This window comes from Micromonospora sp. NPDC005299, assembly GCF_042872345.1.
Lineage (GTDB): Bacteria > Actinomycetota > Actinomycetes > Mycobacteriales > Micromonosporaceae > Micromonospora.
In genome coordinates this window covers 236612-292617 of the sequence record NZ_JBIAKG010000001.1, presented here as the reverse complement: position 1 = coordinate 292617, position 56006 = coordinate 236612, and the positions used below count along the sequence as shown (strand labels likewise).

The 56006-nt window shown below is 74.5% G+C and carries 49 protein-coding genes and 4 pseudogenes (1 of these 53 cut by a window edge); 32 read left to right on the top strand and 21 right to left on the bottom strand.

All coding sequences use genetic code 11. From position 1 onward, the window contains the following. On the bottom strand, positions 1 to 326 hold the beginning of the coding sequence (locus ACFYPD_RS01395; protein WP_387109115.1) for an alpha/beta hydrolase family protein. Its footprint begins 619 nt before the window's first position; 326 of the gene's 945 nt are visible here — the first part of the coding sequence; the start codon lies at positions 324 to 326; the stop codon falls past the left edge of the window. Between the two features lie 136 nt (positions 327 to 462). Between ACFYPD_RS01395 and ACFYPD_RS01390 the strand changes: the two genes are divergently transcribed. Beyond that, positions 463 to 639, top strand: a complete 177-nt coding sequence (locus tag ACFYPD_RS01390) for a hypothetical protein (RefSeq protein WP_387107530.1) — start codon at positions 463 to 465, stop codon at positions 637 to 639. A gap of 86 nt (positions 640 to 725) precedes the next feature. Here ACFYPD_RS01390 and ACFYPD_RS01385 read toward each other — a convergent pair whose 3' ends face one another. The 3 genes from ACFYPD_RS01385 to ACFYPD_RS01375 form a co-directional block, all read right to left on the bottom strand. Continuing rightward, the gene (locus tag ACFYPD_RS01385) at positions 726 to 1838 is read right to left on the bottom strand and encodes an acetate/propionate family kinase (RefSeq protein ID WP_387107528.1); all 1113 of its coding nucleotides are present in this window, start codon (positions 1836 to 1838) and stop codon (positions 726 to 728) included. Further along, positions 1835 to 3901, bottom strand: coding sequence for a phosphate acetyltransferase (gene pta / locus ACFYPD_RS01380; RefSeq protein ID WP_387107525.1), 2067 nt, complete (start codon positions 3899 to 3901; stop codon positions 1835 to 1837). Before pta ends, ACFYPD_RS01385 begins: the two co-directional genes overlap by 4 nt. 75 nt (positions 3902 to 3976) lie before the next feature. Continuing rightward, positions 3977 to 4480, bottom strand: a complete 504-nt coding sequence (locus ACFYPD_RS01375) for a GNAT family N-acetyltransferase (RefSeq protein ID WP_387107524.1) — start codon at positions 4478 to 4480, stop codon at positions 3977 to 3979. Positions 4481 to 4530: 50 nt separating this feature from the next. Here ACFYPD_RS01375 and ACFYPD_RS01370 point away from each other — a divergent pair, with 50 nt between their 5' ends. Next, entirely contained in the window at positions 4531 to 5103 is a 573-nt protein-coding gene (locus ACFYPD_RS01370; protein WP_387107521.1) for a TetR/AcrR family transcriptional regulator, read from the top strand. Between the two features lie 9 nt (positions 5104 to 5112). Here the strand turns inward: ACFYPD_RS01370 and ACFYPD_RS01365 are convergent, their stop codons facing one another. The 5 genes from ACFYPD_RS01365 to ACFYPD_RS01345 all read right to left on the bottom strand — a co-directional run bounded on the left by ACFYPD_RS01365 (position 5113) and on the right by ACFYPD_RS01345 (position 11944). After that, positions 5113 to 5292, bottom strand: coding sequence for a DUF6104 family protein (locus tag ACFYPD_RS01365; RefSeq protein WP_089009804.1), 180 nt, complete (start codon positions 5290 to 5292; stop codon positions 5113 to 5115). 91 nt (positions 5293 to 5383) lie between these two features. Beyond that, positions 5384 to 9106 carry a multifunctional oxoglutarate decarboxylase/oxoglutarate dehydrogenase thiamine pyrophosphate-binding subunit/dihydrolipoyllysine-residue succinyltransferase subunit gene (locus ACFYPD_RS01360; protein ID WP_387107520.1) on the bottom strand — a complete coding sequence of 1241 codons (3723 nt, stop codon included), beginning with the start codon at positions 9104 to 9106 and terminating at the stop codon, positions 5384 to 5386. A gap of 256 nt (positions 9107 to 9362) precedes the next feature. Further along, entirely contained in the window at positions 9363 to 10187 is an 825-nt protein-coding gene (locus ACFYPD_RS01355) for an ABC transporter permease (RefSeq protein WP_387107517.1), read from the bottom strand. Then, positions 10184 to 11122: an ABC transporter ATP-binding protein gene (locus ACFYPD_RS01350; protein WP_387107516.1), complete on the bottom strand. Its 939-nt coding sequence runs from the start codon at positions 11120 to 11122 to the stop codon at positions 10184 to 10186. The genes ACFYPD_RS01355 and ACFYPD_RS01350 overlap by 4 nt, the downstream gene beginning before the upstream one ends. 165 nt (positions 11123 to 11287) lie before the next feature. Beyond that, positions 11288 to 11944: a hypothetical protein gene (locus ACFYPD_RS01345; protein ID WP_387107514.1), complete on the bottom strand. Its 657-nt coding sequence runs from the start codon at positions 11942 to 11944 to the stop codon at positions 11288 to 11290. 175 nt (positions 11945 to 12119) lie between these two features. Here ACFYPD_RS01345 and ACFYPD_RS01340 point away from each other — a divergent pair, with 175 nt between their 5' ends. The 10 genes and pseudogenes from ACFYPD_RS01340 (at position 12120) to ACFYPD_RS01295 (ending at position 21294) form a co-directional block, all read left to right on the top strand. After that, positions 12120 to 12896 carry a GNAT family N-acetyltransferase gene (locus ACFYPD_RS01340; RefSeq protein WP_387107512.1) on the top strand — a complete coding sequence of 259 codons (777 nt, stop codon included), beginning with the start codon at positions 12120 to 12122 and terminating at the stop codon, positions 12894 to 12896. Further along, positions 12893 to 13804, top strand: a complete 912-nt coding sequence (locus tag ACFYPD_RS01335; protein ID WP_387107510.1) for a lysophospholipid acyltransferase family protein — start codon at positions 12893 to 12895, stop codon at positions 13802 to 13804. The genes ACFYPD_RS01340 and ACFYPD_RS01335 overlap by 4 nt, the downstream gene beginning before the upstream one ends. A 110-nt stretch (positions 13805 to 13914) precedes the next feature. After that, complete coding sequence (locus ACFYPD_RS01330; RefSeq protein WP_387107508.1) at positions 13915 to 14754, top strand: DUF4097 domain-containing protein; 840 nt, start codon at positions 13915 to 13917, stop codon at positions 14752 to 14754. Next, the gene (locus ACFYPD_RS01325; protein WP_387107506.1) at positions 14751 to 15374 is read left to right on the top strand and encodes a PadR family transcriptional regulator; all 624 of its coding nucleotides are present in this window, start codon (positions 14751 to 14753) and stop codon (positions 15372 to 15374) included. Before ACFYPD_RS01330 ends, ACFYPD_RS01325 begins: the two co-directional genes overlap by 4 nt. 118 nt (positions 15375 to 15492) lie before the next feature. After that, positions 15493 to 16194: a response regulator transcription factor gene (locus ACFYPD_RS01320; RefSeq protein WP_151463625.1), complete on the top strand. Its 702-nt coding sequence runs from the start codon at positions 15493 to 15495 to the stop codon at positions 16192 to 16194. Beyond that, positions 16191 to 16356, top strand: a pseudogene (locus tag ACFYPD_RS01315) (two-component sensor histidine kinase); the annotation flags it as partial. The gene ACFYPD_RS01320 and the pseudogene ACFYPD_RS01315, both read left to right, overlap by 4 nt. A gap of 266 nt (positions 16357 to 16622) precedes the next feature. Then, positions 16623 to 17738: pseudogene (locus tag ACFYPD_RS01310) on the top strand (ATP-binding protein); the annotation flags it as partial. Between the two features lie 62 nt (positions 17739 to 17800). Beyond that, positions 17801 to 19294 (top strand): trypsin-like peptidase domain-containing protein, encoded by a 1494-nt coding sequence (locus ACFYPD_RS01305; RefSeq protein WP_387107504.1) that lies wholly within the window; start codon positions 17801 to 17803, stop codon positions 19292 to 19294. Positions 19295 to 19428: 134 nt separating this feature from the next. Continuing rightward, positions 19429 to 20100, top strand: coding sequence for a BON domain-containing protein (locus ACFYPD_RS01300; protein ID WP_387107501.1), 672 nt, complete (start codon positions 19429 to 19431; stop codon positions 20098 to 20100). A gap of 75 nt (positions 20101 to 20175) precedes the next feature. Further along, a complete protein-coding gene (locus ACFYPD_RS01295; protein ID WP_387107498.1) occupies positions 20176 to 21294 on the top strand; it encodes a glycosyltransferase family 4 protein in 1119 nt (372 codons plus the stop codon). 4 nt (positions 21295 to 21298) lie between these two features. Here the strand turns inward: ACFYPD_RS01295 and ACFYPD_RS01290 are convergent, their stop codons facing one another. Beyond that, positions 21299 to 22753: a protein kinase gene (locus tag ACFYPD_RS01290; RefSeq protein WP_387107495.1), complete on the bottom strand. Its 1455-nt coding sequence runs from the start codon at positions 22751 to 22753 to the stop codon at positions 21299 to 21301. A gap of 176 nt (positions 22754 to 22929) precedes the next feature. On the opposite strand from ACFYPD_RS01290, the gene ACFYPD_RS01285 reads away from it, so the two are divergent. The 6 genes from ACFYPD_RS01285 to ACFYPD_RS01260 all read left to right on the top strand — a co-directional run bounded on the left by ACFYPD_RS01285 (position 22930) and on the right by ACFYPD_RS01260 (position 31394). Then, positions 22930 to 23763, top strand: coding sequence for a patatin-like phospholipase family protein (locus ACFYPD_RS01285; protein ID WP_387107492.1), 834 nt, complete (start codon positions 22930 to 22932; stop codon positions 23761 to 23763). Beyond that, the gene (locus ACFYPD_RS01280) at positions 23763 to 24785 is read left to right on the top strand and encodes a 1-acyl-sn-glycerol-3-phosphate acyltransferase (protein ID WP_387107489.1); all 1023 of its coding nucleotides are present in this window, start codon (positions 23763 to 23765) and stop codon (positions 24783 to 24785) included. The genes ACFYPD_RS01285 and ACFYPD_RS01280 overlap by 1 nt, the downstream gene beginning before the upstream one ends. Before the next feature lie 55 nt (positions 24786 to 24840). Further along, complete coding sequence (cutA, locus tag ACFYPD_RS01275; protein ID WP_387107487.1) at positions 24841 to 25161, top strand: divalent-cation tolerance protein CutA; 321 nt, start codon at positions 24841 to 24843, stop codon at positions 25159 to 25161. A 47-nt stretch (positions 25162 to 25208) separates the two neighbouring features. Beyond that, positions 25209 to 28898 (top strand): SCO7613 C-terminal domain-containing membrane protein, encoded by a 3690-nt coding sequence (locus ACFYPD_RS01270; protein WP_387107484.1) that lies wholly within the window; start codon positions 25209 to 25211, stop codon positions 28896 to 28898. A gap of 119 nt (positions 28899 to 29017) precedes the next feature. Then, a complete protein-coding gene (locus ACFYPD_RS01265) occupies positions 29018 to 30070 on the top strand; it encodes a fatty acid desaturase family protein (protein WP_387107481.1) in 1053 nt (350 codons plus the stop codon). Positions 30071 to 30242: 172 nt separating this feature from the next. Continuing rightward, positions 30243 to 31394, top strand: a complete 1152-nt coding sequence (locus ACFYPD_RS01260) for an FHA domain-containing protein (protein WP_387107478.1) — start codon at positions 30243 to 30245, stop codon at positions 31392 to 31394. Positions 31395 to 31454: 60 nt separating this feature from the next. On the opposite strand, the gene rocD is transcribed toward ACFYPD_RS01260, so the two are convergent. From rocD to ACFYPD_RS01245, 3 genes are all read right to left on the bottom strand, one after another. Continuing rightward, positions 31455 to 32669, bottom strand: a complete 1215-nt coding sequence (rocD, locus tag ACFYPD_RS01255) for an ornithine--oxo-acid transaminase (protein WP_387109112.1) — start codon at positions 32667 to 32669, stop codon at positions 31455 to 31457. After that, entirely contained in the window at positions 32669 to 33484 is an 816-nt protein-coding gene (ddaH, locus tag ACFYPD_RS01250) for a dimethylargininase (protein ID WP_387109109.1), read from the bottom strand. The genes rocD and ddaH overlap by 1 nt, the downstream gene beginning before the upstream one ends. Before the next feature lie 317 nt (positions 33485 to 33801). Next, positions 33802 to 34539, bottom strand: a complete 738-nt coding sequence (locus ACFYPD_RS01245; protein WP_387107476.1) for a thrombospondin — start codon at positions 34537 to 34539, stop codon at positions 33802 to 33804. A gap of 138 nt (positions 34540 to 34677) precedes the next feature. Here ACFYPD_RS01245 and ACFYPD_RS01240 point away from each other — a divergent pair, with 138 nt between their 5' ends. After that, a complete protein-coding gene (locus ACFYPD_RS01240; protein WP_387107474.1) occupies positions 34678 to 35487 on the top strand; it encodes an Fpg/Nei family DNA glycosylase in 810 nt (269 codons plus the stop codon). A gap of 25 nt (positions 35488 to 35512) precedes the next feature. After that, positions 35513 to 35911, top strand: a complete 399-nt coding sequence (locus ACFYPD_RS01235) for an NADPH-dependent FMN reductase (protein WP_387107471.1) — start codon at positions 35513 to 35515, stop codon at positions 35909 to 35911. A 91-nt stretch (positions 35912 to 36002) separates the two neighbouring features. Here ACFYPD_RS01235 and ACFYPD_RS01230 read toward each other — a convergent pair whose 3' ends face one another. Beyond that, entirely contained in the window at positions 36003 to 36875 is an 873-nt protein-coding gene (locus ACFYPD_RS01230; protein ID WP_387107469.1) for an aminoglycoside phosphotransferase family protein, read from the bottom strand. An 88-nt stretch (positions 36876 to 36963) separates the two neighbouring features. Between ACFYPD_RS01230 and ACFYPD_RS01225 the strand changes: the two genes are divergently transcribed. Then, positions 36964 to 37479 (top strand): SigE family RNA polymerase sigma factor, encoded by a 516-nt coding sequence (locus ACFYPD_RS01225; protein ID WP_387107466.1) that lies wholly within the window; start codon positions 36964 to 36966, stop codon positions 37477 to 37479. A gap of 2 nt (positions 37480 to 37481) precedes the next feature. Next, positions 37482 to 38729 (top strand): hypothetical protein, encoded by a 1248-nt coding sequence (locus ACFYPD_RS01220; protein WP_387107463.1) that lies wholly within the window; start codon positions 37482 to 37484, stop codon positions 38727 to 38729. Between the two features lie 43 nt (positions 38730 to 38772). Here ACFYPD_RS01220 and ACFYPD_RS01215 read toward each other — a convergent pair whose 3' ends face one another. The 3 genes from ACFYPD_RS01215 to ACFYPD_RS01205 form a co-directional block, all read right to left on the bottom strand. After that, positions 38773 to 40194, bottom strand: coding sequence for a WGR domain-containing protein (locus ACFYPD_RS01215; protein WP_387107461.1), 1422 nt, complete (start codon positions 40192 to 40194; stop codon positions 38773 to 38775). Positions 40195 to 40321: 127 nt separating this feature from the next. Beyond that, a complete protein-coding gene (locus tag ACFYPD_RS01210; protein ID WP_387107458.1) occupies positions 40322 to 41701 on the bottom strand; it encodes an FAD-dependent oxidoreductase in 1380 nt (459 codons plus the stop codon). A gap of 40 nt (positions 41702 to 41741) precedes the next feature. Further along, the gene (locus tag ACFYPD_RS01205; RefSeq protein WP_387109106.1) at positions 41742 to 42890 is read right to left on the bottom strand and encodes a glutamate--cysteine ligase; all 1149 of its coding nucleotides are present in this window, start codon (positions 42888 to 42890) and stop codon (positions 41742 to 41744) included. A 324-nt stretch (positions 42891 to 43214) separates the two neighbouring features. Between ACFYPD_RS01205 and ACFYPD_RS01200 the strand changes: the two genes are divergently transcribed. From ACFYPD_RS01200 to ACFYPD_RS01185, 4 genes are all read left to right on the top strand, one after another. Further along, complete coding sequence (locus tag ACFYPD_RS01200; protein WP_387109103.1) at positions 43215 to 43484, top strand: DUF6412 domain-containing protein; 270 nt, start codon at positions 43215 to 43217, stop codon at positions 43482 to 43484. A 120-nt stretch (positions 43485 to 43604) separates the two neighbouring features. Then, positions 43605 to 44348 carry a YidC/Oxa1 family membrane protein insertase gene (locus ACFYPD_RS01195; protein ID WP_387107456.1) on the top strand — a complete coding sequence of 248 codons (744 nt, stop codon included), beginning with the start codon at positions 43605 to 43607 and terminating at the stop codon, positions 44346 to 44348. A gap of 78 nt (positions 44349 to 44426) precedes the next feature. Continuing rightward, positions 44427 to 45851, top strand: a complete 1425-nt coding sequence (locus ACFYPD_RS01190) for a carbohydrate-binding protein (RefSeq protein WP_387107454.1) — start codon at positions 44427 to 44429, stop codon at positions 45849 to 45851. Between the two features lie 136 nt (positions 45852 to 45987). Then, positions 45988 to 47553 carry a cellulose binding domain-containing protein gene (locus ACFYPD_RS01185; protein WP_387107451.1) on the top strand — a complete coding sequence of 522 codons (1566 nt, stop codon included), beginning with the start codon at positions 45988 to 45990 and terminating at the stop codon, positions 47551 to 47553. Between the two features lie 13 nt (positions 47554 to 47566). Here ACFYPD_RS01185 and ACFYPD_RS01180 read toward each other — a convergent pair whose 3' ends face one another. Both ACFYPD_RS01180 and ACFYPD_RS01175 read right to left on the bottom strand, forming a co-directional pair. Beyond that, positions 47567 to 48229 (bottom strand): DedA family protein, encoded by a 663-nt coding sequence (locus tag ACFYPD_RS01180; RefSeq protein ID WP_387107449.1) that lies wholly within the window; start codon positions 48227 to 48229, stop codon positions 47567 to 47569. Between the two features lie 93 nt (positions 48230 to 48322). Beyond that, the gene (locus tag ACFYPD_RS01175) at positions 48323 to 48922 is read right to left on the bottom strand and encodes a DUF1349 domain-containing protein (protein ID WP_387107446.1); all 600 of its coding nucleotides are present in this window, start codon (positions 48920 to 48922) and stop codon (positions 48323 to 48325) included. Positions 48923 to 48994: 72 nt separating this feature from the next. On the opposite strand from ACFYPD_RS01175, the gene ACFYPD_RS01170 reads away from it, so the two are divergent. Both ACFYPD_RS01170 and fabG read left to right on the top strand, forming a co-directional pair. Beyond that, positions 48995 to 50647 (top strand): alpha-amylase family protein, encoded by a 1653-nt coding sequence (locus ACFYPD_RS01170; RefSeq protein ID WP_387107444.1) that lies wholly within the window; start codon positions 48995 to 48997, stop codon positions 50645 to 50647. Between the two features lie 56 nt (positions 50648 to 50703). Further along, the gene (gene fabG, locus ACFYPD_RS01165) at positions 50704 to 51462 is read left to right on the top strand and encodes a 3-oxoacyl-ACP reductase FabG (RefSeq protein WP_387107441.1); all 759 of its coding nucleotides are present in this window, start codon (positions 50704 to 50706) and stop codon (positions 51460 to 51462) included. On the opposite strand, the pseudogene ACFYPD_RS01160 reads toward fabG, so the two are convergent. Next, positions 51435 to 51900: pseudogene (locus ACFYPD_RS01160) on the bottom strand (hypothetical protein). The gene fabG and the pseudogene ACFYPD_RS01160 sit on opposite strands and share 28 nt — an antisense overlap. Next, positions 51893 to 52288, bottom strand: a complete 396-nt coding sequence (locus ACFYPD_RS01155; protein WP_387107439.1) for a hypothetical protein — start codon at positions 52286 to 52288, stop codon at positions 51893 to 51895. Before ACFYPD_RS01155 ends, ACFYPD_RS01160 begins: the two are co-directional and overlap by 8 nt. Before the next feature lie 168 nt (positions 52289 to 52456). Here ACFYPD_RS01155 and ACFYPD_RS01150 point away from each other — a divergent pair, with 168 nt between their 5' ends. The 4 genes and pseudogenes from ACFYPD_RS01150 (at position 52457) to ACFYPD_RS01135 (ending at position 55989) form a co-directional block, all read left to right on the top strand. Further along, the gene (locus tag ACFYPD_RS01150) at positions 52457 to 53356 is read left to right on the top strand and encodes a Gfo/Idh/MocA family protein (protein ID WP_387109101.1); all 900 of its coding nucleotides are present in this window, start codon (positions 52457 to 52459) and stop codon (positions 53354 to 53356) included. Positions 53357 to 53724: 368 nt separating this feature from the next. After that, a pseudogene (gene erm, locus ACFYPD_RS01145) lies at positions 53725 to 54516 on the top strand (ErmE/ErmH/ErmO/ErmR family 23S rRNA (adenine(2058)-N(6))-methyltransferase); the annotation flags it as partial. Positions 54517 to 54616: 100 nt separating this feature from the next. Then, the gene (gene sigK / locus ACFYPD_RS01140) at positions 54617 to 55255 is read left to right on the top strand and encodes an ECF RNA polymerase sigma factor SigK (RefSeq protein WP_387107436.1); all 639 of its coding nucleotides are present in this window, start codon (positions 54617 to 54619) and stop codon (positions 55253 to 55255) included. Further along, the gene (locus ACFYPD_RS01135) at positions 55252 to 55989 is read left to right on the top strand and encodes an anti-sigma factor domain-containing protein (RefSeq protein ID WP_387107434.1); all 738 of its coding nucleotides are present in this window, start codon (positions 55252 to 55254) and stop codon (positions 55987 to 55989) included. The genes sigK and ACFYPD_RS01135 overlap by 4 nt, the downstream gene beginning before the upstream one ends. The last annotated feature ends 17 nt before the right edge of the window (positions 55990 to 56006 follow it).

Here is a 56006-nt window from a genome sequence, read left to right as displayed (position 1 = left end):
CGGGTGGTCAACGGGGCGTGCAGTTCGGGGAGACTGCGCAGGCCGTGGCTGTGGACGACCACCGGGAACCGTCCGGCAGCCACCGGCGCGTCGGGCCGTGGGGCGGCGGGCTCCGCCGGGGAGGCACGGTCCGTCGGGTACCAGACGGTGACCGGCAGCGGCCGGGGGCCGTCGGGGTCGACGACGAACTGGCGCACGCCCACGGCGTACGGCCGCAGCGGCGCCGGGCGGAAGGACGGGACCCGCTCGTCGGTGGCGGCGGCGGCCGGACCGCAACCGGCCACCAGCGCCACCAGCAGCGCGGCGGCCAGCCGCTGCACCCTCACCCCCTCACGGTAGGCGGCCGCCCGGCCGGTCCGGCCCCGCCGACCGGGCCGACGCGCCTCCACCGCCCGGACCGGGGTGGCCGTCACCGGCCCGGCGGGATCATCCGCGTCGCCCGGCTTCGCTAGGGTCACGCGCATGGCTGAGAACTACACCGACCCGAGTGGCAACACCGCGCAGTTCCGCGCCTTCGTGGATTCGCCCGAGAGCGCGGCGACAGCGACGGAGACCCCGAACCGGCTGCCGCTGTTCGCCGGCATCGGCGTCGCCGCCGTCGTGGTGGTCGCCCTCATCGCCTGGCTGGCCCTGGGCTGACCCCCACCCCACCGCCCGTTGATCATGACGTTGACGGCACGCCGTCAACGTCGTGATCGTCGGGGTGGGCGGCGGGCGCCCGCCGGTCAAAGGCCGAGCACGTCCCGGGTTTCCTGGGCGATTTCGCGCTCCTCGTCGGTGGCGACCACGCACACCGTGACCTCGGCGCCGTCGGGGGAGATGACCCGGTCGCCGCTGCCGGCGTTGCGCGACGGGTCCACGGCGATGCCGAGCCGGTCCAGGCCGGCCAGCGCCGCCGCGCGGACCGGGGCGGCGTGCTCGCCGACCCCGGCCGTGAAGGTGACCGCGTCGACCCGGCCGAGCAGGGCGTAGTACGCGCCCACGTACCCGGTGATCCGGCGGCGGTAGACCTCGAACGCGAGCGCGGCGGCCGGGTCGCCGGCGTCCCGGCGGGCCAGCACCTCCCGCATGTCGTTGACCCCGGTCAGCCCGAGCAGGCCGCTGCGGTAGTTGAGCAGGTCGTCGATGTCGTCCACCCGCATGCCGGCCTCGCGGCGCAGGTGGAAGATGATCGTCGGGTCGAGGTCGCCGCTGCGGGTGCCCATGACCAGGCCCTCCAGCGGCGACATGCCCATCGAGGTGGCCACGCTCCGCCCGCCCTGGACCGCGCAGGCGCTCGCCCCGTTGCCCAGGTGCAGGGTGATCGTGTTCAACTCGCCGTACGGCCGGTCGAGCAGCTCCGCCGTGCGCCGCGAGACGTACGCGTGCGAGGTGCCGTGGAAGCCGTACCGGCGCACGCCGTACCGCTCGGCGAGGTCCCGGTCGATGGCGTACGTGGCGGCGGCCTCGGGCAGCGTGTGGTGGAACGCGGTGTCGAAGACGGCGACCTGCGGGGTGTCCGGCAGCTTCTCCCGGGCCACCCGGATGCCGGCCAGGTTCGCCGGGTTGTGCAGCGGGGCGAGCGGGACGAGGTCCTCGATGGCGGCGACGACTCGGTCGTCGATCCGCACCGGCGCGCTGAACTTGCGCCCGCCGTGCACCACCCGGTGCCCCACCCCGGCCAGCCCCGCCAGGTCGAGTCCCTCGATGATCTGCCGCACCGCGCTCTCGTGGTCGGCCGGCCCGCCGCCCGGCTCGCCGACCCGCTCGACGGTGCCCTTGTCGCGAACCTCGGCGCCGTCGTACAGCCGGTACTTCATCGACGAGGACCCGCAGTTGAGGACGAGGATCCGGCTCATTCCGACTCCTTGGCGGCGGCCTGGATGGCGGTGATCGCCACCGTGTTGACGATGTCCGGCACGGTGGCGCCCCGGGACAGGTCGTTGACCGGCCGGCGCAGGCCCTGCATGACCGGGCCGACCGCCACCGCGCCGGCTGAGCGCTGCACCGCCTTGTAGGTGTTGTTGCCGGTGTTCAGGTCCGGGAAGATGAACACCGTGGCCCGCCCCGCCACCGGGCTGTCCGGCAGCTTGGTGGCCGCGACCTGCGGGTCGATCGCCGCGTCGTACTGGATCGGGCCCTCCACGAGCAGCTCCGGCCGGCGCTCCCGGACCAGCTTGGTGGCCGCCGCGACCTTCTCCACGTCGGCGCCGAAGCCGGAGTCGCCGGTCGAGTAGGACAGCATCGCCACCCGCGGCTCGATGCCGAACCGGGCGGCCGTGTCGGCCGAGGAGACGGCGATGTCGGCGAGCTGGGCGGCGTCCGGGTCGGGGTTGACCGCGCAGTCGCCGTAGACGAGCACGCGGTCGGCGAGCAGCATGAAGAACACGCTGGAGGCGACGGAGACGCCCGGCACGGTCCGGATGATCTCGAAGGCCGGCCGGATGGTGGCCGCCGTGGTGTGGGTGGCCCCCGAGACCATGCCGTCGGCGCGGCCGGTCTGCACCATCATGGTGCCGAAGTAGTTGGGCTGGGCCACGATGTCGTGCGCCAGTTCGACGGTGACGCCGCGGTGCGCGCGCAGCTCCGCGTAGACGGCGGCGAACTCGTCCCGCCACTCGCTGGTGACCGGGTCGACCACCTGCGCGTCGCCGACGTCGACGCCCAGCTCGCGGGTGCGCCGCGCCACCTCGTCGGGGCGCCCGAGCAGGGTCAGGTCGGCGACGCCCCGGCGCAGCAGCACCTCCGCGGCGCGGAGGATCCGCTCCTCGCTGCCCTCGGGCAGCACCAGTCGCCGGCGCTGCGCCCGGGCCCGGTCGATCAGGTCGTTCTCGAACATCAGTGGGGTGACCCGCTCCGACCGGCTGACCCGCAGCCGGCGGGCCAGGTCGACGGTGTCCACGCAGCGTTCGAAGGCGCCCAGCGCGGCCTCCACCTTGCGCGGGTTCGCCACGCTGGGCCGGCCCTCGATCCGGCTGGACGCCGCGACGGTGTCGTAGCTGTCGCTGGTCACCGAGAGCACGGCCAGCCCGGTGTTCATGGCCTCGAACAGCCGCATCGCCCGCGGGTCGGGCTGCTCGCCGAGGGTGAGCACGAGCCCGGCCAGGGAGACCTGTCCGGCGACGTGCGCGGCGCCGGCCGCCACGAGCAGGTCGTCGCGATCGCCGGGGGTGATCACCAGGGCCCCGTCGGTGAAGTGGTCCAGCAGGGTGGGCACGTGCGCCGCGCCGACCACGTAGTCGAGCACGTCCCGATCCAGCGCGGCCTGGTCGCCGGCGAGCAGGGTGGCGCCGAGCGCCGCCGCCACCTCCGCCACCGTCGGCGCCGACACGGTCGGCACTTCCGGGATGGCGTACGCGGGGACGGGCAGCTCGGGCAGCGTCATCGGCCCGGGGACGCGGTTGGTGACCACCGCCACCACCGTCGCCCCCAGGTCCTCCAGATCGTGGTACGCCCCGCGCAGCGCCGCCGTGATCGCCTCGGGCGGCTGCCCGAACCCGTCCACCACGGGCACCACCACGCTGCCGAACTCGGTCGCCAGCCGGGCGTTGAACGCCAGCTCGCGGGCGCCCGCGCCGTCCCCGTCGGCGAAGTCGCTGCCCACCACGACCACCGCGGGGCAGTGCCGCTCGACCGCCCGGTAGCGGGCCACGATGCGGGAGATCAGCTCCTCCCGGCGGCCGTCCGCGACCAGGGCGGCGGCCTCGGCGTAGGTCGCGCCGTGCAGCTCGTCGACCGGCAGCCGCACCCGGTAGCGGTCGGTGAGCAGGGCGAGGATCGGGTCGGGGTGCTGACCGGCGACCAGCGGCCGGAAGGCGCCGATCCGCTCGACCTGCCGGGACAGCAGCTCGGCCAGCCCGAGCGCGACCGTCGACTTGCCCCCGCCCGACCCCACGCTGGTCAGGTACACGCTGCGCGCCACGACCTCACGCTACAAGATCGCGGGGTGCCTCGCCCGGGTCCTCCGACCCGTCATCCGGGCCCCGGAATCGGCGGCTCATGTGCCGGCCGGTGCCAGCTCCCGTTCGTACACCTGCCCCGTCAGCTCCGTGCCGAAGCTGTGGTGGGCCTCCTCCTCGACCAGTCGGAAGCCCCGCGAGAGGTAGATCCGCCGGGCGGCGACCAGCGGGTGGTTGGTCCAGAGCCGGATGCGGGCGTATCCCGCCCGCCGGGCGAAGGCGAGGCATTCGTCGACCAGCCGCTCGCCGACCCGGCGTCCCCGGGCCGCCGGGTCGACCAGCAGGATCCGCAGCTGGGCCGTCCGCTCGTCGGCCGCGACGCAGAAGACGCAGCCGGCCCGCTCGCCGTCGACCTCGGCGATCCAGGCGGCCTCCCGTGCCGGGTCGTGGCCGGCGGCGTAGTCGGCGACGATCCGCGCCACGAGCGCCTCGAAGCTGGTGTCCCAACCAAACTCGGCGGCGTACGTCTCGCCATGGGCCAGCACCACCCAGCCGAGGTCGCCGGGACGGCCCAGCGGACGAATGAGGATCTGCGCGCTCATCGACACCCCTCCACTACTGAAACAGTCGTTTCAGTGGCAGAGTAGCCGGTGTGAGCCAGCACGAGCGACCCGCGAGCGCCCGCCGCGAGGAACTCCTGGAGCGGGCGTACCGGTACGCCCTGGCGCACGGGCTGGCCGAGCTGTCGCTGCGCCCGCTCGCCGCCGCCATCGGCAGCAGCCCCCGGGTCCTGCTGTTCCTCTTCGGCTCCAAGGACCAGCTCATCCGTGCCCTGCTCGGCCGGGCCAGGGCCGACGAGCTGGCCGCGCTCCGGCAGGCCCGGGAGGCGGGCGGCGCCGACGACTTCGCCGCGGCGGTGCGCACGACCTGGGGCTGGCTCGTGGACCCGGCGCACCGGCCGATGCTGGTCCTCTGGGTCCAGGCGTACGCCCGCTCGCTGAGCGAACCCGACGGGCCGTGGGCAGGATTCGCCCGGCAGACGGTGGAGGACTGGCTCGGGCTGCTGGCCGGGATCGACGGTGGAGCCGCCGGTGGCGGGGATCCGGCCCTCGGCCTGGCGGTGCTGCGCGGCGCCCTGCTCGACCTGCTGGCCACCGGCGACACCGAGCGGACGACGGCGGTCGTCGAGCGCTACCTGTGCCTGATCGGGGCGGCGGCCCGCTGAACCGCAGACCTACTCGTCGTCCTCGTCGTCCAGCCGCGCCAGCCAGGTGGCGAACCGCTCGATCGGGGTCTCGAACTCCGGGTTCAGGTCGACGAAGTCCCGGAGCCGCTCGCCCAGCCACTCCAGGCTGACCTGCTCGTCGCCCCGGCGTTCGACCAGTTCCTCGATGCCACGGTCGGTGAAGTACATGTGCGTCCTCTCGCGGGAGAAGGGCCGCCACGGGACGAGGGGCAGCGGCCGTCGTACGGTCGCTGCCCCTCGTGCCGGCGGTGCGGTCAGGTCACGGGCGGGGGAGAGCCGCCTCCATCAGCGCGTTCTGCTCGACCTCGTGCATCTTCGCCGAGCCGACCGACGGCGCGGCGGCGGCCGGGCGCGAGATACGGCGCAGCCGGACCTCGGGCAGGTGCTCCAGCAGGTTGAGCGCGACGAACGACCAGGCGCCCTGGTTGGCCGGCTCCTCCTGCACCCAGGCGAAGTCCTCGGCGTTCGGGTACTGCGACAGGGCGGCCCGGACCTCCTCGACGGGCAGCGGGTAGAGCTGCTCCATCCGCAGGATCACCGTGTCGGTCACGCCCCGCTCCTGCCGGGCCTGGAACAGGTCGTAGTAGACCTTGCCCGAGCAGAGCAGCACCCGCTTCACCTGCTCCGGCGCCGGGGCGGCGGTGTCGGCCAGCACCGGCTGGAAGGTGCCCGTGGTGAAGTCCTCCACCTGCGACACGCAGAGCTTGTGCCGCAGCAGCGACTTCGGGGTGAACACCACCAGCGGCTTGCGCTTCGGCGACAGGGCCTGGCGGCGCAGCAGGTGGAAATAGTTCGCCGGGGTGGTCGGGATGGCCACCCGCATGTTGTCCTCGGCGCAGAGCTGGAGGAACCGCTCCGGGCGACCGGAGGTGTGGTCCGGGCCCTGACCCTCGTGGCCGTGCGGCAGCAGCAGGGTGACGGCGGAGCGCTGGCCCCACTTCACCTCGCCCGACGAGATGAACTCGTCGATCACCGACTGGGAGCCGTTGACGAAGTCGCCGAACTGGGCCTCCCAGCAGACCAGCGCGTCGATGTTCTCCACCGAGTAGCCGTACTCGAAGCCCATGGCGGCGTATTCGGAGAGCAGCGAGTCGTGCACGAAGAAGCGCGACCGCTCGCCGTCGGCGGTGAGCGACTTCAGCGGCAGGTAGTCGTCCCCGGTCTTCGCGTCGACCACCGACGCGTGCCGCTGGACGAAGGTGCCGCGGCGGGAGTCCTGCCCGGCGAGCCGGACGGTGACCCCGTCGTGCAGCAGCGCGCCGAACGCGATGATCTCGCCGAAGCCCCAGTCGATGCCGCCCTCGACGGACATCTTGCGCCGCCGCTCCAGCAGCTGCTGGATCCGCTTGTGCGGGGTGAAGCCCTCCGGCAGGTTGACGTGCGCCTCGCCGATCGCCTTGACCACGGCCGTGTCGGTGGCGGTGTCGACCTGCGGCTCCGGCTCGTCCTCGCGGCGCGGCCGGCTGAGCTGCCGCGGCGCGGTGGCGGCGTCCCGGGTGGCCTTGAAGACCCGCTCCAGCTGCGACTGGTAGTCGCGCAGCAGCTCCTCCGCGTCCTCCACGGTGATGTCGCCCCGCCCGATGAGCTCCTCGGTGTAGAGCTTCCGGACCGACCGCTTCGAGTCGATGATCTTGTACATCTGTGGGTTGGACATCGACGGGTCGTCGCCCTCGTTGTGCCCGCGCCGGCGGTAGCAGACCATGTCGATCACGACGTCCTTGTTGAACGCCTGCCGGTACTCGAAGGCGAGCCGGGCCACCCGGACGACGGCCTCGGGGTCGTCGCCGTTGACGTGGAAGATCGGCGCCTGGATCATCCGGGCGACGTCGGTGCTGTAGAGGCTCGACCGGCTGTATTCCGGGGCGGTGGTGAAGCCGACCTGGTTGTTGACCACCACGTGCACGGTGCCGCCGGTGCGGTAGCCGCGCAGCTGGGACAGGTTGAGGGTCTCGGCGACCACGCCCTGGCCGGCGAAGGCGGCGTCACCGTGCACCGCCAGCGGCAGCACGGTGTAGCCCTCCAGCTTGAGGTCGATCCGGTCCTGCTTGGCCCGGACGATGCCCTCCAGCACCGGGTCAACGGCCTCCAGGTGCGACGGGTTCGCCACCACCGACACCTTGACCGCGTGCGCGCCGTCCGGGGTGGTGAACTTGCCGTTCTGGCCGAGGTGGTACTTCACGTCGCCCGAGCCCTGGGTCGAGCGCGGGTCGAGGTGCCCCTCGAACTCGGAGAAGATCTTCTCGTACGGCTTGCCGACGATGTTGGCCAGCACGTTGAGCCGGCCACGGTGGGCCATGCCGATCACGACCTCGTCCAGGCCGCCCTCGGCGGAGCACTCCAGGACCTCGCCGAGCAGCGGGATCAGCGACTCGCCGCCCTCCAGCGAGAAGCGCTTCTGGCCGACGTACTTGGTCTGGAGGAAGGTCTCGAAGGCCTCGGCGGCGTTGAGCCGGTTGAGCACGTGCTTCTGCTCGTCCGCGCTGGGCTTCTCGTACTTGCGCTCGACCCGCTCCTGGATCCAGCGCCGCTCCTCCGGGTCCTGGATGTGCATGTACTCGATGCCGACGCGGCGGCAGTACGAGTCGCGCAGCACGCCGAGGATCGAGCGCAGCTTCATCCGCTGCCGGCCGGCGAAGCCGTTGACCGGGAAGACCCGGTCCAGGTCCCACAGGGTCAGCCCGTGCTGGAGGACGTCCAGGTCCGGGTGCTTGCGGATCTTGAACTCCAGCGGGTCGGTGTCGGCCATGAGGTGGCCGCGCACCCGGTACGCGTGGATCAGCTCGTGCACCCGCGCGGTCTTGTTGATCTGGCCCTCGGAGTCGACGGCCACGTCCTGCACCCAGCGCACCGGCTCGTAGGGCAGGCGCAGGGAGGTGAAGATCTGGTCGTAGAAGCCGCGCTCGCCGAGCAGCAGCTCGTGCATCACCTTGAGGAACTCGCCGGACTGCGCGCCCTGGATGATCCGGTGGTCGTAGGTGCTGGTCAGCGTGATGATCTTGCTGACCGCGAGGTCGGCCAGGGTCGCCTCGCTCATGCCCTGGTAGGGCGCCGGGTACTCCATCGCGCCGACGCCGATGATGGCGCTCTGGCCCTGCATCAGGCGCGGGATGGAGTGGACCGTGCCGATGCCGCCCGGGTTGGTCAGCGAGATCGTGGTGCCGGAGTAGTCCTCCATGGTCAGCTCGTTGCGGCGGGCGCGCCGGACCACGTCCTCGTACGCCTGCCAGAACTGCCGGAAGTCCATCTGCTCGCAGCCCTTGATGGAGGGCACCACCAGGTTGCGGGAGCCGTCCGGCTTGGCCAGGTCGATGGCGATGCCCAGGTTCACGTGCTCGGGGCGGACCATCGCCGGCTTGCCGTCGACCTCGGCGAAGGAGTTGTTCATCTCCGGGTGCTCGATGAGCGCCCGGACCATCGCGTAGCCGATCAGGTGGGTGAAGCTCACCTTGCCGCCGCGGCCGCGGGCCAGGTGGTTGTTGATCACGATGCGGTTGTCCACGAGCAGCTTCGCCGGCACCGCGCGAACGCTGGTCGCGGTCGGCACGGCGAGCGAGGCGTCCATGTTCTGCACGATCTTGGCGGCGACCCCGCGCAGCGGGGTGGTGCCGGCGGCGCTCGCGGTCGGCGCCTTGGCGGCCGGCTTGGCCGGGGCGGCCTTCTTCGCCGGGGCCGGCTCCGGAGCCTTCGCCGCCGGCTTGGCGGCCGGCTTCGCCGGAGCAGGCTTGGCGGCGGGCTGCTGGCTGACCGTGGCGACGGCCTCCTGCTGCTCGGCCGGCTCGGGACGGACGGCCGGGGCGGCCGGGGCCTCAGGGCGCGGGGTGGCGGCGCCGGGCGCCGGCCGGTAGTCGGCGAAGAAATCGTGCCAGGCCGAATCGACGCTCGAGGGGTCGGCCAGATAGCGCTGGTACATCTCCTCGACGATCCACTCGTTCGGGCCGAAACCCGCCAGTGGGTTCTCCTGCGAAGTCTGCTGGGTCGACACGGCCGCTAATCGCCTCTTTCACGCGGTTGTGAATGTCACGCGGGCGCTCCCGGGCCCGTTCCCGGGCGCACGAGAGACGGGTCCCAGGCTACGCCGTGCGATCGACGCAGGCATTCTCGCCTCCGGCTGGTGGTCCGTTTCACAGAAGATGCCAGAAGTTCGGCAAACGCTGCGTGTCCCGTCCGCTCCTGCTAGGCAGCGACGGCCCCGGCCGGTGACGCACGGTCACCGGCCGGGGCCGTGTCGGGTAGCCGACTCAGGAGATGTCGCGACGCCGGATGGTCAGCACGCCGATCACCCCGGCCACCGCGGCGTAGCCGATCAGCACGGCCGCCCCCGCCCAGCGCGGCGGGTTGCCCGGGATCTCGGCGCCGCTCACCATGAGCGACGACGCCAGCGACGGGACGAGCAGCTGGAGCTGGTTGATCCAGTCGCCGAACTTCGCGGCCAGCAGCCCGATGGCGATCGCCGCGCCGATGGCGCCGCCCAGGTAGAGCAGGATGCCGGTCACCGTGGCGCCGATCTGGCTGCGGATCAGCACGCCGAGCCCGACGCCGAGCACCGACCAGAGCAGGTAGGCCAGGCCGTTGAGGACCACCGCCCGCCAGACCGCCCCGCTGCCGAACTGGGCGCCGACGTCCGTCGCGCTCAGGATCAGCGGCGCGAAGACCAGGTTCAGCAGCGTGGTGCCCAGCCAGAACAGCAGTGCCAGCACGCCGGCGGCGACCAGCTTGGCCAGCATCACCGCGGTGCGGTGCGGCGCGGTGAGGAACGTGGTGGTCACCGTCTGGTGGAAGAACTCGCTGGTCACCACCACGATGCCGAGCAGCATCACGATGAGCAGCCCGAAGAACTGCCCGTTGGTGTAGAGGTTGGCGGCCAGGCTGTCGGCGCTGGAGACGGCTTGCACCTGGTCGGCCTGGTCGGCCGGCACGTCGCCCATGTTCCCGCTGGTCAGGGCCTCGGTCTGCAACCAGTTGAAGGCCAGCGCGAGGGCCCAGAGCGGCACGGTGATCAGCGCGAAGACCCACCAGGTGTTGGTGGAACGGATCTTGAGGAGCTCGGATCGGACCAGGTTCATCGGATCTCCGCCTTTCCGGCCGTCAGCTCCAGGAAGACCCCTTCGAGGTCCGGGCGTTCGGTGGTCAGCTCGTGCAGCTCCACCTTGGCGGCCAGCGCCACCCGGCCGACCGTCGGCGCGTCCACCCCGGTCACCAGCAGCGCCCCATGTCCGTCGACGTCCACCGTGGCGGACTGCTCGCGCAGCGCCGCGGTCAACTCGTCGGCCTGCGGGGTGCGCACCCGGACCCGGGCGCCGTGCGTCATCGAGCCGATCACCTGCTCGACCGGGCCCTGCCGGATCAGCTTTCCGGCCGCGATGATCACCACGTCGTCGGCGAGCAACTGCATCTCGGAGAGCAGGTGGCTGGAGACCAGCACCGTACGCCCCTCGGTGGCCAGCCCCTTGAGGAAGCCGCGCATCCAGCGGATCCCCTCCGGGTCCAGACCGTTGGCCGGCTCGTCGAGGATCAGCACCCGCGGGTCGCCGAGCATGGCGGCGGCGATCCCGAGCCGCTGCTTCATGCCCAGCGAGTAGCCCTTGAACTTGCGCTTCGCGGCCGGGGTCAGCCCGACCAGGGCGAGCGCCTCGTCGGCGCGCTGGCGGGGCAGTCCCGCCGCCGCGCAGATCACCCGCAGGTGGTTGATCCCGGTGCGGCCCTTGTGCGCACTGGACGCCTCCAGCACCGCCCCCACCGTGCGCAGCGGGTCGGCCAGGTCGGCGTACCGGTGACCGCCGATGGTGGCCTCGCCCGCGTTCGGCGTGACCAGGTTGAGCAGCATGCGCAGCGTGGTCGTCTTACCGGCGCCGTTCGGGCCGAGAAAGCCGGTGACCCGCCCGGGCCGGACGGTGAAGGACAGATTGTCCACCGCCCGGACGTTCTTGTATTCCTTCGTCAGTCCGGACACCACGATCTGGCCGGTCCCGGCATTGGGGCTTGGCTGCCCGTCGGACATCGTTCTCCTCTCCTGCCCCGGCGGGCTCGACGCACGCCGGTGGGGGGCGCCGTTGCGGGGGCGCCGAGCACAGCCTTCCAACCCGACGCAAGGGGGTCAATCAGGCGGGATGCGTACGCCCTCCTCCCCCGGGGGCAGGAGCGGATCATCCGCAGGGAGGAGAGGTCAGGCCGGCGGCAGCGCGATCCAGGTGGCCCGCGCCTGCCCGAGCAACGCGCCGTCCGGGCCGTAGAGGCTGGAGTGCACCTCGGCCTTGCGTCCCGCGCCGCCGACCATCGCCCCGGTCACCACGCACTCGTCGCCGGGGCGCGGCAGCGCGGTGACCTGCGCGGCGATCCGGCCCAGGACGTACGGGCGGCCGGGCGCGATGACCGCCCAGCCGCCGGGGCAGTCCAGCGCCGCCCAGACGGTCGCCGGCACCACCTCGGCCGGGGCGCGGAACGGCGCCGCGGTCCGCCCGTCCGGCAGCCGGCCCGGGAAGATCCGCAGCCCCGCCGGGTTCGCCGGCCCGCAGACGTAGCAGCCGGGGAAGGGGTGGTCCACCAGACCGGGGTACGCCTTCGCGGCCGCCTCGGCGGTCGGCCGGTCCACCGGCGGGACCACGGCGCTGACCGGCTCGACCCGGCGTACCTGGGCGATCACTTGGCCGTCCGGGTCGCCGACCTCGCCGTCGACCACGGTCAGCGGGGTCTCCAGCGGCGGCGGCCTGCGCAGGGTCACCTCCACCGGGCCCCGGTCGTCCACCGCGGCCGCGAAGATCCCGGCGCTCCAGCCGCCGTTGCCCGAGCCGTCCGGTCCGTGGAAACGGGACTCGATGATCACGTGACACCTCCGGGTGGCCGGCGGCCGGCCTCGTCGCCGGGCCCGCCCGGGCAGCCTCGCACGCCGGCGCGGGCCCGCCGCAGGTGAGGGGGTGTGCCGGAGCGCCGACCGGCGTTCACCGGATCGACACCCCTCATCCCCGGGGCGGGCACCCGGGCCCCTTACACAGATACCCATGGCCGTTCTGCACGCCGCTGGCGCACCCCTCACGACCAGCGGATACACCCTGCTGATCGCCGACGACCCGACCCTGGTCGCGGCCGCGCAACGCCTGCGTCACGAGGTGTTCGCCAGCGAACTCGGCGCCACCCTGCACCCCGGGGCCGCCGGGCTCGACACCGACGAGTTCGACGCCCACTGCGACCACCTGGTCGTGCTGCGCGAGGGCACCGACGAGGTGGTCGGCACCTACCGGCTGCTGCCGCCCGGACGCACCGACCGCCGGTACGCCGACGGCGAGTTCGACCTGACCCCGCTGGCCCCGCTCCGCGACAGCCTGGTCGAGGCGGGCCGGTCCTGCGTGCACCCGGACCACCGCTCCGGCGCCGTGATCAACCTGATGTGGGCCGGGATCACCCGCTACCTGCACCTGCGCGGCTCCCGATGGCTGGGCGGCTGCGCCTCGGTGCCGGTGGCCGACGGCGGGATCGCCGCCGCCGAGGTCTGGTCCCAGGTCAGCGCCCGGCACCTGGCCCCGCCGCCGCTGCGGGTGGCGCCCCGCCGCCCCTGGTTCGCCGAGGCGCCGGCCGCCGCCGACCCGGGGCTGAGCGCCGCCGAGCGCCGCGCGCTGGTCCCGCCGCTGCTCCGCGGCTACCTGCGGCTCGGCGCCTGGGTCGGCGGGGAGCCGGCGTACGACCCGGACTTCGCCTGCGCCGACTTCTACGTGCTGTTCTCCCTGGACCGGATGAACCCGCGCTACCTGAGGCACTTCCTGGGCGGGGCGCCCTCGTGACCGGCGACGGGCTCTGGCGCCCCGCCTCGGGCTGCGGGCCCGGCTGCCTGCCGGTGGCCACCGCGCCGGACGTGTCGCTGCCGCACCGGGTGGGGCGGCTGGTCGGCGTACTCGCAATGCTGCTGGCCGGGGTCGGCCTGGCCGCGCTGCTGCCGCTGCTGCCGGCCCGCGACCGGCGGGCCGCGCTGCGCGGCTGGGCCCGGGGGACGCTGCGCGCCCTCGGCGTGCGGCTCACGGTCCGGGGCCGCCTGCCCCGCCCGCGGGCGCTGCTGGTCGCCAACCACGTCTCCTGGCTGGACATCCTCGCGGTGCTCGCGGTCTCCCCGGCCCGGATGCTGGCCAAGCGGGAGGTCCGCGACTGGCCGGTGCTGGGTCCGCTGGCCGCCGCGGCCGGCACGGTCTTCGTCGACCGGGCCCGGCCGCGCGACCTGCCGGCCACCGTCGGCCGGGTCGCCGGCGCGCTGCGCGCCGGGCACTCCGTGGCGGTGTTCCCGGAGGGCACGACCTGGTGCGGCGCGGCGGACGGCTGCCGGCCCGGCCGGGGCTTCCGGCCGGCCGTGTTCCAGGCCGCGGTGGACGCCGGCGCGCCGGTCGTCCCGCTCCGGCTCGCCTACCGGTACGCCGGCGACGCGAGCACCCTGCCCGCCTTCCTCGGCGAGGAGACGCTCTGGGAGTCGGTCCGCCGGGTGCTGGGCGCCCGGGACCTGACCGTGGCGGTGACCGTGGCCGCCGCGCTGCACCCGGCCGCCGGGGCGGACCGGCGGATGCTGGCTCGGGCGGCCGAGTCGGCGATCCACCTGACCCCGGTCCGCGCGCCCGCCCGGCGCCTGGCAGCCGGCGTGCGGGTCGTCCGGCGGGTGGCGCCGATCCCGGTCGGGGCGGAGGCGGGGCTGGACCTGGCGGCCTGACGCGTACGCGACACAGTCGCGACAGTCTTGTTCAGTCGCGATGTATCGCGTTATGCTCCTCCCGTGACTCGACGCGCCGCCGACCGGCGCGTCACCGAGGGGAGGACGCCATGACCACCTGGATGGTCGACAGCCCGCAACGGCTCACCCTGGACGAACCGGTCACCCGGCTCGACGTCCGACTCGTCAGCGGCCGGCTCAACGTGGTCGGCACCGACGGACCGGCCCGGGTCGACGTCACCCGGATCAGCCGCCAGCCGGTCCGCGTCGAGCTGCGCGACGGCCGGCTCACCGTCGGCCACGAGCGGATGCCCCGCTGGCCCGGGGTGCTCTGGTGGCTCGGCCAGCTCGGCCGCCGGTTCCGGGCCGAGGTCTCCATCGCCGTCCCCGCGCACGTGCTGGCCGACCTGCAACTGGTGGACGGCTCGCTGGTCGCCTCCGGCCTGCGCCGGGACACCCGGGTCGACGTCACCTCCGGGCAGGTCACCCTCATGGGGCTGCGCGGTCGCACCTCCGCGAAGGTCACCTCGGGTCCGGTCGAGGCGCTCGGCGTGAGCGGCGACCTCAACCTGGAGACCGTCTCCGGGGAACTGATCCTCGCCGACAGCGCGCCCGAGCGGGTGGGCGCCCACGCCGTCTCCGGATCGATCACCTGCGACCTGGACAACCCGCGGGGCAGCGAGATCCGGCTCAGCGCCATCTCCGGCAGCATCACCGTCCGGGTCCGCGAGGACAGCGACCTCACCGTCCACCTGCACACCACCTCCGGCCGGATCACCAGCGGCTTCCCGCAGATCTGCGGCGGCCAGCACGGGTTCGGCGCGGTGAAGGACAGCCACGGGGTGCTCGGTGGCGGCGCCGGTAAGCTCTGGGCGTCCGCGACCTCCGGCAGCATCGCGCTGCTCGCCCGTCCCGTCGAGGACACCGACGACGTGGAGGAGCTGCCGTGACCGCCGTGTTCAGTCACGGGCGGCTCCGGCTCTACCTGCTCAAGCTGCTCGACGACGGCCCGAAGCACGGCTACGAGCTGATCCGCCTGCTGGAGGACCGCTTCCTCGGCCTCTACGCGCCCAGCGCCGGCACCATCTATCCCCGCCTGCAACGGCTGGAGGTGGAGGGGCTGGTCAGCCACACCGCCGCCGGCGGTCGCAAGGTCTACGAGATCACCGACGCGGGCCGGGCCGAGCTGCGGCAGCGCGCCGACGAGCTGGCCACCCTGGAATCCGACATCACCGCCTCCGTCGAGGACCTCTCCGCGCTGGCCGGCGAGATCCGCAGCGAGGTACGCGGCTCGGTGCGCGACCTCAAGCGGGAGCTGCGCGAGGCGGCCCGGCAGACCCGGCAGGCCCGCTGGGCGCCCCCGCCACCGACCACCCGCCCGCCAAGCAACGGCGGCCCGGGCCGGCCCGCCGAGTCGCCCCTGCTCGCCGAGTTCGACCAGCGGCTGGCCGCGTTCACCGTCGAGGTCGGTGCGCTGGTGCGGGCCGGCCGGCTCACCGACACCCAGCTCCGCACGGCCATCCGCCTGCTCGACGGGGCCCTGGACGGGCTCCGCCGGCTGCTCCGCTAGGCGCGACGCCGTGGGTGTCTCCCGGGTACGGAGACCCCCACGGCGGGCGCGGCGGCTCACAGGTTGTTTCCAGGATCCACCCAGCGCGGGCGCAGCCGGAGCGCGGATGATGGGTGCCATGGTGGCTACCCAGACCGAGGCGCGACTGCTCGTCGTCGAGGACGATCCCAACATCCTCGAACTGCTCTCCGCGAGCCTGCGCTTCGCCGGCTTCGACGTCGCCACCGCCACCAGCGGCAGCGCGGCGATCAACGCCGCCAAGGACCACCGGCCCGACCTGGTCGTGCTCGACGTGATGCTGCCCGACCTGGACGGCTTCGAGGTCATCCGGATGCTCCGCGAGGGCGGCACGCGCACCCCGGTGGTCTTCCTGACCGCCCGGGACGCCACCGACGACAAGATCCGCGGGCTGACCCTGGGCGGCGACGACTACGTCACCAAGCCGTTCAGCCTGGAGGAGCTGACCGCCCGGATCCGGGCCGTGCTGCGGCGCACCGCCACCGGCGAGCACGCACCCTCCCGGCTCACCTTCGCCGACCTGGAGCTCGACGAGGAGACGCACGAGGTGCACCGGGCGGGCCAGCGGGTGCAGCTGTCGCCCACCGAGTTCAAGCTGCTGCGCTACCTGATGCTCAACGCCAACCGGGTGCTCTCCAAGGCGCAGATCCTCGACCACGTCTGGAACTACGACTTCCGCGGCGACGACAACATCGTCGAGTCCTACATCTCCTACCTGCGGCGCAAGGTCGACAACACCCAGCCCCGGCTGATCCACACCCTGCGCGGGGTCGGCTACGTGCTGCGCAAGCCGGCGGCGTGAACGCCGTCCACGACGCGAAGGGCCGGCTGCGCAGCGTCCCGCTGCGGGTGAAGCTGGTCGCCTCGGTCCTGGCGCTGGTCGCCGCGGCCCTGGTGGTGATCAGCTCCCTCACCGCGTTCTTCCTGCACAGCTACCTGGTCGGCCGGGTCGACGACGAGCTGAACTCCTACCTGGCCCGGGTCGAACAGACGTCGCCGAGCGACACCAGCGCGGGCAACAGCCTGCCCAGCGACTACATGGCGGTCATCGCGACCTCCAGCGGGGGCAAGCTCTACTACGACAAGTCGCTGGCCGAGGACGACCTGCCCGGCTCGCTGAACCAGCTCACCTGGTATCAGCAGCACGCCGACAAGGGTGCCTTCACCACCGACGCGGCCGACAAGCACCTGCGCTGGCGAGTGGTGATCAAGCAGGTCGGGGACGGTCAGTTCATCGCCGTCGGGCAGAACATGACCGACATCGACATGGCGGTCAAGCAGTTGGTCTGGATCGACCTGCTGGTGGGCGGGGCGGTGCTGATCATCCTGGCCTCGGTCGGCGCGGGGATCGTACGGACCAGTCTCAAGCCGCTCGTGGAGATCGAGCGGACCGCGGCGGCCATCGCCGGCGGTGACCTGACCCAGCGGGTCCCCGACCCCGAGGAGGGCCGCCCCTGCCCGACCTCGGAGCTGGGCCGGCTCTCCCGCGCGTTGAACGCCATGCTCGCCCAGATCGAGGCGGCGTTCACCGCGCGGGCCGCCTCCGAGGCGGCGGCGCGCAGCGCCGAGGTGAGCGCCCGGGACGCCGCCGCCGCGGCGCAGGCGTCCGAGGCGCGGGCCCGCCGCTCCGAGGAGCGGATGCGGCAGTTCATCGCGGATGCCTCGCACGAGCTGCGCACGCCGCTGACCACCATCCGGGGCTTCGCCGAGCTGTACCGGCAGGGCGCGGCCCGGGAGCCGGAGCAGACCTCCGGGCTGCTGCGCCGGATCGAGGACGAGGCGTCCCGGATGGGGCTGCTGGTCGAGGACCTGCTGCTGCTGGCCCGGATGGACCGGGAGCGGCCGATCGCGCTGGCCCCGGTCGAGCTGCCGGTGCTCGCCTCGGACGCGGTCCAGGCGGCGCGGGCGGTGGAGCCGGACCGCGGCATCACGCTGGAGATCGAGCCGGGCGCCGGCCCGCTCGTGGTGCTCGGCGACGACGCCCGGCTGCGCCAGGTGATCGGCAACCTGATGACCAACGCGCTCACCCACACCCCGGCGGACGCCGCGGTGACCCTGCGGCTGCGGTCGGAGCCGGGGAACCTGGCCGTGGTGGAGGTGGCCGACACCGGTCCGGGCCTCACCCCGGAGCAGGCCGAGCGGGTCTTCGAGCGGTTCTACCGGGTGGACGCGGCGCGCACCCGGCGGGCGGGCGGACCGACCAGCACCGGCCTCGGGCTGGCCATCGTCGCCGCGCTGGTGGCCGCGCACCACGGCACCGTCGAGGTGGCCGAGACGCCGGGCGGCGGCGCCACCTTCCGGGTGAAACTGCCGCTGCTGCCCGAGGCGCCCGAGCCCGGCGAGTGACTTTCAGAAAACATTCAGGCGGGTTCCAGCATGGTCGCAGTGCCGAGGGAGAAGGTGGAGTCATGACCGACCACGAGACCGATCCGCAGCGGTCGCCGGCCCCCGCCGACGCCGAGCCGTCGCACCCGACCGCCGAGCTGCCCCGCGCCGCGAGCGGGCAGTCGGACCCCACCGTCACCCCGGCCGCCGCGCCGGTTCCGGCCGACTCCCCGGCCGCCGGAACCACCGCCCCGGCCCCCGCCGGACACCCCGGGACCGGCACGCCCGCCAACCCGTACGCGCCGCCGACGGCCACGCCGTACCCGGTGTCCGGGCAGCCGCAGCAGCCGCACCCCTGGTACGGGGGACAGCAGCAGGGCGGCTGGGCGCACCAGGGCGGCACCGGCTACGCGCCGCAGGCCGCCGGGCCGGTCCCGCCGTATCAGACGCACCAGCCGTACCCGCAGCACCAGGTCCACCAGGCCGGCCAGCCGGTCCCGCCGTGGGGCCCGCAGCAGCCGGCGCGGCCCAGCCGGGCCGGCAGGTTCATCGGCGCCGGGGCGCTCGCGCTGGCGCTGATGCTCGGTTCCGGCGTGGCCGGCGGGGCGCTCGCCCTCGCGCTCGACGGCGACGGGACCGTGACCCGCACCTACTCGGCCGCTCCCGTGCTCAACAGCGCCGACCTGCCGAAGATCGCCGCCGCCGTCCAGGACAGCATCGTCACGATCATGACGGACAGCGGTGAGGGCTCCGGGGTGATCCTCAGCGCCGACGGGTACGTGCTGACCAACAACCACGTGGTCGCCTCGGCCAGCGGCGACACGGTGAAGGTGGTCTTCGCCGACGGCAAGAGCGCCCAGGCCAAGATCGTCGGCACCGATCCGAAGACCGACCTGGGCGTTGTCAAGGCCAGCGGGGTGAGCAACCTCAAGGCGGCCAAGTTCGGCGACAGCGACGGCATGCAGGTGGGCGACCAGGTGCTCGCCCTGGGCAGCCCGCTCGGCCTGCAGGGCTCGGTCACCGCCGGCATCCTGAGCGCCCGCGACCGCACCATCCAGGCCGGCGAGGGTGGCCAGCAGCAGAACCCGCAGCAGGCCGCCAGCTCGATCTCCGGCCTGCTCCAGACCGACGCCCCGATCAACCCGGGCAACTCCGGCGGCGCGCTGGTCAACACCCGGGGCGAGGTGATCGGCATCAACACCGCCATCGCCACGGCCGGGCAGGGCAGCAACGGCAACATCGGGGTCGGCTTCGCCATCCCGAGCAACAAGGCCAAGGACGTCGCCGAGAAGCTCCAGCGCGGCGAGAAGGTCAGTCACCCGTCCCTCGGGGTGAGCGTGGCCGGCGCGGAGGACGGCGGCGCGCTGGTCTCCGACGTGGTCGCGGGCAGCGCCGCCGAAAAGGCCGGGCTCCAGCGGGGCGACGTCATCACCAGGTTCGGCGACAAGGTGATCAACGACTCCAACGACCTGGTCGGCGCCGTGCAGGCCGGCAAGGTCGGTGACCGGGTCGAGGTCCAGTTCAAGCGGAACGGTTCGGCCGAGACGGCAACCGTGACGCTCGCCGAGACGTCATAACACCAGACCTGCCTCCTCCACGGGCGGCGGGCGACGGAGCCAAGGGGGTTGGTTCCGTCGCCCGCCGCCCCTTTTCCGCCTCTCACCCGGTCCGGGTGAGCCGGGCTCACCCCGTCCGGCGGCACCCTCGGGGCATGACGACCACCTCCGCCGTCCGAACCGACCAGGACATCCAGCGGGACGTGCTCGCCGAGCTCGACTGGGACGCGCAGACGCGCCCGACCGAGATCGGGGTGACCGTCGCCGACGGCGTGGTCACGCTGACCGGCCAGATCGACAGCTACGCGCGGCGCTGGGCCGCCGAGCGCTGCGCGCACCGGGTCCGTGGGGTCCGCGCGGTCGCCAGCGACCTGGAGGTGCAGCTGCCGGCCGCCGAGGAGCGCACCGACGCCGACATCGCGATCGCGGCCAGCCGGGCCCTGGAGTGGGACAGCTTCGTCCCCGCCGAGCGGCTCGATCTGACGGTCGCCGACGGCTGGGTCATGCTCCGCGGCCAGGTGGAGTACGGCTTCCAGCGCCGCACCGCCGAGCGGGAACTGCGCCGGCTGCGGGGCGTACGCGGGGTGACCAACCTGGTCGAGGTGCGCCCGCCGACCCCGCCCAGTGACGAGCAGAACCGCCGCGACCTGCAACGCGTGCTGTTCCGGCGGACCGGCACCGAACGCATCGAGGTGCAGGTCAGCGGGGACACGGTGGTGCTCGACGGGGTGGTCCGCTCGTGGTGGCAGCGGGAGGAGGCGGAACGGGCGGCCTGGGCCACGCCGGGCGTACGCGAGGTGCACGACCGGATCGTGGTGGCCGGCTGAGCCGCCGTTTACCGCTCGGAGCGTCGGGAAACCGCGGTCGGTCACGTACGCCGGGGGACCCATCGGGGAGGACTCGTGGCCGTGAACCAGCCGCCGTCGGACCGTGCCCGGGCCGGGCACCTGCGGATCGCCATGGTGGTGCCGCCCTGGCTGTCCGTGCCGCCGGCCGGCTACGGCGGCCTGGAGCACCTGGTGGCCGGGCTGGTCGACGCCCTGGTCGACCGTGGGCACGCGGTGACCCTGTTCGGCGCGGGGCGGGAGAACGGCACCGCCGGTGACTTCGTCTCCACCTGTGCCGACGTCCAGTACCACCGGCTCGGCGAGTCGCTGCCCGAGCTGGCCCACCTGGCCCACGTCAACCGGCTGGTCGACCCGGCCGACTTCGACCTGGTGCACGACCACAGCACCATCGGGCCGTTGCTCGCCGGCCGCCGCCGGGTGCCCACCGTGGCCACGGTGCACGGCAATCCGGTGGGCGAGTACGGCACCGTGCTGAGCAACACCGACGAAGGGGTGGGCCTGGTGGCGATCTCGCACGCCCAGCGCCAGGCCAATCCGGACCTGCCCTGGGTGGGCACGGTGCACAACGCCATGGCGTTGCGGGAGGTGCCGCGCAAGCGCGCGCCCGGTCGTGGGCCGGTGCTCTGGCTGGCCCGGTTCAGCCCGGACAAGGGCCCCGACGTGGCGATCCGCGCCTGCCGCGCGGCCGGCCTGCCGCTCACCCTGGCGGGCAAGTGCAACGAGCCGGCCGAGCGCCGCTACTTCGAGCAGGTGGTCGAGCCGCTGCTGGGCGAGGACGTCACCGTGGTGCTCAACGCCGACCGGGAGGCCACCCAGCGGCTGCTGTACGACGCCCGCTGCCTGATCATGCCGATCCAGTGGGCGGAGCCGTTCGGCATGGTGATGGTGGAGGCGATGGCGACCGGCACGCCGGTGGTGGCGCTGCGCCGGGGCGCCGTGCCGGAGCTGGTCCAGGACGGGGTGACCGGGTTTGTCCGCGACCGCGCGGAGGAACTGCCGGCCGCGCTGCGCGACGTGTCCGGCCTCAACCCGGCCGACTGCATCATGCACGTCGCGCAGCACTTCTCGGTCGAGCGGATGGCCGCCGGTTACGAGGCGGTCTACCGGGGCTTCCTCGCCGACCGGGCCACGTTCACCAGGTGGCCGGAGGCCGCGCCGGTCGCCGCCGGTTGACTCCTCAGGTGCGTCCCGTCGCCAGTTCCGCGGCGGCGGCGTCGAGCTGGCGGGCGTACTCGGGGCTGATGCTGCCCTCCCGCCGCCGATCGGCGATCTTCCCGCGGAGCCGGTCCACGGCGCCGGTCAGCGCGCCGTCGCCGGCCGCGGCGGTGGCGTTGCGCAACAGGTTGCGCAGGTCCACGCCGACGTCGTCGCGGATCTGGCCGGCCGCCAGCCCGGATTCGATGAGCCCCTCCACCCGGTGGGCGGCCTCGACCAGGTCGCCGCCGACGGGCGGGGTCGGCGCGCCGTCGGTCGCCGGCGGCCGGCGGGTCGGGTCGGGCTGCGGCGTGTTGGCCGGCGTGCCGTGGCTCGGCGGCGCGGTGGTGGGGACCACCACGGGCCCGGCGGTGGGCGACACCCGCGGCGGCGCCTGCTCGTCCGGCACCAGGGCGGGCACCAGCAGCGCGGCGCCGGCGACCAGCACCACGCCGGCGGCCACCAGGGGCAGCGCCCGGCGGTGGCGGGGGGCCCTGGCCGGGACGGGCGCGGGATCCGCGGGCTCGGCCGGCGGTCGCACCGGGGCGGGCAGCGCCGGCAGGGCCACGGTCGGCGCCAGCATGGTGGCGGCCTGCGGGTCGGCGGGCAGCAGCTGGTCGCGGAGCCCGGCCGCCACCTGGTGCGCGGTGGGCCGCCGCCGCGGGTCGCGGGCCAGGCAGCGCAGGCAGATCTCCGCGACCGGCGCGGGCAGCCCGGGTACGCCGTCCAGAGTGGGCGCGCCGTCCTCGGCCAGCGCCGCGCTGAGCTGCTCCCAGGTGTCCGCCGGGTACGGCGGCTGCCCGGTCAGCGTCTCGAACAGCAGCACACCCAGCGAGTAGACGTCGGTGGCCGGCTGCGCCGGCGCCCCGTCCAGCCGCTCCGGCGCCACGTACGCCGGGGTGCCGAACGTGCCGCCGTCCTCGTCCTCGTCCGGCGCCCCGACGCGGGTGGCGATGCCGAAGTCGAGCACCTTCGCGCCGACCCGGGTCATCATCACGTTCGACGGGGTGATGTCCCGGTGCACGATGCCCAGCCGGTGCGCGGCGGCCACCGCCTCGGCCACCTGCGCGCCCGTCTCCACCGCCGCCGGCCAGGGCAGGGGCCCCTCGGTGAGCCGGTGTTCCAGCTCCTCGCCGCTGAGCAGCTCCATCACCACGAACGACGTGATCGAGCCGTCCGGCGCCACGGTCTCGCCGTAGTCGTGTACGGCGGTGACGTGCGGGTGGACGAGCTGGGCGGCGGAGCGGGCCTCCTCGCGCACCATGTCCCGGAACCGGGCGTCGGCGGCGAGCGAGGGGGCGAGCACCTTCACCGCCACCACGCGGTCCAGCACCTCGTCGCGGGCGCGCCAGATCACCGACATGCCGCCGGCCCCGATCTGGTCGATGAGCCGGTATCTGCGGGCCAGCAACCGGCCGGCGTGCAGCGTCGCCTTCACCTCGCACCTGCCTCGGCTTGGGAGCGCTACCAGGTTGCGGGAATGTGTCCGGCGTGTCAACGGGTGTCCGTTCTCCGGTCGCGACCCGCGCCGCGCCGGTCGCGCCCGGTGACGGGGCGGCCGACCCCGACCGCCTCGGCGGGGCGCATTGTGCGGCGCGTGCCAGGATGAACGGCATGGCAGGCGGTCCGGTGGCGTTCGTGCTCGGCGGCGGGGGAGTGCTCGGCGCCGTCGAGGTGGGCATGCTCCGCGCCCTGTTCCGCGCCCGGATCCGGCCCGACATGGTGCTCGGCACCTCGATCGGCGCGGTCAACGGCGCCCTGGTCGCCGCCGACCCCAGCGAGGCGGTCACCGACCGGCTGGTCCGGCTCTGGGCCTCGCCCGAGGCGAGCGAGGTGTACGGCGACTCCGTCGCCCGCCAGCTGCGCCGCTTCGCCGCGCGTACGCACCTGCACTCGCCCCGGCCGCTGCGCCGGCTGCTGGAGAGCGAACTGGGCGAGGACACCACCTTCGCCGACCTGAAGGTGCCGTTCCGCTGCTGCGCCGCGAACATCGAGCGCGCCGCCGAGTACTGGTTCCACAGCGGACCGGTGGTGCCGGCGGTGCTCGCCTCCGCCTCGGTGCCCGGGCTGCTCCCGCCGATGCAGATCGACGGCCAGCACTACATCGACGGCGGGGTGGTCAACTCGATCCCCGTCGGCGAGGCCGTCGCGGCCGGCGCGACGCGGATCTTCGTGCTCCAGGTGGGCCGGATCGAGCGCGAGCTGAGCCCGCCCCGCCGGCCCTGGGAGATCGCCCAGGTGGCGTTCGAGATCGCCCGCCGGCACCGGTTCGCCCGGGAGATGGCGGCGCTGCCGGAGGGGGTGGAGGTGCACGTGCTGCCGACCGGCGGCCTGGAGCCGCGCGACGACAGCCCCTGGGCGTACCGGGACATGGCGGCGGTGGGGCGGCGGATCAGCCGGGCGTACACGGCCTCCCGCCGCTACCTGGACACCGCGCTGGAACGCTGATGCCGCTGCCGCCGCGGTGGGTACGCCGGATGCTGCTCGCACCCGGCGTGGTCCTGCTCGCCGTCGCCGTGGTGACCACCCTGCCGGCCTGGGCGCTGCTGGCCCTGGCCGCGTCGCCGCTGGTGCCGGGGCGGCTGCGCCCGCTGCGGCTGCTCTGGATCGGCACCGTCTACCTGATCTGGGACGCGGCCGCGCTGCTCGCCCTCTTCGTGCTCTGGCTGGCCTCGGGCTTCGGCGCGCGCAAGCGGTCGCCCGCCTTCCAGCGGGCGCACTACGTGCTCGCCGGCCACTTCCTGCGGGTGCTGTTCTGGCAGGCCCGCTGGACTCTGCGGCTGCGCATCGACGTGGTCGGCACCGACCCGGACACCGCCCTGCCCGGCCGACCCGAGCTGGTGCTCTGCCGGCACGCCGGGCCGGGCGACTCGTTCATCCTGATCCACGCCCTGGTCAACTGGTTCCACCGGGAGCCCCGGATCGTGCTCAAGGAGACCCTCCAGTGGGACCCGGCGATCGACGTCCTGCTCAACCGGCTCCCCAACCGGTTCATCGCGCCGGGACCGGACGGGCGGGAGTCGGCGATCCCGCAGATCGGCCACCTCGCCACCGGCCTGGACGACGACGACGCGTTCGTGATCTTCCCGGAGGGCGGCAACTTCACCCCGAAGCGCCGGCTGCGGGCCATCGCCCGGCTGCGCACCCTCGGCCTGGAGCGGATGGCGCTGCGCGCCGAGCGGATGCGGCACGTGCTCGCGCCGCAGCCGGGCGGCCTGCTCGCCGCGCTCGACGCCGCCCCGGACGCCGGCGTGATCTTCGTGGCGCACACTGGGCTGGACCAGATGCTCACCGTCGCCGACGTGTGGCGCGAGCTGCCGATGGACAAGCGGATCGTGATGCGGTTCTGGTCGGTGCCGCCCGAGGAGGTGCCGGTCGGGAAGCAGGAGCGCATCGACTGGCTGTTCGACTGGTGGGCCCGGATCGACCGGTGGATCACCGCCAACCGGGACGGGATGGCCGCCGACTGAGACCGGTTCGGTGCGTGTGCAGCGGACCGGCCGGAACGCCGCGTAGGGTGCGCTGGTGGAGCAGATCTGCGTGGTGACGACGGTGGTGGACGCCCGCTCCGTCGCTGACGTGCTGGCGGCCGCGGCCGTCGCCGGCCGGCTGGCGGCATGCGCCCAGGTCGGCGGGCAGGTGGACAGCACCTACTGGTGGCAGTCGGCCATCCAGACCACCGCCGAGTGGTCGGTCCAGTTCAAGACCGCGCCGGACCGGGTGGACGCGCTGGTCGACCAGCTCCGCGCCAGCCACCCGTACGAGGTGCCGGAGATCCTCGTCACCCGGGTGGAGAGCGGCAACCCCGACTACGCGGCCTGGGTGCACGACCACACCCGTCCCTAGGTACGCCTACTCTGTCCGCCCGCCCCGCCGGTCACGATGCTGGCGGGGTGGAGAACACCGGCTACCCCTGCCCCGGCTGCGGCGCCCCCGCCGACCTCGCCTCCGGCTGTCCCGGTTGCGGCCGCCCGCCGTACCCGCCGGCCGCGGAGGTGGTCCGGCTGGACCGGGAGATCGCCGGGCTGGCCCCGCGGGTCGAGGCGGCCCGGACCGCGTACCAGGAGTTGGCCGACCGGCTGTCCACGGCCCGGCAGCGGCGGGCCGAGCTGGCCACCCGCATCCGCCTGGAGGTCCCGGCGCCGCGCCCGGTCGCACCCGCGCCGCCGCTGCGCCCGCAGCCGGCCGTCGTCCCGGCCCGGCCCGGCGGGGCGGAGACCTCCACCCGGGCCGTGCAGAGCCTGCTCTTCGTCCTCGGTGGACTGCTGCTCGGCACCGCGGCGGTCGTCTTCACCGCGGTCGCCTGGGCCGCGTTCGGCGTCGCCGGGCGGGCGCTGATCCTGCTCGCCTTCACCGCCCTCGCCCTCGCCGCGCCGCTGGTGGCCCGGGCGCGCGGCCTGCGCGGCACCGCCGAGACCTTCGCCGCGGTGGGCCTGCTCCTGGTGCTCCTCGACGGGTACGCCGCCTGGTCGGTGAACCTGTTCGGGGTGGCCGGGTGGCCGGGGAGCCGGTACGCCGCGCTGGTCGGGGGGATCGGCGCGGCGGTGGCGGCCGGGTACGGGCGCCTGAGCCGGCTGACCGTGCCCTGGTTCGCGGCGCTGCTGACCGCCCAGCCGGTGCTGCCCCTGGCCGCGGCGGCCGCCGAGCCGTCCGCCGCCGGCTGGGCGCTGGTCCTGACCGCGCTGGCGCTGGGCAACCTCGTGGTGGTGGTCGCCCTGCGCCGCCGGGTCGGGTCGACCGGCCCGGTGGGTGCCGGCGCCAATCCGGTTGCCGGTGCGGGGGCCGGGGGCGGGCTGGCCGGTGGGGGGCCGGTCCAGCCCGACCCGGCGGCGGGGATCGGGGGAGCGGCGGCCGGCGGGGGGCCGGCCGCCGCACCGCCGCCCGCCCCGGTCCGGCCCGGTGTGCCGTCCGCACCGCTGGCCGGGTGGGTGCTCGGCTGGGTCGGGCACGGCGTCGCGCTGGCCCTGGCGGCCGGATGCGCGCTGGTGCCGCTGGCCCTCGGACGGGCGGCCGGGACGCCGCTGCTGGCCGGCGGTCCGCTGCTGGTGGTGGCGCTCGCCCTGGCCGCCGGGGCGCTGGCGGCGGGCGGCCGGACCTACCGCGCGGTCACGGCCGGCCTGCTGGTGCCGGTGCTGGCCGTCGCGCTGATCCGGCCGGTCGCCGCGCTGCGCCCCGGGTTGCTGCTGCTGGCGGCGGGCCTGGTGGTGGTCGGGCTGGCCGGCGCGGTCCGGGCCCTGCCGGCCGGGCGGCGGACCGGCCCGCGACTGGGCGCCTTCCTGGTGGCCGCCGGTCTGGGCCAGGTCGCCACCGTCCTCACCGGACTGGTCGCCGCGGCCACCGCGGCCGCCGCGTTCCCCGCCTGGCAGGGCGGTCGGGCCGCCGCGGTCCCGTCCTGGGGGTGGCAGCTTCCGGTGGCCGTGCTGTGCACCGCCGGGGCGGTCGCCCTGCTGGCGCCCCGGGCGGCCCGGCCGCTGGTCGGGGTGGTCGGTGGCGCGCTGACCGTGCTGGCCGCGCCGGCCGTGGCGGCCACCCCGTGGCCGCTGGTGCTGGTCGCCGACCTGGCGGCGGCCACCGCGCTGCTGCTGGTGCTGGTGGCCCGGCCGCGCCGGCGGTACCCGACCGCGGTGGTCACCGCGCTCACCGCGGCCGTCCTGCTCGGGCACGCCCTGCTGGTGGGCTGCGCCGCACCGGCCGGCGCGGGCGCCGTGCTCGCCGTCCTGGCCGCGCTCGGCCCGGTCGTGGCGGCGCGGGGCCGCCGGGGCCGGGGCGCGCAGCCGGTCGTCGCCGGGGTGGCGCTGGCGGTGGCGCTGCTGGCCGTACCGGCGGGGGTGGCCGTCGCGCTCTTCGGCCTCGGCGTGCCGCCCTGGTGGCAGCTTCGCGGCGCGACCGCCGCCGTCGCGGTGCCGGTGGTCGCCGTCGTCACCGTCCGTCGCCACTGGCCCGACCTGCACGGGTACGCCTCGACCGGCCTCGCCGTGGCGCTCGCGGCGGTCGGCCTCGGGCCGCTGGTCGTGGCGGGCGGGGAGCCCGTGGCGCTCTACGCCGCCGCCGGGGTGCTGCTGGCGCTGGCCTCCGGAGGTGGCGCCCGACCCGGTCCCGCCCCGCAGGCGGTCGGCGCCGCGCTGGCCGGCCTGGCGCTGCTCGCCGCCGCCCCGATCGCCCTGGCGGTGCTGCTGGACCTGCCCGTCCGGCCCTGGTCCGGGGTGCCCGCCGTCGAGCCCGCGCCGGCGGCGGGGCGCGCCGGCCTGGTGCTGATGCTGCTCGGGGCCGCCGCGGCGACGTACGCCTGGATCGTGACGAGCCGCGCGGCGTCGGACGCGCCGGGCCGGAGTCGTCGCAGCGGCGGCCGCTGGCTGCCCGCGCTGGCCGCGCTGCCGTTCGGCGCGGTGGCCCTGCCGGTGCTGCTGGCGGCGGCCGGCGCGCCCTGGCCGGTGGTGCCCGCGCTGGTCTTCGGGACCGGGGTGGCCGCGCTGCTGCTGGCCGCGCTGGCCGGCCCACGCCCGGCGGCGCCGATGGTCCTGCTGCCGTTGGGGTTCGCCCTCACCGTCCCGGGGTTGGGCGGCCTCGTCGCCACCCGGGCCGGGACTCTCGCCGGGCTGGGGGTGCTGGTCGTCGCGGCGGCCGTGGCGGGGGCGGCCGGGCGGCCGGCCGAGGCCCGGCTCGCCGGCTGGCTGGGCGCCGTGGCGGCGGCCACCGGCTTCGCGGTCACCGCGGCGCTGGCCGGCGGGCTGCCGCTGCGTACCGCCGGGTTCGCGGTGTTGGCCGTCGCGGCGGTGACCCTGCACGCGGTGCCGGCGCTGCGCACCCGGACCGCCGGCGGGCCTCGGCAGCCGGAGGCGGTGGATGGGGCGCGGGCGTCCGGGCCGGCTGAGCCGGTGGGTGCGGTGCGGGCGGCCGGTCCGGCCCGCGCCGGTGCTGCGGTCGGGGCGGTGGCGCTGGAGGCGGCGGCGCAGGCGGTGGCCCTGCTGGCGCTGCTGCTCACCGGCGGCGCGCTGCGGCACGCCGCGGCGGCGTGCGTGCTGTGGGGCGTGGTGGTGGCCGTCCGGGTGCCGCGCCGGGGCGAGACCCCGGCCCGGCGGTGGGGCCTGGCAGCGGTCGCCGGGGGCAGCGAACTGCTCGGCGGCTGGCTGCTGCTGGCCGCCGGCGGGGTGGCGGTGCTGGAGGCGTACACCCTGCCGGCGGCGGCGCTCGCCCTCGGCGCGGGCCTGCTGGCGTTGCGGACCCGGCCGGGGCTGAACAGCTGGCTGGCGCTCGGCCCGGGGCTCGGCGCGGCGCTGCTGCCCAGCCTGGTGTCGGTGCTGGCCGCGCCGGACGCGCAGCCGGCCCGTCGGCTGGCCCTGGGCCTGGTGGCGCTCGGCGCGGTGCTCGGCGGGGCGGTCCGGCGCTGGCAGGCGCCGGTCCTGCTGGGCGCGGCGACCCTGGTTCCGCTGGCCCTGCACGAGCTGGCCCGGGGCTGGGACCTGCTGCCCCGCTGGATCTTCCTCGGTTTGGGCGGCCTGGCACTGATCGCCCTGGCCGCCACCTACGAGCGGCGCCGGCGGGACCTGTCCCGCCTCCGCGCCGCGGTGGGCGGGATGAGGTAGGGCTAACACCACCCCGAGCTGGGGGGTTGCCAGGATTACCCAGCGCAGTCGATTCCGCCAGACTCGGTTACGCAGAGTCGCGCCGCGGGCGTGGCAACGGATCGAGGAGCGGGGATCGGATGACCTCATCGACGTTGACGGTGCCGGCGGCGCGGCGGGGCAGCGACTACGCGCGGCTGTCCCGCCGGGTCGCCGCGGCCGGCCTGTTCGACCGGCGGCCCGGCCGGTACGCGGCCCGGATCGCGCTCACCCTGGGCGCCTTCCTGGCCGGCTGGGCCGTGGTGGTGGCGGTCGGCAACTCCTGGTGGCAGGTGCCGCTGGCGGCGCTCATGGCGGTGGCCACCACCCAGGTGGCGTTCCTCGGGCACGACGCCGGCCACCGGCAGATGTTCCGCCGGCGCGGCCCGAGCGAGGCCGCCGGCCTGGTTGCCGGGAACCTCGCGGTCGGGCTGAGCTACGGCTGGTGGGTGGACAAGCACAACCGGCACCACGCCAACCCGAACCACGCCGACGAGGACCCGGACGTCGGCGCGGGCGCGCTGGTCTGGACGTACGAGCAGGCGACGGCGACCCGCGGCGTGAGCCGGTGGATGGCCCAGCGGCAGGCGTGGCTGTTCTTCCCGCTGCTGCTGCTGGAGGGGTTGGCGTTGCACGTGGCCAGCGTGCGGGCGGTGGTCGGCCGGGAGCCGGACGGCCGGTGGCGCACCCCGGTCCGGCACCGCGCGGTGGAGGGGCTGCTGCTCCTCGCGCACGCCGTCGGCTACCTCGGCCTGCTGTTCGCGGTGATGTCGCCCGGCAAGGCGCTGCTCTTCGCGGCCGTCCACCAGGGGCTGTGGGGCCTCTACATGGGCTGCGCTTTCGCCCCGAACCACAAGGGCATGCCGATGCCCACCGCCGAGGACGACCTCGACTACCTGCGCAAGCAGGTGCTCACCTCACGCAACGTCCGCGGCGGCCGGTTCGTCGACGTGGCGCTGGGGGCGCTCAACTACCAGATCGAGCACCACCTCTTCCCGAACATGCCCCGGGCCAACCTGCGGCGGGCCCGCCCGATCGTCCGCGCCTACTGCGCCGAGCAGGGCATCCCGTACGCGGAGACCGGGCTCGTCGAGTCGTACCGGCAGGCGCTGGTGCACATGCACGAGGTGGGTCGCCCGCTGCGGCAGGGCTGAGCCGCGGCGGGCGAGCGACGAGGCTCGATTTCCGGCGTGCGTGGAGGAGCGCCGGTCGGCCCTGCCGGTAGGGTCGTCGCATGGCAGACCTGCTCACCGCGGCGGCGGTGCGAGCCGAGGCGGGGCGGCCGGCCCCGACCCGGCGGACCGACGACACCGTCCGGAGCGCGGCATGAGATTCGAGATCAGCAAGGTGCTGGACGCCATCGAGGGTCGGGTCTGCACCGATCCCTCGCTGGCCCGGGCGGTGGTCGACCTGGCCGAGGTGATCCGCTGGCAGGACCTGGACGGCGGGCGGCCGGCCAGCCTGCTGCGGCTCGGCATGGTGATCGACGCGCTGTCCCGGCAGATGGAGGAGGACAGCGTCCCGGTCTACGCGATCGTGCACCGGGCCCTGCTCTCCGACGCGGACCTGACCTCCAACGAGCGGATGGTGGTCCGGCGCTGGGCCGACGACGGCCTGGTCGAGGTGCTCGACCACCCCGGCGACCGCATGCTGGAGGTGGCCGACCTGCTCGGCCTGCCGGTGCTCAGCCGGGCCCGGTTCGACGGGCTCGGCGGCCGCTGGCCGTGGCTCGGCCAGGCCGGCCGGGTGCTCGCCCCGGTGCCGGGCGCCGGCGGCCCGGTCTTCATCGCGCACGTCGGCGGCGGGCAGACCCCGGCCACCGGCAGCCGCTCGCCGGTGGGCGCGAAGCTGCTCGCCCGGCAGTGGCGCTGCCCCGAGCCGGGATGCGCGCTGTTCGGCGGCGGTGGGGGCGGCGGTGCCTTCGCCGACCTGGCCCGGGTGGACCGCGCCCCGGCCGGGCAGCCGCCACCCACGCTGCGCAACGGCGTGCCGACCTGCCCCCGGCACGGCACCCGGCTCGGCGACGCCGGGCCGCGACCGCGTACCGCCGTGCTGGCGGTGCGGATCGGCGGGCTGGTCCGGCAGCGGTTCGCGCTCACCGAGAACCAGCCGGTTCCGGTCGGGCGGGCGCCCGACGCCACCGGCGGCGGGATCGTGCTCGGCCAGTGGCTCAACGACGAGGCGCGGCGCTGGGTCAGCCGCAGCCACGTCCGGTTCGAGCTCAGGGTGGGCGAGGTGGTGGTCACCGACACCAGCACCAACGGCTCGGGGATACGACCGGGCGGCTCGATGGCCGAGCCGGACCGGATCGCGCTGGCCCCGCAGCAGTCCCGGGTGCTGGGCGAGGGTGACCTCGTCGAGCTCTATCCGGGCGTGCAGATCGGCCGCGCCGACGAGTTGGCCAGCGACGCGAAGTTCAGCCCGACCTCGGTGATGGCCGAGGCGCCGACCATGGCGATGCGGCTGCCGCGTCCCTGACGCGACGCGGAAGGGCGCCGGGACCGTCGTGGTCCCGGCGCCCTTCTTCGCGTACGCGGATCAGCCGGCCAGCACGGCGGCGAGCTGCGCCACCGCGTGGTCGATCTCCTCCTCGGTGATCACCAGCGGCGGGGCGAGCCGGATGGTCGAGCCGTGGGTGTCCTTGGCCAGGACGCCCCGCTCCATCAGCCGCTCGCAGGCCTCCCGGCCGGTCATCAGCGCCGGGTCGATGTCCAGCCCGGCCCAGAGGCCCCGGCCCCGGACCGCGACCAGGCCCTTGCCGATCAGACCGCGCAGGCCGGCGTGCAGCCGCTCGCCCAGCTCGGCCGAGCGGCGCTGGAACTCGCCGGTGGCCAGCAGCCGGACCACCTCGGTGGCGACCGCGCAGGCCAGCGGGTTGCCGCCGAACGTCGAGCCGTGCTGGCCCGGCTTGAGGACCCCGAGCACATCGGCGTTCGCGGCGACCGCCGAGACCGGCACGATGCCGCCGCCGAGCGCCTTGCCCAGCAGGTACATGTCCGGGACGACGCCCTCGTGCTCGCAGGCGAACGTGGCGCCGGTGCGGCCCAGGCCCGACTGGATCTCGTCGGCGATGAAGAGCACGTTCCGCTCGGTGCAGAGCTGGCGGACACCCGGCAGGTAGCCCTCCGGCGGCACCACGACGCCCTGCTCGCCCTGGATCGGCTCCAGCAGCACGGCCACCGTGTTCTCGTCGATCGCGGCGGTCAGCGCGGCCAGGTCGCCGTAGGGGACCACGGTGAAGCCCGGCGTGTACGGCCCGAAGTCGGCGCGGGCGTCCTCGTCGGTGGAGAAGCTGACGATGGTGGTGGTCCGGCCGTGGAAATTGCCCTCGGCGACCACGATGTTGGCCTGGCCCGGGGTCACGCCCTTGACCTGGTAACCCCACTTACGGGCGACCTTGATGCCGGTCTCCACCGCCTCGGCGCCGGTATTCATCGGGAGCACCAGGTCCTTGCCGCAGAGCGCGGCCAGCTCGCGGCAGAAGTCGGCGAACTGGTCGTGGATGAACGCGCGGCTGGTGAGGGTGAGCCGGTCGAGCTGCGCGTGCGCGGCCTCGATCAGCTTCGGGTGCCGGTGGCCGAAGTTCAGCGCCGAGTAGCCGGCCAGGCAGTCCAGGTAGCGCCGGCCGTCCACGTCGGTCAGCCAGGAGCCCTCGGCCGACGAGATCACCACGGGCAGCGGGTGGTAGTTGTGCGCCGTGTGACGCTCCGCGTCCCGTACCGCGGCGGGCGTCCGCAGCATGTCGTCGATGATCACTTGAGTGCCTTTCCCTGACGGAGTCGCAACGTGCAGCACTTCGGTCCGCCGCCGGCCTTGCGCAGCTCGGACAAGTCGATGCCGATGGTCTCGTAGCCCCGGTCGCGCAGCTTCGCGGCCAGGTCGGTGGCCTGCGCCGGCAGCACCACGTGCCGCCCGTCGCTGACCGCGTTCAGCCCCAGCACCTCGGCGTCGGCCATCGTGGCGTGGACCGCGTCCGGGAAGAGCCGGCGCAGCACCGCCTGGCTGCCCGGGGAGAACGCCTCCGGCAGGTACGCCACGGTCCGCTCGTCGAGCACGGTGAGCGCCGTGTCCAGGTGGTAGAAGCGTGCGTCCACCAGCTGCATGGTGATCACCGGGTAGCCGAAGACCTCCTGCAGCTGCGCGTGCGAGGCGTGCGCGGTGCGGAACCCGGTGCCGGCGAGCAGGTGGTCGCCGACCAGCAGGACGTCGCCCTCACCCTCGTTGACGTGCTTCGGGTCGTACATCTCGAAGCCGGCGGCCTCGAACCAGGCCCGGTAGGCGGGCGCCTCGTCGGCGCGCTGCGGGTCGCGGAACTGCACCGCCATCGCCTTGCCGTCGATCACCGTGCCGCCGTTGGCCGCGAACACCATGTCCGGCAGGCCGCTGACCGGGTCGATCAGCTCGACCTCGTGGCCCAGGTCGAGGTAGGTCCGGCGGAGCTGCTCCCACTGCCGGATCGCCAGGTCGGCGTCGACCGGGGCGGTGGGGTCCATCCACGGGTTGATCGCGTAGTCGACGGCGAAGTACGTCGGCCGGCACATCAGAAAGCGCTGGCGGGTCGCGTCCATCGTCATGTCGTGCTCCCAGGGTCGGGCGCGCCCGGCCACCGTGGCCCACGGGCTGGCGCCGTGGTCCAACGGTATGCGGCCCGGGCCGACGACATCCACCGCCGGAAGTTGCGTACGCCGACGCTTTGTTGCGTCTGGTCCACCTCTGGCGGTGGATCGTTGCGTTTGCGCGTCCGCGAGGGCGTCCCGTGACGGACTGACCCCGGACATACTTCGGGGGCGGCGAACCGCCGCCCCCGAAAGAGTGTGCCCGGCTGGTGAACCACCAGAGCTGATCGGGCGTGCCGGCAGTGCGCCGGCGACCGGGAAACTGCCCGTCAGAAGAGATCCGCAAACTGTGAGTCGAGCCACTCCCGGAACCGGCCGACCCAGTCGCCGTCGGTGGTCGGCCAGTCGAACTGGCCGGTCATCGCCACGATGCCGAGCACCACGGCGGCCAGGCCGACGACGATGCCGATCAGCGCGTCGGTCTTGCCGGCCACGTGCCGGCGGCGGGTGGCGACCAGGCCGAGCACGGCGAGCACCGCGCCGATCGCGCCGAGGCCGATGCCGTAGCCGGCGAGGGTGCCGGAGAGCACGAAGAGCGCGCCGACCACCGAGACGATCAGGCCGAGGGTGGCGAGCAGGCTGGACCGGGGCCGCTTGGCGGTGACCGGCTCGACCCGCTCGACCGCCGGGTCCCGGTCGACCGGCCGGTCCGGTCGGCCGTCGCGGTTGAGGTCGACGGTGCGCTCCGCGGCCGGTTCCGGGGCGGGTGTCGGCTCCGCGGGTCGGGCGCCCACGTCCGGCCGGTGGCCGGTGGCCGCCCGGGCCGCGGCCGCCCGGTCCGCCGCGCGCCGCTGCGCGTCGGTGGCGCGCTCGCTCCCGGTCGCGGTGGTGCGCTCGCCCTCGGTCGCGGTGGCGGCGCTGCGGTACGTGGTCCGCTCCGCGTCCCGGTCAGTGACCACGGGCCGGCCGTCCACCCGGTCGCCGACCTGGTCGCGCTCGTCGACCACCCCGTCGCCGTTCATGTCATCGGTTCGCGCCGGGCCCTTCCGGCGGGACAGAATCTTCACTGGGACACCTCCTGATCTCCGGCGCGGAGACCGCGCATGACCCTCATGAGGTACCCCGTGCGGGACACGTCGACACCCGTCGACGCCGACGCCGCTCCTGGTCGGCGGCGTCCCGACCGGCGGGCTACCGTTGCCGTCGTGCCAGAGGGACACACCATCCACCGTCTGGCGGCCCGGCACGCCGAGCTCTTCGCCGGCGACAAGGTGCACGCCGCCAGCCCGCAGGGCCGCTTCGCCGAGGGCGCGGCCCGGCTCACCGGCACCGTCCTGGACGGCACCGAGGCGTACGGCAAGCACCTGCTGCACCACTACGCCGGCGAGCTGACCCTGCACGTCCACCTCGGGCTCTACGGCAGGGTCACCGACGGCCCGGGCGAGCCGCCGCCCCCGGTCGGGCAGATCCGGCTACGACTGACCAGCGACCGGCACTGGCTCGACCTGCGCGGGCCGACCGCGTGCGAGCTGCTGACTCCGCCCGAGGTGGCCGCGCTGCGCGACCGGCTCGGCCCCGACCCGCTGCGCGCCGACGCCGACCCCGAGCGGGCGTACGCCCGGATCCGGCGCAGCCCCACCCCGCTGGCCGCGCTGCTGCTGGACCAGTCGGTGGTGGCCGGCACCGGCCTGATCTTCGTGGTCGAGGCGCTGTTCCGGGCCGGGCTGCCGCCGCTGCTGCCCGGGCGGAGCCTCACCCCGGCCGGCTGGGCGGAACTCTGGGCCGACCTGGTCGCGCTCATGACCGTCGCGGTCGAGCGGGGCCGGATCGACACCGTGCGCGACGAGCACCTGCCGGACGCGATGGGGCGGGCACCCCGGGTCGACCGGCACGGCGGCGAGGTGTACGTCTACCGCCGCCCCGGCGCGCCCTGCCACGTCTGCGGCACCGAGGTGAGCCGGGGCGCCCTCGCCGGGCGCAACCTCTACTGGTGCGTTACCTGCCAGGCCGGCTGACGGGGCTCGCCGGTTCGGTCAGCCGATGGCGCGGAGGGTGCCGTGGCGGCGGTGCCGGAGCCGCTCGACGGCCCGCGCGGTCGTCTCGTCGGCGGGCAGGAGGACGACCAGCTACCCGGCCGCGCTCAAGGCGGCGATCGACTGGCACTGCACCCAGTGGACGGCCAAGCCGGTGGCCTTCGTCAGCTACGGCGGGGCGGCCGGCGGCCGGCACGCCGTCCTGCACCTGGAGAACGTGCTCACCGAACTGCACGCGGTGACGATCCGGGACGGGCTGGCCTTCCCGAACTACTTCACCGGGTGGCAGGACGGCCAGCCGCTCGACGCCGGGGTGGCCGGATACGCCAAGACACTGCTGGACCAGCTCGCCTGGTGGGCCGGGGCCCTGCGGGCGGCACGCGAGGCGGTCCCGTACCCGGCCTGACCGCGGCGTCCCGTGGCGTGGCCGGTCCCGGACCGGTCACGCCGGGCCGAACAGCCGGCGGACCCGGGCGTGGCCGGCCCGCGAGGAACGGTCACGCCACGTCGAGCAGCCAGCGAACCGTCTCGACCTGCTGCGGGAAGACCTGGTCCTCGCCGATGCTCCAGGCCAGCGTCTGCCCGACCGTCCAGCCGCGGATCCGTTCCCGGTCCAGGCCGAGCTCGGCGCTGAGCCGGTCGAGCCGGTGCCGCACCGCCGCCGGGGAGTGGCCCAGCTCGGGACCGCGCACCAGCGGCACCACCGCGAACTCCCGCTCGCCGACCAGCGGCTTCGGGTCGATGACCAGCCACGGCTCGCGGCCGGCCGCCAGCACGTTGCCGGCGTGCAGGTCCTGGTTGACCAGCACCTGCTCGCCCTGGCTGGGGGCCAGGTCGGCGAGCATCCCGAGCGCGGCGTCGAGCAGCCGCCGCTCGTACGGCCGGTTCAGTCGTTCCCACTTGGCCGGCATCCGCTCGGCCCAGCCGGCCGCCTCCTCGGCGAGCGGGGTGAACGGCGGCCCGGCCGGCACGCCGAGCCGGGGGAGCAGCCCGACCGCCACATCGAGTGCCGCATCGGGTGGCAGCCCGTGCAGCGGCGTTCCCGGCAGGCAGCGCTCGACCAGCAGCGCCCGGCGCTCCGGGTCGTGGGCCAGCGGCCGGATCGCGCCCCGGCCGTCCCAGTGAGCGAGCGCGGTCGCCTCGTGCACGCTGTCGTCGTCCGGGTACTGGAGCTTCAGCACCGCCGGGGTGCCGTCCGGCAGTTCCGCCGGCATCGCCAGCGACGCGAAGGCGGAGCGGAAGGGCGCACCGACCCGCAGCTCCCAGCGCTCGACGCACTCGGCCAGCCGGTTCGGCAGGGTGGCGAGCCATTCCCGGCCGGCCGGATACCGTTCGGTCCAGCGCAGCCCCTCGGGGATTTCCAGACGCATCCGACCATCCTGGGTTCCGGTGGCGTTCGCGTACAACCGTTTCGGCCGCGATGCCGTCTGGAACAGCGAACCCCACGGAGGTGGCCGGATGCCGGACGCATCGGACCAGGAATACATCGAGTACGTCACCGCCCGCCTGCCGGCGCTGCGCCGGCTCGCATACAGACTCTGCGGCGACCGCGACCAGGCCGACGACCTGGTGCAGGAGACCGCCACCCGGCTCTACCTGCGCTGGGCGCGGATCGCCGAGGTCGAGCAGCTCGACGCGTACGTCCGCACGGTGCTGGTCCGGCACTTCCTGGACACCCGGCGGCGCGGCTGGTGGCGGGTGCACCTGTTCGGCGGCCCACCGGACGTGCGGTCCACCGAGGACCGGGGCGTCGAGGAGCGGGCCGTGCTGCGCGACGCCCTGGCCGAGGTGCCGCCCCGCCAGCGCGCGGTACTGGTGCTGCGTTTCCTGCACGACCTGCCGGTGGAGGAGGTGGCCCGGACGCTGGGCTGCTCGCCCGGCACGGTGAAGAGCCAGACCTCCCACGGCCTGGCGGCGATGCGACGGCTGCTCGGCAATCGCGAGCTGGCCGGCCGGACCGGAGAGGAGCGGTGAGCATGAGGACCGATGACGAACACGTCGCCGAGCAGCTGCGGTGGCTGGACGACGAGCCGGCCGGCCCGCCCCGAGTCGACCTGCCGGGGGCGATTCGGGAGGCCCGCCGGCGCCGCCGCAACCGTCGGGTGGCGGCGGCCGGGGCCGTCGCGCTGGGTGTGCTGGCGGTGGCCGCGCTGCCGGCGGCGCTGGGCGGGGACGGGCGGGCGGCCCCTGCGCCGGCCGCGAGCCCCAGCCCGCCGTCGCCCGAACCGCGGCCGACCGGCCCGTGGCAGGGGGTGTGCGCGGCCGAGCTGCTGCCCGTACCGGGCGATCCACGGGCCGCCGTCACCGGCGGTGACCCGGACGGTCGGTGGCTGGTGGGGCGTCGGGCCCCGCAGGGGCAGGGCCGCATGGACTTCGGCCTGTTGGTCTGGGAGGGGGACCGGGTCCGGGAGGTCGAGCTGCCGGGCTCGATGCAGGAGTTGACGGATGTGAACCGGGCCGGCCTGGCGGTGGGTTCGTCGTTGGGGGACGGCAGGGATTCGCGGGCGTGGGCGGTGCGCGACGGTGCGGTCATCGGTCTGCCCGTGGTGACGTCCGGGGGTGCCACGGCCGTCAACGACGCCGGCCGGATCGTCGGCTACCGCAATCTGGTTCCCGGGAAACCCTGGAATGAGCGGCCGGTGGTCTGGGACTCGTACCGGAGCCAGCCGGTCGACCTGCCACTGCCCGGCCCCCAGTGGGAGGGCACGGCCGTCGACATCGACGAGGACGGCACCATCCTGGCCGCGATGTCCGACGGGCACCCCGACAAGCCCACCCGCGCGGTGGTGTGGCGTCCGGGTGCCGCCCGGCCGGAGGTGCTGCCGTTGCCACGGGTGCCCGGCGGGAAGGCCGACCGGTTCCTGCCCCTGTCGCTGGCCGGTGGCTGGGTGACCGGCACCGCCGAACGCGACACCACGGTGGTCCCCAGGAACGGCATACCCAGTTACCCGGTGCGGATCAACCTGCGGACCGGGCAGGCGGACGTGCTGGAGGGCGTCCTCTGGGCCGGGACCGGCAACGGTCGGGGCTGGCTGGCCGGTTGGATCTCCGATGACGTCCCCGGCGTGATTACCGACACGAGGTCGGTGAAACTGCCCGTGCCGGACGGCTGGCGCGGCGAGCGGCAGGGCGCGGTGACCAGCTTCAGCGACGACGGCCGGGTGATCGGCGGGAAACTCGAGTCCGACGACCAGGTCCGGCCGGTGCGCTGGACCTGCCGGTGACCGGTCCGGGGGCGGTCCCGCACCGCCCCCGGACCGGAGTCACTCAGCGCAGCCGCCGGATGTCGCCGTACGCCCGGTAGAACCCGCCGCGTCCGGCCTCCCGGACCTCGGCGACCAGGTAGCGCGTCCCCGGCTCCCGGATGCCCTTCGGGAACTGGACGGACCAGTCCCGCCGGTAGCCGTCGGAGAGCACGTGGATGCGCATCCGGCCGCCCTGCTCGACGCACCGCACCACCACGCCGGCCCGGTCGTCGGTGGTCACCTCCACGCTGGTCCAGGCGGCCGGCTCGGGCAGCCGGGCCGGGGCCTTCACGTCGACCACCTCGGGCACGCTGCCCGCCTCGGCCGCCCGGATCGCCGGCTCACTGGCGTCGATGCAGGCCAGGTAGCCGCCGGTGGTGACCACGTAGAGCCGCTCCTCGTGGTACTGCATCGAGTACGCCGAGCCGCAGCCGGTGCCGAGCTTCCACAGCCGGTTGCCGGCCTCGTCGAAGCAGTAGATCGAGGAGGCGCTGTCGCCCGCGAAGACGTAGCGGCCGCCCTCGGCCGTGGCGCAGGAGAAGACCGCCGAGTCGCACCGGTACGTCCGTTCGGCCCGCCCGTCCTTGCGCAGCCGCACCACCTCGCGGGTGCCGGTGCCGGCGAACACGGCGTCACGCTCCTGCCAGCCGAAGAGCACCGCTCCGGTGGGGGTGTGCCACAACTCCCGCCCGGTCCGCCAGTCGTAGCCGGTGACCCCCTGCGAGTGGCCGTGGTAGAGGGCGTCGGTGTCGCACCGCACCATCCAGGCGGAGCGGCCGCGCCCCGGCCGGCGCCAGAGGAACTCGTCCTCGTGGTCGACCGCGGCGATGCCGCCCTCGCGGTCGGAGACGCCCAGCACGCCGTCGTGGATGTCCAGCCAGTAGATGTCGATGTCGGGGGCGATCGCGTACGCCACCCGGGGCACCTTGCCGGAGAGGTCGTAGACGTTGCCGTCGTCGCAGCCCGCGTAGATCCAGGCGTCGTCGGCCACGATGCACTTCACCCCGTCGGGGAGGCGGACCTGGTGCAGCACCCGGGCGTCGTGGTCGAGTGTGGTGATCACGCCGTGCTCGTTGCCCACCATGCAGGTCCGCCCGTCGACGAAGATGCCGAACGCGGGCGCGCCGGAGGCGTAGCGCCAGAGGACCGGGGCGGTGCGGGCGGTCGAGCGGGTGCTGACGATCTGCCGGCGGGAGACCGTCCGCTTCTGGCGTACGCCGGGCACCGCCGGCGCGTAGCCCTTGCGGACCTTCTCGCCGATCTTCTTGGCGGCGGCGACCCGGGCGCGGGCGTTGTCCGGGTAGCCGCTGGTCTTCACCTGGCCCTGGTCGCCGATCCGGCCGTAGCGCACGGTCAGCGTGGTGTCGTCGACCACGACCTCGTAGAACTTGTGCGCTCCTCCGTCTACTTCGGACAGTTCAAGGTAGGTCGTCTCCTGCGACATGGAATGCCTCCGAGGGAAGGTGCCGGAACCGGCAACGGCCCGCACAAGGTATCCGCGCCCCCCGACAAAGAACGGGCGTCAGAAGGGGGTCGGTGCTATGCGGCAGGCGTCAAGAGGGGGCCGTTCCTTACCCGCCGGAGTGAGAGAGGGCGTCGACGGCCTTGCGGGCCGCGATCAGCACCGGATCCCAGACCGGGGCGTACGGCGGCGCGTAGCCCAGGTCGAGCGCCGTCATCTCGTCCACCGTCATGTTGTTCCACAGCGCCACGGCCAGCGCGTCGATCCGTTTGGCCGCCTCGGACCAGCCGACGATCTGCGCGCCCAGCAGCTGGCCGCTCTGCCGCTCGGCGATCAGCTTGACCGTCATGGGCCGGGCGCCCGGGTAGTAGCCGGCCCGGTTGGTCGACTCGGCGAGCACGGTGACGAACTCGAAGCCGGCGGCCGTGGCGTCCCGTTCGCGCAGGCCGGTCCGCCCCACCTCCAGCTCGCAGACCTTGGTCACCGCCGTCCCGATCACGCCGGGGAAGGTCGCGTATCCGCCGCCGATGTTGATGCCGGCAACCCGGCCCTGCTTGTTGGCGTGGGTGCCGAGCGGGATGTGCACCGGCATGCCGCTGACCCGGTGCAGGCTCTCCACGCAGTCGCCGGCCGCGAAGACGCCGGACACGCCGGGCACCCGCATCCGCCGGTCGACGCGGATCGCCCCGGACGGGCCGATCGGCAGGCCGGCGGCCTCGCCGAGGGCGGTGTTCGGGCGTACGCCCAGACCCAGCACCACCACGTCGGCCGGGATCGGCCCCTCGTTGGTGACCACGGCGGCGATCCGGCCGTCCCGCTCGTCGAGACGGGTGACCGTCAGGCCGGTACGGATCCCGATGCCGGTGCCGCGCATCGCCTCGGCCACCAGCTCGCCCATGTCCGGGTCCACGGTGGACATCGGCTGGTCGGCCTTCTCGACCAGGTCGACCGCGAGCCCGTGGTGCAGCAGCGCCTCGGCCATCTCGACCCCGATGTAGCCGCCGCCGACCACCACAGCGCGGCGCGGCTTCGGCTCGCTCTCCAGCCAGTCCAGCAGCGCGGTGCCGTCGTCGAGGGTCTGCATGCCGAACACCCCGGCCACCCCGCCGCGCGCCCACTCGGGCTGGATCGGGGTCGCGCCGGTGGCGTACACCAGGGTGTCGAAGCCGGCGCGGACTTCGCCGCCCCCCGCCAGATCCCGGGCGACCACCTCGCGGCGGTCGAGGTCGATGTGGGTGACCTCGTGCCGCAGCCGGACGTCGATGGCGAAGTCGTCGCGGAAGGTGGCCGGGTCGCGGGCGATGAGCTCGTCCCGCTCCGGCACCAGCCCACTGACCCAGAACGGGATGCCGCAGGCCGAGTAGGAGGTGAAGTGGCCCCGCTCGAAGGCCACGATCTCCAGGTCGTCCCGGTCGCGGCGGCGCCGGGCCTGGGACGCCGCCGCCATTCCGGCGGCGTCCCCGCCGACGACGACCATCCGCTCCGCCACGACGCCCATCCTGTCACGCGCGCCGGGCCGGCGGTGCCGCTCAGCCCCGGGTCTGCCGGGCCACGTCCGCGACCACGTCGACCAGCTTGCCGGTACGCGCGAACACCGCCCGTTGCCGGGCCGCGCCGCTGCCCTGCCGGCGCAGCCCGCCCAGCAGGTCGGTCACCCGGTCGAGGTCGCCGTGCCGCTCCAGTTCCGGGCGGACCCGCTCGACCAGCCCGTCCAGCAGTTCCCAGGCCGGGCGCAGCTCGCCGTCGGTCAGGTCGACCCCGTCGCCCTCCAGCCCGTCGTGGGCCGCCCGCCAGTGGGCGGCGACCAGCAGGTGATGGTCGGTGTTGATGGCCGGCCGCCCCTCGGCGATCTCCGTCATGGCGGTGGCCACCAGGGCCCGGACCAGGGCGGCGACCAACACCGCGTCGTCCACCGACGGGCAGACGTCACCGATCCGGATCTCCACGGTCGGGTACTTGGCGGAGAGCCGGGCGTACCAGTAGAGCATTCCTTCGTCGAGCATCACGCCGCTGGCGATGAGCTGCCGGATCAGTCGTTCGTAGTGCTCGTGGGAGTCGAGCCAGGGGGTGGGGGCCACCGACGGCCAGTGCTCCCACTCGACCGACCGCCAGCTCGCGTAGCCGGTGTCCTCGCCCTTGGCGAACGGGGAATTGGCGGTGACCGCCTGCAGGATCGGCAGCCAGGGCCGGACGTGGTTGAGCACCTGCACCCCGGTCTCGGCGTCCGGGATGCCGACGTGCACGTGCATGCCGTTGTTGCCCGGGCCCGGCACCAGCAGCCGGAACCGCTCGATCATCCGGTCGAAGCGGGGCTTGTCCACCACCGGCGGCACCGGCCCGTCCACCGGCCCGGTGCCGATGGCCAGCAGTCGGACGCCGGCCCGCTCGGCGGCGGCGGCCAGTTCGGCGCGGAGCATGCCCAGCGAGTGCCGGATCGAGGAGAGTTCCAGTCCGGGCGGGCTGCCGATCTCGATCTGGCTGGTCTGGAACTCCCGCTCCACCTGGCCCCGCAGCTCGGCCGGCACCTGCTCCATGACCAGATCGACGGCGGGCACGGCGGTCCCCGTGTGCGGGTCGACGAGCAGGAACTCCTCCTCCACGCCGACCGTCAGCAGGTCCGTGCCGCCCGGTGCGGCGCTCCGTTCCCGCTCCGCCACTGACCCGCTCATCGAGACCACCGTCCACTCCGGTACCGGCCGCGGCACCGTGCCGCGCCGTCGATGCACTGTTACCCACCGTGTCGACGCGGGGAAACGCCCGAGACGGCGTGTCGCCGGGTACGCGCCGGTTCGCGTCCCCGTTCGTGGGTCACCGGGCCCGGCGGGAACGGGGATTCCGCCCGCGGCGACCAGCCCGCCCGCGCGTCCCGACGGCCGCGCCCACCCTCGGCGCCACGTCGCGGACGGTGACGACCGGCGCCGGGCGGGGGGTCCTCGGGTGGCCGGGCCGGCGATCGCGTCCCGGGACGTGACAGCAGGTTCTAAAGTCGGCGTGTGGTCGGGATGCTGGTGACCGGGACGTGGGCGTACGCCCTCACCCTGCTCGCGGACCGCCCGGCCGGCCTGCTCGCCGGCGCGGCGGTGGCCGCCGCGCTGCTGCTCGCCACGCTGCTCGCGCTGCGGGTCCGGGCGCTGCCCACGCAGCCCGCCGGCCGGCGCGCCGTCGCCCTGCGCGCCCGGGCCCGGCACCGCCGGGTGCCCCGCCAGGTCGACCCGGACGCACCGGGGCGGCCGCGTCCCCGCGCGCCCGGGCTGCGCCCCTCGGCCGCGTAGCCGCCCCGCGCCGGTTCGTTCCGGCGCATCGTCGCCGTCGCGGCCGGTTCCGTCGTCATCCGTCCCGCCGGGACGCGTCGTCCCGCCGGGGCATCCGGAATCGGACCGAGGGGTCTGCCCATGCTCGCCTTCGCACCACTGCACGCCGCGGCGTCCGTCGCCGCCACCGTCGTCACCTGGCTCGCCGACACGCTCGCCCCGCTGGCCGGCGGGGCCGCCACGGCCGCCGCGATCGTCCTGTTCACCATCGGGGTCCGGCTGCTGATCTCGCCGCTCACCCTGGCCCAGGTCCGCGGGGAGCGGCGCCGCACGGCGCTCACCCCCGAGGTCCGCGAGATCCAGCGGCGGTACGCCGACGACCCCGGCCGCCTGCAGAGCGAGCTGTTCGCGCTCTATCGCCGGGCCGGGGCGAGCCCGGTCGCGGGCTGCCTGCCGGCGCTGTTGCAGGCGCCGTTCTTCCTGGTCATGTACCGCCTCTTCGCCAGCGGCGACGGCCACCGGCAGCTGCTGGACGAGAAGCTGGCCGGCGTACCCCTGGGGTGGCATCTCGGCGACGGGCTCACCGGCCCGGTGGTGGCGGTCTTCGGGGTGCTGCTGGCGGTGCTGCTCGTGCTGGCCTGGTGGTCGTCCCGGCGGGCGCGCCGGGCGGCCTCGGCCACCGGCACGATCGCCGGCGCGCCCACCGAGGGCCCGGGCGCCGCGGTGCTGGGCCGGCTGGTGCCGCTGCTGCCGTACACCACGGTGCTGGTGGCGTTGGTGGTGCCGCTCGCGGCGGTGCTCTACCTGGTCACCACGACGGCGTGGACCGTGCTGGAACAGGCGGTGCTGCGCCGGCCTCAGCCGGAAGGCATCGACGCACGTTGACAACTGTGGGGGCGGGCGCGTAGAAATCGCTCTCAAGAGAGCGCTCTCTCCTGCCCGTCCCCGCAGAGAGGCACCCCGATGAACCCTGTCCCGGCGGCCACGGCCGCCCCCTCCGCCGTGCGTCGGTCCCGCCGGCGGCTCTCCCTGGCGGCCGCCGTGCTCGCCACCACCACCGCCCTCGCGACCGTCACGATGACGGCGCACGCCGCCGTGCCGCCGCCGCCCGCCGGCTGGAATCTGGTCTGGAGCGACGACTTCACCGGCGCGGCCGGCACCCTGCCCTCCTCCGCCAACTGGATCATCGACACCGGCACCAGCTACCCGGGTGGCCCGGCCAACTGGGGCACCGGTGAGATCCAGACCTACACCGCCAACACCGCCAACCTGGCCCACGACGGTGCCGGCAACCTGCGGATCACCCCGCTCAAGGACGCCGCCGGGCGGTGGACCTCGGCCCGGATCGAGACGGTCCGCGCCAACTTCAAGCCCCCGGCCGGGGGAGTCCTGGCCCTGGAGGGCCGGATCCAGATGCCGAACGTGACCGGTGCCCAGGCCGCCGGCTACTGGCCGGCCTTCTGGGCGCTCGGCTCCCCGTACCGGGGCAACTACCAGAACTGGCCAGGCATCGGCGAGTTCGACGTGATGGAGAACGTCAACGGGATCAACTCGGTCTGGGGGGTGCTGCACTGCGGCGTCGCACCGGGCGGCCCGTGCAACGAGTTCAACGGCATCGGGGCCTCCCGCGCCTGCCCGGGCAGCACCTGCCAGTCGGCGTTCCACACCTACCGCTTCGAGTGGGACGCCTCGATCAGCCCCCAGCAGCTGCGCTGGTACGTCGACGGCCAGGTGTTCCACACGGTGAGCCAGAACCAGGTCGGCGAACCGTACTGGGGTCAGATGACCAACCACGCCGGCTACTTCCTGCTGCTCAACGTGGCGATGGGCGGCGGCTTCCCGGACGGGGTGGCCGGCTCCGCCACGCCCACCGCGTCGACCGTCTCCGGCCGGCCCATGGTGATCGACTACGTGGCCGCCTACACCCGCGGTGGCGGCGGCACCCCGTCGCCGACCCCGACCACGCCGCCGCCGGGCGGGGTGGTGGACGCGTACTCGACCATCCAGGCCGAGGCGTTCACCGGGCAGAACGGGGTGCAGGTGGAGACGTGCGCCGAGGGCGGCCAGGACATCGGCTGGCTGGCCAACGGCGACTGGGCCCGCTACGACAACGTCGACTTCGGTGCCACGCCGCCGAAGGACTTCGTGGCCCGGGTCGCCTCCGGCGCGCCCGGCGGGGTGAGCGGGCTGGTCCAGGTGCGGGTGGACAGCCCGACCAACGCGCCGATCGGCAGCTTCGCCGTCGCCAACACCGGCGGCTGGCAGAGCTGGCGCTCGGTGCCCGGCAACGTCGCCGCCGTCACCGGGCGGCACACCGTCTACCTGACCTTCAGCAGCGGCCAGCCGGCCGACTTCGTCAACGTCAACTGGTTCACCTTCCGGCGCTGACCGGCCGGCCCGGGGGTCCCCGTGGGGGACCCCCGGTCTGCCTCTGGACAGAAACAGTTAACAGTCTTAATAATGAGCGCACGTCGACGGTCGTAAATGCCCACCCTCCACCACAACGGTCCCCCTGGAGGCCGCCGTGAGACTCCGCTCCACCCGCCTGGCGACGTTCGCCGTCGCGCTCGCCACCGCCCTGGTCGCGGGCACCCTGCTGGCCGCGCCGCCCGCCTCCGCCGCCACCGCCGCCTTCGTCCGCACCACCACCTGGGACACCGGGTACGAGGGCAAGTTCACCGTCACCAACAACACCTCGGCCAGCATCTCCTCCTGGAACGTCCAGTTCGACCTGCCCGCCGGCAGCACCCTCGGCTCCTTCTGGGACGCCCGGCTCACCACCTCCGGCCAGCACGTCACCGCGGTGAACCAGTCCTGGAATGGCACCCTCGCCCCGGGCGCCAGCACCACCTTCGGCTTCAACGTCAACGGCACCGGCAACCCGACCAACTGCACGGTCAACGGCGGCTCCTGCAGCGGCGGGGGCGGCGGCAACCCGGGCGCGCCCGCCACCCCGGGCGGCCTCCGGGTCACCGGCACCACCAACACCTCGGTCTCGCTGGCCTGGAACGCCGTCTCCGGCACGGTTACCGGCTACCGGGTCTACGAGGGCGGCACCGTGAAGGCCACCGTCACCGGCACCTCGGCCACCGTCTCCGGGCTGGCCGCCTGCACCGGGCACAGCTACACGGTGGCCGCGTACAACGCCAGTGGTGAGTCGGCGAAGTCGCCGGCGGTGTCGGCCACCACCACCGGCTGCACCGGCGGGGGTGGCGGCGCGATGGCCGCCGCGCCCTACCTCTACCCGGGCTGGGGCGACCCGCCCGCGCCGTCGACCGTGATGGGCGCGACCGGGATCAAGTGGTTCACCATCGCGTTCGTGCTCTCCGGCGGCGGCTGCACCCCGGCCTGGGACGGCAGCGGCCCGCTCACCGGCGGCACGCACGCCAGCACCATCGCCGCGATCAAGGCGGCCGGCGGTGACGTCATCCCGTCCTTCGGCGGCTGGAGCGGCAACAAGCTCGGCCCGAACTGCTCCTCGGCGAGCGCCCTGGCGGGCGCCTACCAGCAGGTCATCAACGCCTACGGGCTCAAGGCGATCGACATCGACATCGAGAACAGCGACGAGTTCGAGAACGAGGTGGTGCAGGACCGGATCCTGGACGCCCTGAAGATCGTCAAGCAGAACAACCCCGGGATCAAGACGATCGTCACCTTCGGCACCTCGACCACCGGGCCGTCGTACTACGGCACCCGGCTGATCAACCAGGCCGCGGCGAAGGGCGCCAACATCGACGTCTTCACCATCATGCCGTTCGACTTCGGCGGCGGCGCGAACATGTACCAGAGCACGGTCAACGCCGCCGAGGGCCTGAAGAACGCGCTGAAGACGGCCTTCGGCTGGTCCGACGCCACCGCCTACGCCCACATGGGCCTCTCCGGCATGAACGGCCTCTCCGACCAGCAGGAACTGACCTCCCCGGGCACCTGGACCCAGATCCGGGACTGGGCCAAGGCCCGCGGGCTCGCCCGGTTCACCTTCTGGTCGGTCAACCGGGACCGCCCCTGCCCGGGCGGCGGGGTGGTCTCCAACTGCTCCGGCATCTCCCAGAACACCTGGGAGTTCACCAGCATCACCGCGGGATTCTGATCCCGCGCCTCGGTCAGCGCCCGGCGGTCACCGACTGCCGGGCGCGCCGACGGCGCACCTTCTTGACCACCCAGGTCACGATCGTCACGGCGAAGACCGCGAAGATCGCGTAGTTGAACCATTGGCTGTAGCGGTCGACCTCCTGCCAGCGCGAGCCGAGGGCGAAACCGGCCCCGACGATCAGCGCGTTCCACACCCCGCTGCCCAGCGTGGTGAGCAGGATGAACTCGCCCAGCGGCATGCGGTTCGCGCCGGCCGGCACGGAGACCAGGCTGCGTACCACCGGCACCACCCGGCCGAACAGCACCGCCCACCGGCCGTGCCGCTCGAACCAGCGGTCGGCCTTCTCCAGGTCGTCCCGGTCCACCAGCGGGATGTGGTCCAGCCAGCGCTTCAGCCGTTCCTCACCGAGCGCCGCGCCGAGCCAGTAGAGCACCAGCGCGCCGAGCAGCGAACCGACCGTCGCCGCCAGCACGATCAGCACCATGTTGAACCGACCCTCGGCGGCGAGGAAACCCGCCATGGCCAGCACGACCTCGCTCGGGATCGGCGGGACGATGCTCTCCAGGGCGACCAGCAGGGCCACCCCGACCGCGCCGAACGAGTCGATCACGGTCGCCACCCAGCCGGTCAGCCCGGTGAACTGGTTCGGGTCGACGTTCTGGGCGAGTGCCATGGCCGTCCTTCCGTGCGGTGCCGAGGATCCGTAACCGGTACCCCGACCGGGGCCGGTCACACCTGCCGGTGATCCGCCCCACCGACCGCGGGGTCAGCCCTCCGGATGCAGCGCGGCGTCCGCCGGCCCGCGCCGCCAGCCGGTGAAGCGGACCACCAGGCCGCCCCGGCTGGGCGAGCAGCAGTACGGCCCGGCCGCCGCCTCGGCCCCCGGGTCCAGCGGGGCCACCCGGACCAGCCGCCACGGCTCGCCGTCCACCCGGGCGCGCACGGTCAGCGCGTCCCCGGCCCGGCTGACCCGGACCGTCACGTCCCGCCCCGACCACTCCGGCACCGGCGCCACCGACCAGTCCGACCGCTCGTCGGTGACCACGGCGCCGACCTGCGGCTGCCCGTCACTGACCTCCACGCCGGCCTTGGTCCACCGCCGCTCGTCCACCCGGACCAGCACCCCGGCCTGGTCGAACTGGGCCGCGTAGTCGAGCCGGAAGTCCACCTCCACGGCACTGTCCACGGGGAACGGGGCGAGCAGCGCGGAGCCGTCGTCGTGCACGAAGCCGTAACTCGTCCGCCGCCAGAAGTCGCTGCCTCCGCGCGGTTCCACCAGGAGCGCGTCACCGGCGGACTCGGCCCGCTCCGGCGGGTTGAGCCAGGTGCCCACGGACCAGTCGAGGACGTGCGCGTCGGCGTTCATGCGGGCACCGTACCGGCCGGGCGGCGGGCCGTGGGGTTTGCCGCGGCCGCGTACCGGAGAAGTAGACGCAGCATGGGTGACAGGTGGTATCAGGAGGCGGTCGTCTACTGCCTCGACGTGGACACGTTCGCCGACTCCGACGGCGACGGGGTGGGTGACTTCCGCGGCCTCATCGGCCGGCTGGACTACCTGGCCCGGCTCGGGGTGACCTGCCTCTGGCTGCACCCCATCCACCCGTCGCCGAACCGGGACGACGGCTACGACGCCACCGACTTCTACAACGTCAGCCCCCGGCTGGGCACCCTCGGCGACTTCGCGGAGCTGCTGCACCAGGCGCGGAACCGGGGCATCCGGGTGATCATCGATCTGGTGGTCAACCACACCTCGGACGAGCACCCCTGGTTCCAGTCCGCGCGCTCCTCGCCCGACTCGCCGTACCGCAACTGGTACGTGTGGAGCGACGAGGCGCCGCCGGACCGGCACCAGGGCATGGTCTTCCCCGGCGAGCAGAACGAGACGTGGAGCTACGACCGCACCGCGAAGGCCTGGTACTACCACCGCTTCTACAAGTTCCAGCCGGACCTGAACGTCGCCAACCCCGAGGTCCGGGCCGAGATCAAGAAGATCATGTCGTTCTGGCTCCAGCTCGGCGTCTCCGGCTTCCGGATGGACGCCGTGCCGTTCATCATCGAGCTGACCGAGCCGGGCAACCCGGACTCGCCCAAGGACATGGAGTTCATCACCGAGCTGCGCCAGCACGTGCAGTGGCGGCGGGGCGACGCGGTCCTGCTGGCCGAGGCGAACGTCGAGCCGGACCAGCTGCCGGTCTACTTCGGCGACAGCGGCGGCTCGGCCAACCGGATCCACATGCTCTTCGACTTCATGATGAACGGGCGGCTGATGCTGGCCCTGGCCCGGCAGGACCCCGAGCCGGTGATCGAGGCGCTGCGCGACACCCCGGCCCTGCCCGAGGGCGGGCAGTGGGCCACCTTCCTGCGCAACCACGACGAGATCGACCTGTCCCGGCTCACCGCCGAACAGCGCAACCAGGTGTACGAGCAGTTCGGCCCGGACGAGGACATGCGCCTCTACGGCCGGGGCATCCGCCGCCGGCTGGCCCCGATGCTCGGCAACTACCGCCGCCGCATCGAGCTGGCGTACGCGCTCCAGTTCTCGCTGCGCGGCACGCCGGTGCTGCGCTACGGCGAGGAGATCGGGATGGGCGAGGACCTGTCGCTGCCCGGTCGGGAAGCGATCCGCACCCCGATGCAGTGGTCGTACAAGGAGAACGGCGGTTTCTCCACGGCCGATCCGGAGAAGCTGGTCCGCCCGGTGCTCGACAAGGGCGAGTACGGCTACCAGAAGGTCAACGTGACCGCGCAGCGCAAGGACCCCAGGTCGCTGCTGGGCTGGTTCGAGCGGATGATCCGTACCCTCCGGGAGGCCCCGGAGATCGGCTCGGGGAGCACCAGCCACATCGACGTGCCGATGCCGCCCGGGGTGCTCGCGCACCGGGCCGACGGGCCGACCGGGACGATGGTCTTCCTGCACAACCTCGGCACCGAGGACGCGGAGGTCGACCTGAGCGTCCTCGCCCCCGAGGCCGACCTGCCGATCGATGTGTTCACCGACCGCAACTACGAGGAGGTCGGCAAGCTGGACCGGCTGAAGCTCGCCGGCTACGGCTACCGGTGGATCCGGATCTGCCGGGGCAGCGGCCTCTGACGGCGGGCCCGGGCGTTAAGCTCCTTCGATCGAGCCCAAGTTACCGGGAGGTAATCATGTCGGAGGAGCCCCGCGTCGCCATCGTGACCGGAGCCGCGCGCGGCATCGGCGCGGCCACCGCCCGACGGCTGGCCGCCGACGGCATGGCCGTCGCCGTGGTCGACATCGAGGAGTCGGCGACCAAGGAGACCGTGGACGCCATCGCCGCCGTCGGCGGGCGGGCGCTCGGCGTCGGCGCCGACGTGTCCGACCGGACCCAGGTGGAGGCCGCCGTGGAGCGGGTCGCCGCCGAGCTGGGCGCGCCGAGCGTGCTGGTCAACAACGCCGGCGTGCTCCGCGACAACCTGCTGTTCAAGATGACCGAGGTCGACTGGGACACCGTCATGGGCGTGCACCTGCGCGGCGCGTTCCTGTTCAGCCAGGCCACCCAGAAGCACATGGTCGAGCGGAAGTGGGGCCGGATCGTCAACCTCTCCAGCACCTCGGCGCTGGGCAACCGGGGCCAGGCGAACTACTCGGCCGCCAAGGCCGGCCTCCAGGGCTTCACCAAGACCCTCGCCATCGAGCTGGGCCCGTTCGGCGTGACCGTCAACGCGGTCGCGCCGGGCTTCATCGTCACCGACATGACGGCCGCCACCGCGGCCCGGATGAAGGTCGACTTCTCCGCGCTCCAGGAGCACGCCGCCGCGGAGATCCCGGTGCGCCGCACCGGCCGCCCGGAGGACGTCGCCCACACCATCTCGTTCCTGGCCAGCGAGGGCGCGTCCTTCGTCTCCGGCCAGGTCATCTACGTCGCCGGCGGCCCCAAGGACTGACCGGGGCCGGGAGCGTCCCGCCCGGCACGGCCCTCAGGCGGGGTCGTGCCGGGTGCGCCAGAGCCAGAGCAGGCCGAGCACCGGCAGCACCAGCGGGATGTAGCCGTAGCCGCTGCCGAAGCCCGACCAGACCGTCTCGTCCGGGAACAGCTCCGGGTCGGCCAGGCTGAGGATGCCGACGCCGACCACCCCGACCAGCTCCACCGAGCAGCAGGCCAGCGCGACCCGGCGGCCGGCGTGCCCGGCCCGGGCCAGCCCGACCGCCGCCACGATGTAGATGAGCGCGGCGAGCGCGGAGAGCAGGTACGCCACCGGCGCCTCGTCGAACTTCGTGGCGATCTGGAGCCCGGCCCGCGAGGTCGCGGCGATGGCGAAGAGGATGTAGACCGCGATCAGCAACCGGCCCGGCCCCCGGTTCGTCGCCCGCTGCTCAGCCACCGACGACCTCCCAGGTCTGCTGCAACCGGACCACCACCACCGGGGTGACCAGGCAGACGGCGCAGACGATCGCCGAGCCCCACCGGGTCGGCTCCATCCGGGCCAGCACCCAGGCCAGCGGCGGCAGGCAGACCAGCGTCGCCAGGTAGCCGAAGAACGCCCCCGGCTCGCCCGGCCGCTCGCCGTCGCCGAGCGCGACCAGCGCCACCACGGCGAGCGCCAGCAGGGCCACCTCCAGCACGGCCAGGCCGACGAACTGGAGCCGGTCCGGCGCGCGGTGGCGTACGGCCGCCACCAGGGCCCAGACCGCGACGAGCAGCGACAGCACGATCGAGGCTGTCGCGAGGATCCCGTCCACCGGCGAGCCTGCCGCCGCGGCGGTGGTCATCGACGCCGTTCCGGCGCAGTCGAGTTCACCGGCACAGCCTACTAATCGTCGTAGTAGCCACCGTAGCCCGGCTCTCCGGCGGGGTCGCGGCGCGCCGGCCGGGCCGGGCGACTAGCGTGGATCACGGCCACCGGCGTACGCCGTGGCGGAGGACGACAGCAGGGGGTCCTGGTGCGGTTCGGCTTGTTCGGCACGGGTCACTGGGCGGCGGAGACGCACGCCGCGGCCATCGACGCGCACCCGCGGGCCGAGCTGGCCGGGGTCTGGGGGCGTGACCCGGCGAAGGCCGCCACGCTGGCCACCCGGCACGGCGTACCGGTCTTCGAGGACGTGGACGCGCTGCTCGACGCCTGCGACGCGATCGCGGTGGCGCTGCCGCCGGACGTGCAGGCCGAGGTCGCCGTCCGGGCCGCCACCGCCGGGCGGCACCTGCTGCTGGACAAGCCGCTGGCGCTGAGCCTCGCCGACGCCGACCGGGTGGTCGCCGCCGCGCAGGCGTCCGGCGTGGCCTCGGTGGTCTTCTTCACCCAGCGGTACCACCCGAACGTCACCGGCTTCCTCGCCTCGACGGCGGCGGCCGGCGGCTGGCAGCACGCCCGGGCGACCATGTTCGCCTCGATCTACCAGCCGGGGAACCCGTACGGGAACTCGCAGTGGCGGCGCGACCGGGGCGCGCTCTGGGACATCGGTCCGCACGCGCTGTCACTGATCCTGCCGGTGCTCGGCCGGGTCACCCGGGTCGCCGCCATGGACGGCCCGAGCGGCCTGGTGCACCTGCTGCTCACCCACGACGGCGGCGCCACCAGCTCGCTGTCGCTCACCCTCGACGCGCCGGCCGAGGCGGTCACCCGGGACTTCGTCTTCTTCGGCGAGAACGGCACCGAGACCGTCCCGCCCGGCGACGGCAGCGTGCTCCAGGCGTTCGGCACGGCCATCGACCAGCTGCTGGAGGAGGTCGACGCGGGCACCCGCGACCATCGCTGCGACGTCCGGTTCGGGCGGGAGGTCGTGGCGGTGCTGGAGGCCGCCGAGACCGCCCGCAGCCAGCAGCGCACCGTCGACCTCTGAGGAATTCCGTCGCGGGCCGGCCGGGCCGCCGCTAGCCTGGCCGGCATGTTCACGCACGCCCTGATCGACGTGGCCGTCACGCCGGCCGCGCGGGGGCTCCTCCTGGTCGCCCGCCCGCGGGTCCGGCGTCCGGCCCTGGCCGGCCGGGACGCCCACCGCGCCTGACCTGACCGTCCGCACCGCCGGCCCCTGAGCGGGCCGGCCGCCGCCGGCTGCCCGGTGCGCCGCCGCCCGCCCCGATCCGGGGTGCGGCCGTCGCGTCCCCGCCGAACTTCCAGGGTCGTCCGAGTCCCGATCCGCTCGGACAGGCCCGCCTCCGCGCCGCCTGTCCGTTCCCGTCGCCGTCCGGCGACAGACAGGACGATCTTGTGGCGCCCCGCCGACCCCGTACCACCGCGCGCGACCGGTCCCGTCGCGTACTGTCCCAGAACTTCCTCGCCGACCCGGCCGCCGTCGCGCGGATGGTCCGGGCGGCCGACCCCGCACCGGACGACCTGCTGCTGGAGGTGGGCGCCGGGCGCGGCCAGCTGACCCGGCCGCTCGCCGCCCGGTGCGGCCGGCTGGTCGCGTACGAGGTGGACCCGGCCGTGCTGCCGGAGCTGGCCGCGGCCTGCGCGGACCTGCCGCACGTCGGTGTCCGGGCGGCCGACTTCCTGGCCGCCGTCCCGCCCGACGAGCCGTTCGCGGTCGTCGGCAACATCCCCTGGTCGCTGACCGCCGCCGTGGTCCGCTGGTGCCTCGCCGCGCCGGGCCTGCGGTCGGCCACCCTGCTCACCCAACTCGACTACGCCCGCAAGCGCACCGGCGACCACGGCCGGTGGAGCCGGCTCACCGTGCTCACCTGGCCCGAGCACCACTGGCGGCTGGCCGGCCGGGTGCCCCGGGGCGCGTTCCGGCCGGTGCCCGCCGCCGACGGCGGGATCCTCCGCCTGGACCGCCGCCCGGAGCCGCTGCTGCCCCGGGCGGCGCTGCCGGCGTACCGGCGGATGGTGGAGCTGGGCTTCGGCGGGGTCGGCGGCTCGCTGGCCGCCTCGCTACGCACCGGGTATCCGGGCCGCCGGGTCGACGGCGCGCTGCGGGCCGCCCGGCTCGCGCCGGACACCCCGGTCGGGCTGGTCTGGCCCGAGCAGTGGCTGGTGCTGTTCCGGCTGCTGCACGCCGCGGACCCCGGGCGGCCCGGAAACGCGCACCCATCCGGGGCGGTGGCGGCTCCGAATGCCTACCGTGCGGGCAGACGCGGCGGACGGAAGGCGGGACCGGATGACCCACGGCGAGATCGCCGCTGACCCATCGGGGGAGGGCCGGTCGCGGCTGCGCGCGGTGCCCGACGAGCCGGCCGCGGACCATCGGACGGAGGCCGACGCGCTGCTCCGGGCGGTGGCACGGGGTGAGGAGGCGGCCTTCGAGCGGCTCTACGGGATCGTCGCGCCGCGCGTACACGGGCTCGCCCGCCGGGTGCTGCGCGACCCCGCCCAGGCCGAGGAGGTCGCCCAGGAGGTGCTGGTCGAGGTGTGGCGGACCGCCGCCCGCTTCGACCCGGCCCGGGGCTCGGCCACCGCCTGGATCTTCACCATCGTGCACCGCCGGGCGGTGGACCGCGTCCGCGCCGAGCAGGCCGGCGCCGAGCGGGCCCGCAAGGTGGCCGCCGGTGCCGGGGAGACCCCGTACGACGAGGTGGCCGAGGAGGCGGCGGCGCGGTGGGAGCGTCAGCAGGTGCGCCACTGCCTGGACGCGCTGACCGCGGTGCAGCGGGAGGCGATCACCCTGGCCTACTACGGCGGGCACAGCTACCGCGAGGTGGCCGGCCTGCTGGAGACCGCCCTGCCGACCGTGAAGGCCCGGATGCGGGACGGGCTGATCCGTCTCCGCGACTGCCTGGGAGTGGAGCTGGCCCGATGACCGACATCCACGCCCTGGCCGGCGCGTACGTGCTCGACGCGGTGGACGACGTCGAGCGGGCCGCGTTCGTGCGGCACCTGAACGGCTGCGAGACCTGCACGCTGGAGGTGGCCGAGCTTCGCGAGGCGGCCGCCCGGCTCGCCGACCCGACCTGGTCCGTGCCCCCGCCCGCGCTGCGCGAGGCGGTGCTGGCGGAGATCCGGCGTACCCCGCAGGAGCGGCCGGGACGCGCGGGTCGGGACGGGCCGGTGGCGGCCCGGCGGTGGCGGCGCCGGCTGGCCGCCGCGGCCGCCGCCGCGGTGCTGGCCGGCGGCGCGGGCGCGGCCACGTGGACGGTCCAGGAGCAGCGGGTACGCGACGCGCGCAGCGAGACCGACGCGGCCCGGGACGAGGCGGGTCGGATCCGGGCGGTGCTGGCCGCCCCGGACGCGGTGGTCCGGACCGGCGCCGCCCCCGCCGGCGGGCGGGTCACCGTGGTGATCTCGGCCAGCCGGGACGAGGGCGTGGCGATGCTGGACGGGCTGGCCGCGCCGGCGGCGGGACGGGCCTACCAGCTCTGGCTGATCGAGGGGAGCACGGCCACCTCGGCCGGGGTGCTGCCGGCGGGCCGGGGTGGCGCCACGGTGCTGCTCGACGGGGTCCGCGGCAAGGGCTTCTTCGGGGTGACCGAGGAGCCGGCCGGCGGCTCGGCGAAGGCGACCACCGCCCCCCTGGTGGCGTTCGCCTTGACGTGATTTCCTTCCGGGCCGAC

Bases quoted from the DNA above. Each gene is read 5' to 3' on its own strand.
- sigK (WP_387107436.1), top strand. From the start codon at position 54,617: ATGACCCACGGCGAGATCGCCGCTGACCCATCGGGGGAGGGCCGGTCG.
- ACFYPD_RS01390 (WP_387107530.1), top strand. From the start codon at position 463: ATGGCTGAGAACTACACCGACCCGAGTGGCAACACCGCGCAGTTCCGC.
- ddaH (WP_387109109.1), bottom strand. From the start codon at position 33,484: ATGGACGCGACCCGCCAGCGCTTTCTGATGTGCCGGCCGACGTACTTC.
- ACFYPD_RS01235 (WP_387107471.1), top strand. From the start codon at position 35,513: ATGGCGCGGAGGGTGCCGTGGCGGCGGTGCCGGAGCCGCTCGACGGCC.
- ACFYPD_RS01350 (WP_387107516.1), bottom strand. From the start codon at position 11,122: ATGTCCGACGGGCAGCCAAGCCCCAATGCCGGGACCGGCCAGATCGTG.
- ACFYPD_RS01385 (WP_387107528.1), bottom strand. From the start codon at position 1,838: ATGAGCCGGATCCTCGTCCTCAACTGCGGGTCCTCGTCGATGAAGTAC.
- ACFYPD_RS01305 (WP_387107504.1), top strand. From the start codon at position 17,801: ATGACCGACCACGAGACCGATCCGCAGCGGTCGCCGGCCCCCGCCGAC.
- ACFYPD_RS01355 (WP_387107517.1), bottom strand. From the start codon at position 10,187: ATGAACCTGGTCCGATCCGAGCTCCTCAAGATCCGTTCCACCAACACC.
- ACFYPD_RS01215 (WP_387107461.1), bottom strand. From the start codon at position 40,194: ATGTCGCAGGAGACGACCTACCTTGAACTGTCCGAAGTAGACGGAGGA.
- ACFYPD_RS01190 (WP_387107454.1), top strand. From the start codon at position 44,427: ATGAACCCTGTCCCGGCGGCCACGGCCGCCCCCTCCGCCGTGCGTCGG.
- ACFYPD_RS01260 (WP_387107478.1), top strand. From the start codon at position 30,243: ATGAGATTCGAGATCAGCAAGGTGCTGGACGCCATCGAGGGTCGGGTC.
- ACFYPD_RS01135 (WP_387107434.1), top strand. From the start codon at position 55,252: ATGACCGACATCCACGCCCTGGCCGGCGCGTACGTGCTCGACGCGGTG.
- ACFYPD_RS01200 (WP_387109103.1), top strand. From the start codon at position 43,215: ATGCTGGTGACCGGGACGTGGGCGTACGCCCTCACCCTGCTCGCGGAC.
- ACFYPD_RS01155 (WP_387107439.1), bottom strand. From the start codon at position 52,288: ATGACCACCGCCGCGGCGGCAGGCTCGCCGGTGGACGGGATCCTCGCG.
- fabG (WP_387107441.1), top strand. From the start codon at position 50,704: ATGTCGGAGGAGCCCCGCGTCGCCATCGTGACCGGAGCCGCGCGCGGC.
- ACFYPD_RS01265 (WP_387107481.1), top strand. From the start codon at position 29,018: ATGACCTCATCGACGTTGACGGTGCCGGCGGCGCGGCGGGGCAGCGAC.
- ACFYPD_RS01330 (WP_387107508.1), top strand. From the start codon at position 13,915: ATGACCACCTGGATGGTCGACAGCCCGCAACGGCTCACCCTGGACGAA.
- ACFYPD_RS01375 (WP_387107524.1), bottom strand. From the start codon at position 4,480: ATGAGCGCGCAGATCCTCATTCGTCCGCTGGGCCGTCCCGGCGACCTC.
- ACFYPD_RS01170 (WP_387107444.1), top strand. From the start codon at position 48,995: ATGGGTGACAGGTGGTATCAGGAGGCGGTCGTCTACTGCCTCGACGTG.
- ACFYPD_RS01195 (WP_387107456.1), top strand. From the start codon at position 43,605: ATGCTCGCCTTCGCACCACTGCACGCCGCGGCGTCCGTCGCCGCCACC.
- ACFYPD_RS01280 (WP_387107489.1), top strand. From the start codon at position 23,763: ATGCCGCTGCCGCCGCGGTGGGTACGCCGGATGCTGCTCGCACCCGGC.
- ACFYPD_RS01320 (WP_151463625.1), top strand. From the start codon at position 15,493: ATGGTGGCTACCCAGACCGAGGCGCGACTGCTCGTCGTCGAGGACGAT.
- ACFYPD_RS01180 (WP_387107449.1), bottom strand. From the start codon at position 48,229: ATGGCACTCGCCCAGAACGTCGACCCGAACCAGTTCACCGGGCTGACC.
- ACFYPD_RS01175 (WP_387107446.1), bottom strand. From the start codon at position 48,922: ATGAACGCCGACGCGCACGTCCTCGACTGGTCCGTGGGCACCTGGCTC.
- ACFYPD_RS01340 (WP_387107512.1), top strand. From the start codon at position 12,120: ATGGCCGTTCTGCACGCCGCTGGCGCACCCCTCACGACCAGCGGATAC.
- ACFYPD_RS01230 (WP_387107469.1), bottom strand. From the start codon at position 36,875: ATGCGTCTGGAAATCCCCGAGGGGCTGCGCTGGACCGAACGGTATCCG.
- ACFYPD_RS01300 (WP_387107501.1), top strand. From the start codon at position 19,429: ATGACGACCACCTCCGCCGTCCGAACCGACCAGGACATCCAGCGGGAC.
- ACFYPD_RS01225 (WP_387107466.1), top strand. From the start codon at position 36,964: ATGCCGGACGCATCGGACCAGGAATACATCGAGTACGTCACCGCCCGC.
- ACFYPD_RS01285 (WP_387107492.1), top strand. From the start codon at position 22,930: ATGGCAGGCGGTCCGGTGGCGTTCGTGCTCGGCGGCGGGGGAGTGCTC.
- ACFYPD_RS01220 (WP_387107463.1), top strand. From the start codon at position 37,482: ATGAGGACCGATGACGAACACGTCGCCGAGCAGCTGCGGTGGCTGGAC.
- ACFYPD_RS01365 (WP_089009804.1), bottom strand. From the start codon at position 5,292: ATGTACTTCACCGACCGTGGCATCGAGGAACTGGTCGAACGCCGGGGC.